Source organism: Microcoleus sp. T3_B1, from assembly GCF_036700445.1.
GTDB lineage: Bacteria > Cyanobacteriota > Cyanobacteriia > Cyanobacteriales > Microcoleaceae > Microcoleus.
On the sequence record NZ_JAUBOX010000048.1, the window covers coordinates 1 to 56,048 of the forward strand.

Annotated in this window: 43 protein-coding genes; 18 read left to right on the top strand and 25 right to left on the bottom strand. The window is 46.1% G+C overall.

The window, feature by feature from the left end; translation table 11 throughout:
- Window positions 1-194: hypothetical protein (locus QT990_RS22705; protein ID WP_333408858.1), on the top strand; the 194-nt coding region annotated here is incomplete at its 5' end.
- Here QT990_RS22705 and QT990_RS22710 read toward each other — a convergent pair.
- Window positions 175-1,806, bottom strand: coding sequence for a polysaccharide biosynthesis protein (locus QT990_RS22710; RefSeq protein WP_333465775.1), 1,632 nt, complete (start codon window positions 1,804-1,806; stop codon window positions 175-177). The genes QT990_RS22705 and QT990_RS22710 overlap by 20 nt on opposite strands.
- A 567-nt stretch (window positions 1,807-2,373) precedes the next feature.
- Window positions 2,374-3,657 carry a PilT/PilU family type 4a pilus ATPase gene (locus tag QT990_RS22715; protein WP_333408933.1) on the bottom strand — a complete coding sequence of 428 codons (1,284 nt, stop codon included), beginning with the start codon at window positions 3,655-3,657 and terminating at the stop codon, window positions 2,374-2,376.
- Between the two features lie 650 nt (window positions 3,658-4,307).
- On the opposite strand from QT990_RS22715, the gene QT990_RS22720 reads away from it, so the two are divergent.
- A complete protein-coding gene (locus QT990_RS22720; RefSeq protein WP_333142915.1) occupies window positions 4,308-5,477 on the top strand; it encodes a DUF58 domain-containing protein in 1,170 nt (389 codons plus the stop codon).
- A gap of 218 nt (window positions 5,478-5,695) precedes the next feature.
- Window positions 5,696-6,151 carry a TerB family tellurite resistance protein gene (locus QT990_RS22725; protein WP_333103443.1) on the top strand — a complete coding sequence of 152 codons (456 nt, stop codon included), beginning with the start codon at window positions 5,696-5,698 and terminating at the stop codon, window positions 6,149-6,151.
- A 31-nt stretch (window positions 6,152-6,182) separates the two neighbouring features.
- Here QT990_RS22725 and QT990_RS22730 read toward each other — a convergent pair whose 3' ends face one another.
- The 3 genes from QT990_RS22730 to QT990_RS22740 form a co-directional block, all read right to left on the bottom strand.
- Entirely contained in the window at window positions 6,183-6,884 is a 702-nt protein-coding gene (locus QT990_RS22730) for a matrixin family metalloprotease (protein ID WP_333142916.1), read from the bottom strand.
- Between the two features lie 54 nt (window positions 6,885-6,938).
- On the bottom strand, window positions 6,939-7,541 hold the full coding sequence (locus tag QT990_RS22735) for a TerD family protein (RefSeq protein WP_333103445.1): 603 nt from the start codon (window positions 7,539-7,541) through the stop codon (window positions 6,939-6,941).
- 150 nt (window positions 7,542-7,691) lie between these two features.
- Window positions 7,692-8,318 carry a TerD family protein gene (locus tag QT990_RS22740; RefSeq protein WP_333310652.1) on the bottom strand — a complete coding sequence of 209 codons (627 nt, stop codon included), beginning with the start codon at window positions 8,316-8,318 and terminating at the stop codon, window positions 7,692-7,694.
- A gap of 121 nt (window positions 8,319-8,439) precedes the next feature.
- Between QT990_RS22740 and QT990_RS22745 the strand changes: the two genes are divergently transcribed.
- Window positions 8,440-9,765 carry a transposase gene (locus tag QT990_RS22745; protein ID WP_333310650.1) on the top strand — a complete coding sequence of 442 codons (1,326 nt, stop codon included), beginning with the start codon at window positions 8,440-8,442 and terminating at the stop codon, window positions 9,763-9,765.
- A gap of 294 nt (window positions 9,766-10,059) precedes the next feature.
- On the opposite strand, the gene QT990_RS22750 is transcribed toward QT990_RS22745, so the two are convergent.
- The 4 genes from QT990_RS22750 to minC all read right to left on the bottom strand — a co-directional run bounded on the left by QT990_RS22750 (window position 10,060) and on the right by minC (window position 12,786).
- Entirely contained in the window at window positions 10,060-10,269 is a 210-nt protein-coding gene (locus QT990_RS22750; protein WP_333310648.1) for a hypothetical protein, read from the bottom strand.
- 117 nt (window positions 10,270-10,386) lie between these two features.
- Window positions 10,387-10,782: a cell division topological specificity factor MinE gene (minE, locus tag QT990_RS22755; protein WP_445252069.1), complete on the bottom strand. Its 396-nt coding sequence runs from the start codon at window positions 10,780-10,782 to the stop codon at window positions 10,387-10,389.
- Window positions 10,783-10,998: 216 nt separating this feature from the next.
- Window positions 10,999-11,805 carry a septum site-determining protein MinD gene (gene minD, locus QT990_RS22760; protein ID WP_333103449.1) on the bottom strand — a complete coding sequence of 269 codons (807 nt, stop codon included), beginning with the start codon at window positions 11,803-11,805 and terminating at the stop codon, window positions 10,999-11,001.
- A gap of 171 nt (window positions 11,806-11,976) precedes the next feature.
- Window positions 11,977-12,786 carry a septum site-determining protein MinC gene (gene minC / locus QT990_RS22765; RefSeq protein ID WP_333147679.1) on the bottom strand — a complete coding sequence of 270 codons (810 nt, stop codon included), beginning with the start codon at window positions 12,784-12,786 and terminating at the stop codon, window positions 11,977-11,979.
- Window positions 12,787-12,973: 187 nt separating this feature from the next.
- On the opposite strand from minC, the gene QT990_RS22770 reads away from it, so the two are divergent.
- Both QT990_RS22770 and QT990_RS22775 read left to right on the top strand, forming a co-directional pair.
- A complete protein-coding gene (locus QT990_RS22770; RefSeq protein ID WP_333147681.1) occupies window positions 12,974-13,336 on the top strand; it encodes an ADP-ribosylglycohydrolase family protein in 363 nt (120 codons plus the stop codon).
- A 535-nt stretch (window positions 13,337-13,871) separates the two neighbouring features.
- Entirely contained in the window at window positions 13,872-15,602 is a 1,731-nt protein-coding gene (locus QT990_RS22775) for an NAD(P)H-quinone oxidoreductase subunit 4 (protein ID WP_333147683.1), read from the top strand.
- A gap of 67 nt (window positions 15,603-15,669) precedes the next feature.
- Here the strand turns inward: QT990_RS22775 and QT990_RS22780 are convergent, their stop codons facing one another.
- From QT990_RS22780 to QT990_RS22795, 4 genes are all read right to left on the bottom strand, one after another.
- Window positions 15,670-17,292: an NB-ARC domain-containing protein gene (locus tag QT990_RS22780; RefSeq protein WP_333147685.1), complete on the bottom strand. Its 1,623-nt coding sequence runs from the start codon at window positions 17,290-17,292 to the stop codon at window positions 15,670-15,672.
- A gap of 435 nt (window positions 17,293-17,727) precedes the next feature.
- Window positions 17,728-19,701 carry an ABC transporter ATP-binding protein/permease gene (locus QT990_RS22785; RefSeq protein ID WP_333147687.1) on the bottom strand — a complete coding sequence of 658 codons (1,974 nt, stop codon included), beginning with the start codon at window positions 19,699-19,701 and terminating at the stop codon, window positions 17,728-17,730.
- A 351-nt stretch (window positions 19,702-20,052) separates the two neighbouring features.
- Window positions 20,053-20,892 (bottom strand): DUF1361 domain-containing protein, encoded by an 840-nt coding sequence (locus QT990_RS22790; RefSeq protein WP_333145368.1) that lies wholly within the window; start codon window positions 20,890-20,892, stop codon window positions 20,053-20,055.
- Between the two features lie 268 nt (window positions 20,893-21,160).
- The gene (locus QT990_RS22795) at window positions 21,161-25,423 is read right to left on the bottom strand and encodes a PAS domain S-box protein (RefSeq protein WP_333145367.1); all 4,263 of its coding nucleotides are present in this window, start codon (window positions 25,421-25,423) and stop codon (window positions 21,161-21,163) included.
- A 367-nt stretch (window positions 25,424-25,790) separates the two neighbouring features.
- Here QT990_RS22795 and QT990_RS22800 point away from each other — a divergent pair, with 367 nt between their 5' ends.
- Window positions 25,791-27,158, top strand: coding sequence for a TldD/PmbA family protein (locus QT990_RS22800; RefSeq protein ID WP_333106075.1), 1,368 nt, complete (start codon window positions 25,791-25,793; stop codon window positions 27,156-27,158).
- Between the two features lie 276 nt (window positions 27,159-27,434).
- Here QT990_RS22800 and QT990_RS22805 read toward each other — a convergent pair whose 3' ends face one another.
- The 6 genes from QT990_RS22805 to bioF all read right to left on the bottom strand — a co-directional run bounded on the left by QT990_RS22805 (window position 27,435) and on the right by bioF (window position 36,279).
- Entirely contained in the window at window positions 27,435-28,796 is a 1,362-nt protein-coding gene (locus QT990_RS22805) for an ATP-binding protein (RefSeq protein WP_333465776.1), read from the bottom strand.
- 182 nt (window positions 28,797-28,978) lie between these two features.
- Entirely contained in the window at window positions 28,979-30,316 is a 1,338-nt protein-coding gene (locus tag QT990_RS22810) for an ATP-binding protein (RefSeq protein WP_333145365.1), read from the bottom strand.
- A gap of 53 nt (window positions 30,317-30,369) precedes the next feature.
- The gene (locus QT990_RS22815) at window positions 30,370-30,744 is read right to left on the bottom strand and encodes a response regulator (RefSeq protein WP_333465777.1); all 375 of its coding nucleotides are present in this window, start codon (window positions 30,742-30,744) and stop codon (window positions 30,370-30,372) included.
- 14 nt (window positions 30,745-30,758) lie between these two features.
- Entirely contained in the window at window positions 30,759-33,689 is a 2,931-nt protein-coding gene (locus QT990_RS22820) for an ATP-binding protein (protein ID WP_333309543.1), read from the bottom strand.
- Between the two features lie 1,011 nt (window positions 33,690-34,700).
- Window positions 34,701-34,850: an arginine synthesis PII-interacting regulator PirA gene (gene pirA / locus QT990_RS22825; RefSeq protein WP_172185012.1), complete on the bottom strand. Its 150-nt coding sequence runs from the start codon at window positions 34,848-34,850 to the stop codon at window positions 34,701-34,703.
- A 256-nt stretch (window positions 34,851-35,106) separates the two neighbouring features.
- Window positions 35,107-36,279: an 8-amino-7-oxononanoate synthase gene (gene bioF, locus QT990_RS22830; protein ID WP_333145361.1), complete on the bottom strand. Its 1,173-nt coding sequence runs from the start codon at window positions 36,277-36,279 to the stop codon at window positions 35,107-35,109.
- A gap of 66 nt (window positions 36,280-36,345) precedes the next feature.
- On the opposite strand from bioF, the gene QT990_RS22835 reads away from it, so the two are divergent.
- Window positions 36,346-37,281 carry an exopolyphosphatase gene (locus QT990_RS22835; RefSeq protein ID WP_333145360.1) on the top strand — a complete coding sequence of 312 codons (936 nt, stop codon included), beginning with the start codon at window positions 36,346-36,348 and terminating at the stop codon, window positions 37,279-37,281.
- 123 nt (window positions 37,282-37,404) lie between these two features.
- On the opposite strand, the gene QT990_RS22840 is transcribed toward QT990_RS22835, so the two are convergent.
- Together QT990_RS22840 and QT990_RS22845 are read right to left on the bottom strand one after the other, a co-directional pair.
- On the bottom strand, window positions 37,405-37,638 hold the full coding sequence (locus tag QT990_RS22840; protein WP_333145359.1) for a hypothetical protein: 234 nt from the start codon (window positions 37,636-37,638) through the stop codon (window positions 37,405-37,407).
- 11 nt (window positions 37,639-37,649) lie between these two features.
- Window positions 37,650-38,771, bottom strand: coding sequence for a glycosyltransferase family 4 protein (locus tag QT990_RS22845; RefSeq protein ID WP_333145358.1), 1,122 nt, complete (start codon window positions 38,769-38,771; stop codon window positions 37,650-37,652).
- Between the two features lie 210 nt (window positions 38,772-38,981).
- Here QT990_RS22845 and QT990_RS22850 point away from each other — a divergent pair, with 210 nt between their 5' ends.
- Entirely contained in the window at window positions 38,982-39,101 is a 120-nt protein-coding gene (locus tag QT990_RS22850; protein WP_333300915.1) for a hypothetical protein, read from the top strand.
- Between the two features lie 704 nt (window positions 39,102-39,805).
- Here the strand turns inward: QT990_RS22850 and QT990_RS22855 are convergent.
- The 3 genes from QT990_RS22855 to QT990_RS22865 form a co-directional block, all read right to left on the bottom strand.
- Window positions 39,806-40,933: a type II secretion system F family protein gene (locus QT990_RS22855; RefSeq protein ID WP_333145356.1), complete on the bottom strand. Its 1,128-nt coding sequence runs from the start codon at window positions 40,931-40,933 to the stop codon at window positions 39,806-39,808.
- 161 nt (window positions 40,934-41,094) lie between these two features.
- Window positions 41,095-42,195 (bottom strand): type IV pilus twitching motility protein PilT, encoded by a 1,101-nt coding sequence (locus tag QT990_RS22860; protein WP_333145355.1) that lies wholly within the window; start codon window positions 42,193-42,195, stop codon window positions 41,095-41,097.
- Window positions 42,196-42,270: 75 nt separating this feature from the next.
- Window positions 42,271-44,280 carry a GspE/PulE family protein gene (locus QT990_RS22865; protein ID WP_333145353.1) on the bottom strand — a complete coding sequence of 670 codons (2,010 nt, stop codon included), beginning with the start codon at window positions 44,278-44,280 and terminating at the stop codon, window positions 42,271-42,273.
- A 1,825-nt stretch (window positions 44,281-46,105) separates the two neighbouring features.
- Here QT990_RS22865 and grpE point away from each other — a divergent pair.
- From grpE to QT990_RS22910, 9 genes are all read left to right on the top strand, one after another.
- Window positions 46,106-46,900, top strand: coding sequence for a nucleotide exchange factor GrpE (grpE, locus tag QT990_RS22870; protein ID WP_333145352.1), 795 nt, complete (start codon window positions 46,106-46,108; stop codon window positions 46,898-46,900).
- Between the two features lie 295 nt (window positions 46,901-47,195).
- Entirely contained in the window at window positions 47,196-49,361 is a 2,166-nt protein-coding gene (dnaK, locus tag QT990_RS22875; RefSeq protein WP_333145351.1) for a molecular chaperone DnaK, read from the top strand.
- Between the two features lie 132 nt (window positions 49,362-49,493).
- Window positions 49,494-50,621 carry a molecular chaperone DnaJ gene (gene dnaJ, locus QT990_RS22880; RefSeq protein WP_333042223.1) on the top strand — a complete coding sequence of 376 codons (1,128 nt, stop codon included), beginning with the start codon at window positions 49,494-49,496 and terminating at the stop codon, window positions 50,619-50,621.
- 291 nt (window positions 50,622-50,912) lie between these two features.
- Window positions 50,913-51,203, top strand: a complete 291-nt coding sequence (locus QT990_RS22885) for a sulfurtransferase TusA family protein (RefSeq protein ID WP_333465778.1) — start codon at window positions 50,913-50,915, stop codon at window positions 51,201-51,203.
- The gene (gene rsgA / locus QT990_RS22890; RefSeq protein ID WP_333465779.1) at window positions 51,200-52,450 is read left to right on the top strand and encodes a ribosome small subunit-dependent GTPase A; all 1,251 of its coding nucleotides are present in this window, start codon (window positions 51,200-51,202) and stop codon (window positions 52,448-52,450) included. The genes QT990_RS22885 and rsgA overlap by 4 nt, the downstream gene beginning before the upstream one ends.
- 241 nt (window positions 52,451-52,691) lie before the next feature.
- Window positions 52,692-53,477, top strand: coding sequence for a MotA/TolQ/ExbB proton channel family protein (locus tag QT990_RS22895; protein ID WP_333145347.1), 786 nt, complete (start codon window positions 52,692-52,694; stop codon window positions 53,475-53,477).
- Window positions 53,478-53,492: 15 nt separating this feature from the next.
- The gene (locus QT990_RS22900; protein ID WP_333465780.1) at window positions 53,493-54,218 is read left to right on the top strand and encodes a biopolymer transporter ExbD; all 726 of its coding nucleotides are present in this window, start codon (window positions 53,493-53,495) and stop codon (window positions 54,216-54,218) included.
- A 527-nt stretch (window positions 54,219-54,745) separates the two neighbouring features.
- Window positions 54,746-54,943, top strand: a complete 198-nt coding sequence (locus QT990_RS22905) for an NblA/ycf18 family protein (RefSeq protein WP_006635253.1) — start codon at window positions 54,746-54,748, stop codon at window positions 54,941-54,943.
- Window positions 54,944-55,010: 67 nt separating this feature from the next.
- Window positions 55,011-55,184, top strand: a complete 174-nt coding sequence (locus QT990_RS22910; RefSeq protein ID WP_333145345.1) for a hypothetical protein — start codon at window positions 55,011-55,013, stop codon at window positions 55,182-55,184.
- Window positions 55,185-55,389: 205 nt separating this feature from the next.
- On the opposite strand, the gene QT990_RS22915 is transcribed toward QT990_RS22910, so the two are convergent.
- Window positions 55,390-56,048: RNA-guided endonuclease TnpB family protein (locus QT990_RS22915; protein WP_333465781.1), on the bottom strand; the 659-nt coding region annotated here is incomplete at its 5' end.

Genomic DNA, 56,048 nt, shown 5'->3' on the forward strand with positions numbered 1-56,048 from the left:
TGTCAACTGTCAACTGTCAACTGTCAACTGTCAACTGTCAACTGTCAACTGTCAACTGTCAACTGTCAACTGTCAACAATCATTTCGCTCGTGCAACCGGAATTGATATCACTCATTCATCCGCTGTGGGTGGGCACTCAGGAAGCAATCTCCCAACTCAAAACTATGTTCAAGCTACGCTGCATCGCGGATAGCAACAGGTTCAGATTTTTTGCTGGTGAACTGTGCGGGGGGTGCAAATTCTCTGAGATATCTCGACACCGATCGCAAATATCCCACTTCTGCTTGAATCAAATTCAGCGTAGAAAGACTCTCAACTAAGTCATCAAACTCATCTGCCGTAACTCCAGCACTGTGCAAGACTTCTTGGTTAAGTCGCCCGCAGATTCCTTGCAGGAGGAGTTCGATAATCTCGCTATAGTCAGCGATTTCTGTTCCGTAACCTTGCAATTTCTTGGGATTGATTCCCCACTGCAAAATCTTCAACAAGTCTTCAGGGGCACTCCACGCAAAAGAGGAAGCAATCACTTCTTTTTCCGCTGCGACAAGAGCGTGCTTGATTTGCACTTCGGGGAAATCTGGATCGATGATTAAGCTTTCCAGCTTCGACACTTGTTTATCTAACACGCCCAAAGAAAAAGGAGCTAATTCTACACTCACCATGTCGCCAGTATCGTTCACACTTCTAAAAGGATCTTCCAACACATTAATTAGGAGGTGAATGTCGGTAGGCTTTTTCCAGTCAAACTGTCCAAGGAAAAACGGTTCTTCGTATCCCGGCAAAAGTCCTTGAAAATAAATCGGCAGATTTTTGCCTGATTCAAGAATTTTATAAAGAGCTACTTCCAAGGTTTCTGTCGGCCAACCGAGATTACTTACGGCAACAAATTTCAGTTTTCCGGGAACGGACACAACCAGAGAATTCAGCAATAAATGTACGGCTTCGATAAGATTTTGAGCAGTTACGTAGCGGTGGGGAGCGTGAACGTTGACAGTTTTACCTTGCTCTACTTTTTTGGACATTTGCTCGCAGAACAAGCTATTTTCCAACATATGAGTAAAGCGAACCATCCCGTAAGTCACATCTCCTTCTTGAGCTGCTTTGGCAAATTGCCATTCGGCAAACTTCTTGGAGGCGGCGTAAACTTCGGTTGTAAAATATCGAGATGTTTTGCCTGTAGAAGAGAAGATGCAGTGTTCTACGCCGTATTCTTCGCAGAGTTGAATGACGTGTTTACATCCTAACAGGCTGGTTGTAACTGTTTCTCGGATTTTGATTTCAGCTAGTCCGGGTTGGCGTTGGGCTGCTAGGTGAAAAACAATTTCTGGTTTTTCTACCTCAAATATGTGTTTGAGCGCCTCCAAGTTGCGAATGTCGGCGGCATAGAAAGTTACAGCACCTTCTCGGTTAAAAAGCGGGAGATTTTCTTCGGGGTTTTGACATCGGGCGTTGTCTGCGGAAATGATTTTAGTTGCGCCTAATTCGAGGAGTTTTTCGATTAAGAAACGACCGACACATCCTTCTCCACCGGTGATGAGGATGGTTTTTCCGTTGATTTGGCTGGTGACTGCGGATGCGTATAGGTGAATAGTGCGACCGCGCACGTCGCTAAAAGGTTCGCTTTCTAATTGTCCGTCGGCTTGATAGGCTGCGATTAGCTGTGCGGTGAGAGTTTGTAAGGCTGCGAGGATTTCAGGATCTTGCGGTTCCGGCGAACCGGGCGGAACTAGCTGCTGGATGCGCTCAATTATTTCCGCTTTGCTGGCACCTTCAAACACTTCTCTTTCGTTAAATGCACTCTTCACTTTTTTTTCTCCTTTAAATTCTAGAAATACCGCTGCTGATAAGCGCGTTGTTAAACAAATTCTCGAGGAACCGAATCTTTAAAAGTCTGCTTGGTTTTAGGATTTTTTCGACGGAAAGCTACTTAATTGGAAAGACACGCGAGCGGCTCTGCTTGTAGTTTTATTAAGCGCTTTTTTAACCTGCTTACTTTTGCGATCGGCAAATATCGGCAAAGTCGGAATGTTCTCTGTCCAAAATTGGTCACTACAACTATATACTTAAATTGCTGAGTGTTGGCAATACTCAGAACATATCTTTACTATTTCTTTGCAATCACCTGCGAGTTTTCACGCAATTTTAAAGTTTATGTAAAGTAAGGTCTACGTTTAAAAAACTTAACAATAAACTCGACACTGATTCTAGCATTTTACTCTTTAATTAAAATGTATTTATTGTTACTAAATAAAGTTAAATTTTAAGTAAAAATACGCACAAAAGCTTTAACCGAATATTTCCGTGTGCGGAAAATCTTGTTATTTGATGGGTGGGGTAGTCCTGCTGTGCCTACCCCTGTATGGGTGCTGCTACTAGGCGCGAACAATGCGTTCTTTTTTGCTGCCTTCAAAGCCACGAGCGTCCCCAACATCGTAGCCTCCTGTCCGCAAGCGACGGTCTAAATCGCTGGCTTCGGGAGAAGTTTTGGCTGCTTCTTCGATCGTCACTCTGCCTTCAAGCACGAGTTTGTAAAGACCCTGGTTGATAATCTGCATTCCTTCGTAAGTATCATGCTCCATTAATCGGAAAGCTTCATCATCAGCACCTTTCATCAAGTAATCGTGCATGGCAGGTGTATTCACCAAAATATCGTGAACTGCTACTCGACGGTTGTCAACTGTTGGCAGCAAAAGTTGGGCAATTACCGCTACTAAAGAATCGCAAATTTGAATCCGCATCGCCTGTTGTTCTTCGGGCGGGTAGAGGTTCAACAACCGGTTAATAGCGTTAATGGCGCTGCGAGTGTGGAGAGTTCCCAATACTAAGTGACCAGTTTGAGCGGCTTGCAACGCTGTATTGATGGTAACGCGATCGCGCATTTCCCCGATCAGAATTACATCGGGATCTTCCCGCAAAACAGCGCGCAAAGCCTGCTGAAACTCGTGGGTATGCAAGCCGACTTCCCGCTGGCTGACCAAGCATTTTTTAGAAGGGTGAATGAATTCGATCGGGTCTTCAATTGTAACTACGTGCTTTTGCTCCATCTGATTGAGGTGGTCGATCATCGCAGCTACGGTTGTCGATTTCCCCGAACCGGTAGGCCCCGTAACCAATATTAATCCCTGCGATCGCAAAATGATATTTTTGAAAACTTCTGGCAACCTCAAGGAATCGATAGTAGGTATTTCCAAACTAATCAACCGCAATACTAGGGCACCGCCGCTGAGGGAATCAAAACAGTTTAGCCGACACCGCACGAAGCCAGGGTAAAAAATTGCTGAGTCTAATTCCTTGGTAGTTGCAAATTGTTTTCGCTGTTCGGGGGTGAGAATTTCGGCTAGGTAATTTTCAAAAATTTCTGGGGTTACTTTGGGGTGGTTAGTTGCTACTTGCATCACGCCCCGAATCCGAAATCGAGGTACTTGGCCGACTCGGATGTGAATGTCGGAAGCGCTCGCTGCATGGGCATCTCTGACCATTTGTTCGATCGTACTGACGGGTGTCTCGACAGGCCGCTGCTGCTGGGCTGCGGGGGGCGCACTCGGCGCAGGTGGAGGCGGCGCGGGAGTTGCAGCCAAGGGCGGGGGCGGGGGCGGTGTTCGTCGGCGGCCTTGAGCCTCTGGTTGAAGGGGTGTAGGATTGTTTAATGGGTTCATTTTTTGGTCTCCAGTCAATCGATTTTAGATTTTAGATTTTAGATTTTAGATTTACTCGACAGATTAATCTGGGAGCTTGAACTAAGCTCTAAAATTGGGGTATCTCCACAAAGCGAGTGTTGGGGCTTGTATCCGTTGTTGGGCGCGGTCAATGTATTAATTGCGAAAAAAGGCCCGATTTCTAATTTTATCGCTCGCAGCTAATTCGGTGTTAAATGCTGAGAATATTTTACAATTAGGCTTGATGGGGCGATCGAGTAATTAACAATTTCAACTCCTGTCAGTAACGAGCGGGCTAAAGCCACTGAGCTTGTAAGAGAGATCAAGCAAGCTGTACTGACCCGCCTAAGTCTTAGCTGACTACGTTATTTAGGTCATAACACCGGTGAATGCGACGCTAGTTTTCCGCTCTGTTGTTTACAGTTAAACAGTTTTAAAGTCCCTGAAACAGTGCTGTAAGCCGAACAAGCCTTTATAACAGTGGCAAAGCGAACATTACCCCGAAAGGGAGATTGAGGCAGCCATACCTCACCGGGGAGGCAACCATACCTCTCCAACCCCGAAAGGGGATTCAAGGCGATTGAAATCGCCGGGTCGTTTTCCTCTCAGGACTAAAGTCTCGCTCGTTTCCCACTTACCGAACTTTTTTTATGAACATCGGTCACAAAATCGCCGACTGGCTCGAAAATCGTGCTGTTACCCCTGCCTACGCGGGTTGGCTACTGTCGGGGATGACGGTTTTCTTTTTTGGGTCAGCGACTAATACAATGTCTGGGTGGCTGTACGTGCTCAGCGGTGGGGGTTTGGCGCTGTTGGGAGTAGCGGCGGTTTTGCCGGGAAAATCGCTCCGTTCGCTGGAAGTCCGTCGCCGCCCGATCGAACCGGTGAGTGCGGGCGATCAAATCACCGTAGAACTAGAAATCGAAAATCGCGCCCGCCAACCTAAGACTCTGTTGCAAGTGATAGACATCTTGCCGTTTGTACTGGGAGAACCGGTTGTCCGCCCGATCGAAGTCATAGAGCCTAACAGTATATACAGGCATACATACTATCTGGAAGTCCGGCAGCGCGGCGTCTATCGGTGGCAAGAGGTAAACTTGAGGACGGCGGCGCCTTTAGGGTTGTTTTGGTGCCGACGCAGCCGCCCAGTCAAAGCGGTGGCGGTTGTGTATCCACAAGTTTTGCCGTTGAGCACTTGTCCTTTGATCGATCGCATCGGTCAAGAAGACAGCCCGCAATTTTACAATCGTAGTCGATCGCAAACTGCTACCGAAGGCCTCACCCGCAACCTGAGACCTTACCGCCACGGAGACCCCACCCGCCTGATTCACTGGCGCACCAGTGCCCGCTACGGAGAACTGCGGGTGAGAGAGTTAGAAGTTGCAGCCGGGGGTCAAGAAATTATTATTGCTCTCGACAGCGCTGCAGCGTGGCAGCCAGAAGAATTTGAACGAGCCGTGACAGTAGCTGCGTCTCTTTACTTCTATGCTAGCAAGCGCCTGTTAAACGTCAAACTTTGGACTGCCGGAACTGGACTCGTATCGGGGAACCGGGTAGTTTTGGAAACTTTAGCGGCGGTTAATGCTGGGGAAGATGCGATCGATAATCGGTCGAAACTGCCGATAATTTGGTTGACTCAAAACTCTGCAAGTTTAAGCACTCTTTCCCCTGGCAGCCGCTGGGTGCTCTGGCCGTTGGCAACTGCTGAAACCGGCGACAAAACGTTAGTCAAACACGATTTACCGGGTTTGAAAATTCGCTCTGACCGACCGTTAGAACTTCAGTTACAAGATACTCTGGAAAGAGCGATTAATTATTAAGTAAGATAGACCACGAAAAAACCTGTGAAAGAGCGATTAGTTATGAAGATAGACTTGATTAATCTAAAAACTAAAGAACCATGATACACTACAGGAGTGTAATTCATCAACTTAAGGGTCTTACAGGGCCTGGCAATTGCTGGGCAAGTTAAGAGCAGCTTAGATTACTGTGACTCCGGTCATAAACCTCATATCTCATTCACCAAACAGGAGAAAAAATGACTTTCTGGGAGAAATTAAAGCAGAACGTATCACAAATCAATGATTCTCTGCAAACCAATATTTCCAAGTTTAAAAACAATGATTTTGCTGATGCCTCAATGGCAATATGTGCATTGATTGCTGCTGCTGATGGCACTATCAATACCGAGGAAAGACAAAAAACGGCTGCTCTAATAATTTCCAATCAAACACTCCAAATTTTTCCGGCGTCGGAGTTGAAGCAAAAATTTGATTTTTATTGTGAGAAGCTATCACAAGACTTCGATTTTGGTAAAATTGAGGCTATCCAAGCGATAGGGAAACTTAATAAAAAACTAGACCAAGGTCGTGCCGTCATCCAAATTGGCATTATTATCGGTGGTGCGGATGGTAATTTTGACAAAGATGAAAAGAAGGTTGTCAAAGAAGCTTGCCATGCTGTGGGCATTAATCCTGGGGAATTCGATCTCTAAATTCAGCTATTTTATGGTTGGTTCTAGCCAATCAATTATTCAAGGCTTTATATCTGCGAATAGCATTGTTCATTGAGTTTATTTGCTCTGCGTGAAATGAGGGAGGCATTAAACTATGAACACTATGAACGAGTCCATTGTGCATGACATCGGTCGGAAGTGCAGAATGATCGAGTCCGAGTGTATGTCCTATTTCATGGGCAATGGTATTTGCAATTAAGTTAGATAGTTGATTGAGACTAAGGCTGGCATTGCAAGAAGCATAGAATACTTGGTCAATCCGAATAATCGCCCGATCTGTAACCATTCCCGATTTGAAGCTAGCCACGCCGAGATAGTCAACCGGCTGGCTATCAACGAATATATAAACATGAGTAAAATCTTCGCCCCACTCTTTGCGATCGGGGGGATCGGATGTCAAAAATACCTTGACGCTTCTAAATGCGCCGTAGAGTTTGGAGAAAGCGTCCATCAGTAAGGAAAATATCGCTTCTTTATTTTCGGGTGCGACATCCATTCCTGATACATCTACCCAAATACAACGGCGGAAATCGCTATCCTTATCAATTAGAACTCTTCCACAGGAAGGGCAAAACTCCCACTGAGGCTGGATACGGGAACGACAGCCGTGACAGCGGAGTTTGGGGGCTCTAGTCAGGTTTAGCCGTTGAGAGAGGGGGAGTTTTAGCTTGCGATTGTGTTTGGTTAGGTCTAGGCGATCGTACAGAGACATTGATTCAGTGTCTGATTCCAGCAAGTATAAAGCATCTAGGTATTGAGCGAGTTGTTAAGCATAGGTTTTCACAAGTTCCTGTAACCCATTAACCTTAACACCGTTACCGATGGCTGCCATTTTCCACTCATTATTATGCTTGTAGATTTCTGCCATCAGCATCCCCGTCATGCCTTTGTATTCAGAACCTGATAGGTTGTATTTTGCGAGTTCTTGATTATTAGACGTATTAACCAAACGCACAAACGCATTTTGAACTTGTCCGAAGTCTTGCTTACGTGCCGTGCAATCGTAAATGTTAACTGTGAAAACCAGTTTTACAATTTCCGAAGGCATCCGAGATAAATCGATGAGTATTTGCTCGTCATCCCCGTCTCCCGCCCCTGTGCGATTATCACCTAGATGTGTAATAGCTCCTGAACGGTGGGAGAGATTGCTAAAATAAATGATGTTGGCATTATTATTCACTTTGCCATTTTGATCTAAACAAATCACTGAGGCATCCAAGTCATAATCTGGAGCACTGCTAAAAGCCCCAAACAAACCTCCACCGGAGCGTTTCGCCACATCCCACCCTAATCCGCACATCAGTTTTGTTAGCCCTGGCGCTTCTTTGGAAAGCGAGATGCGCTGTCCTTTTTGTAGGTTAATTCCCATGTGTTTTACCTTTTTATATCAAATCCGGTTGTATCGGAATTGTATGGACGGGGCGGGTTTATGAGATTGTTGGTTTTAGCCAAATATTGTCGGTGAACCCGCCCCTACGGAAGTCGATCGGATATAATTCCAAATTAAACGGAAATGATATTAGCTATAGCGATCGAGTAATGCTTGTAAACCACCTTGATAACCTGATCCCACTGCATTGAGACGCCACTCGCCGTCTTTCCGGTAGAGTTCGGCCATGATCAGTGCTGTCTCTATGGAATAATCTTCTACCAAGTCATAGCGAACAGCTTCCTGTTGTGTTTGGGCATTAACGATCCGCACGAAGGCATTTTGCACCTGACCAAAATTTTGATGGCGTTGCTGTGCTTCCTGGATGGTTACAGTTACAAGAATTTTTTGGACATCATTAGGCACTTTTTTGAGGTTGATTTTGATAACTTCATCATCCCCCTCGCCCGCCCCCGTGAGATGATCTCCCAGGTGCTGCACTGATTTGTCGGGATCTGGACTTGTGAGATTGTTATAAAAAATGAAGTGGTTGTCAGAAATTAATTTTTCGTTAGCACCTAAGAGGAACAATGATGAGTCTAGGTCAAAGTCAGAACCCGTGTCTGTAGCTTTAACGTCCCATCCGAGTCCTATGAATACTTCTGAGAGACCGGGTGAAATTTTTTCAACTAAACCCAAAGGAGTCCCGCGCTCTACCTGTACCCAGGTGAGCGTCGGGAGGAATTGGCGTGAGCGAAGAGAGCCGCCCCGAACCAAACCGATGACTTTATGTGTCGGAAGGGTGAGGGGCGGTCGATGAGCGAACAGATGATTTTTACTACACCACTTGCTTTTGGTGTCTTCACGAGATAGAATTTTCCCAGAGTTCGTGAAAGTAATGCCTCAAATAATCACCGCCAAGTTAAAGCTAAACCTGAATGCCGAGCAAAAAGCTCTGGTGTCTCAGACTACCTTGGCTTATCGCGATGCCTTGAATCATACTTCGCGAGTTGCTTTTGATGCGAACAAAACCAGCAATGGCGCTAAGTTGCAAAAGGCTGTCTACAATGAATTGCGAGTTCGATTTGGACTCGGTGCTCAGATGGCTTGTAATGTACCAAGACAAGTTTCGGCAACTTACAAAACTCTCTGGACTAAAGTAAAACAATCTAACGATGGTATTGCTAAAGGGTACACCAAGAAACGGTACAAAGGACTAGACCAACCTCCTAAATATATCTCTCGAACCTGTACCTTAAATTATCAACGCGATTACTCGTTTAAATCCGAGCAAAGGGTGAGTATTATCACCCTAGCTGGTAGAATAGTAGTCTCGTATGAGGGCTACAACAAACATCTAGATTTGATTGCCAATGGTTCCAAGGTTGGAGCAGCTAAAATTGTCTATCAGCGTTCCTCTAAAGTTTACTATTTGATGGTAAGTATTGAGGTAGAAACCCCTGAACTCGACCCACTGAAAATAACCAGAATTTCTGGCGTTGACGTGGGAATGCGCTACTTAGCCGTAGAAACAGACTTACAAAACAAGTCTAAATTTTACTCTGGTTCAGAAGCTAGACATAAAGCCAACCGCTATCACAAAGCACGGATAACTCTTCAGCGTAAAGGCACTCGTTCGGCAAAGCGCAGGCTAATTGCTTTGTCGGGAAGAGAAAGACGGTTTATCGCTGATGTAAACCACCAGATCAGTAAGGATATTGCCAAACGTAACACCCTAATTGGACTAGAAAACCTCACCGGAATACGGGATAGAACCAAGTCCAATTCGGGCAAAAAGGCTAGCAGAAAACAGCGAAGAGCTAATCGAAATAAAGCTAAATGGTCGTTTGCCGAATTACACGGCTATATTGACTACAAAGCTAATTTGAACGGCTCTTTAGCTACTAAAGTCCCAGCTAATTATACCTCGCAAAGCTGTCCAAAATGTGGACACACCTCGGTAGCAAATAGACCTAAAAAAGGGCTATTGTTTCGCTGTGAATGTTGCGGGCACGAGCTTCATGCTGATTTGGTGGGTGCGCGAAATATTGCCATGAGAACGTTACTCGTCCGGCAAGACTGGGCGAGTACGGGGAGCTTGTCAGCATCCCCTAATGTGTCGCGCGGTGAAACTAAAGCTGAGATTCTGCAAAGATTCTCGGAATTGCGGTGGAGCTCAGATGCAAGCCCACGTCATAGCGGTACTCCGCTTGATGCTGGGTAGTTGACTCTTCCTCTTTATTAGAATTAGAAGTGGTTATGGAGGGAGGCGCGGACTGGAAAACTTTATTAAGTTTTTGCTGGAAATAGTTGGAGAATTTTAAATCTTAAATAATAAGAATATTAGCTAACTGTGCAGATGTCAATAGGGATTACAACTCTTAATTATTTTTTTTGTATGAGTACAAAGCAATCATGCCCTGCTTCCCACAGTTGTGTAATCTCAGCTTGGGTTATTGTGCTTGTGTATTTTGACAAACTCTCGCAACTTGGCTCTGTTTTGTGATGCAAGTGACCATTAGCAGGCCGTTTCCACAATGCCCTCCGATTGGAAGTCTCCTGTGATGCAATACCATCGACTTGTGGCGTCGATGGTGTTGCGACGGATTCCCAACGCTTGAGCAACTTCGATTTTCTTCATGCCATTTAACTCGATCGCTCGGATGACCTGATGAAGGAGGTATAACTGTACAGTTTGGGCCCAAAAGTCTGCGCGATCGCTCTGCAAAACTGGCCACTAATTTTAGTCTATTTTCTAACCGACGAAAGCGGTTGCTATAGTTTAATTTAAATGCCGATCGGCTCGAATCGAACTCTTTGCCTGACAATAAAAGCTCAATCCCTATCACTCCGTAGTGTCGGGGAGAATTTCGACTACATACTCCGGTACATATTCGGGTCGATTCTCTGGCCGATTCGGGGGCAAATTATCGGGCAAATTATCGGGCAAATTATCGGGCAAATTCCTCGGTGGATGTTCGAGTCTGACTCGCCGGATCGGGAGATTTGCAATTAGTGCTGTGGCCCGCTGGTCGCTCTCCAGCGAGAACTCAGACCCGGTGGTATCGATTTCCACGTAGCGAGATACCACCTCTAGAATTTCTCGGCGCATCGACTCAACCATTTCTGGGCTGAGTTCTGAGCGATCGTGGGCTAGAACCAGTTTGAGGCGCCGTTTTACCTCGTCGCGGCTGTTGTCAGGGGTGCGCGGGAAAAGTCGTTCGAGAAGTGTGTGTATCATGGGTCGGGCTGGTTTGTCAAGGGTTAGGCATAGAAAAGGTCATACCATTTTCGATTTTCGATTTTCGATTTTCGATGGGGGAATCAGTGATTCCCGTCAGGTTGGGAGCTGGTCTACAGTTTCATTCTTTTTGGGAACTGGTGTCACTGGGGGAAATTTTGGGCTAGTTTTTGTGATGCGGTCGCTGCTGTTAAAGATCGATCGCCAATGAGCACATCACATAATTTTAGTATTTAAGAACTTGCGGAGGCGAGTAAAGAAGTTTTCGGGACGGGGATTTAGATCGAGAAATTCAACTTTTTCGCCTTCTAAGCGGCGGGCAATATTGTCGAAGGCTGTTCCAGCTAAAGAGGCCGTTTCCGACAATACTAATGGTTCCCCTCGGTTGGTGGAAACGATGACGCGCTCGTCGTCGGGAACGACGCCTAACAGCGAAATGGCGAGGATTTCCCGCACGTCTTGCACCGACATCATATCATTTGCCAGCACCATTGCGGGTCTGATCCGGTTGACGATTAGGTTGATTTTCTTGACGTTGTTGGCTTCCAGCAGCCCGATGACTCGATCGGCATCGCGGACAGCAGCGATTTCGGGAGTGGTGACAATGATGCCTTCTTGAGCCGGGGCGATCGCATTTTGAAAGCCTTGTTCAATTCCAGCAGGAGAGTCGATCAAAATATAGTCGTATTTTGGTCCCAACATCCCCACAAGCTGCTTCATCTGCTCGGCGCTGATGGCATCTTTCATCCGAGTTTGGGCAGCCGGCAACAGCACCAAGCGCGGCTGTCGCTTATCTTTCACCAAAGCTTGCTCTAATCGGCACTCTCCAGCGAGAACTTCTAATGCCGTGTAAACAATCCGATTTTCTAAGCCCAGCAGCAAGTCTAAATTTCTGAGACCGAAATCGGCATCAATTACAGCAACGTTGCGCCCCCGCTTAGCTAAAGCCATGCCGAGATTGGCTGTGGAGGTGGTTTTTCCTACCCCGCCTTTCCCTGATGTAACAACAATAATGCGAGCCATAAGCGATTTTTAGATTAGTTATTGCTAATTGGTAATTGGTAATTGGTAATTGCTAATTGCTAATTGCTAATTGGTAATTGCTAATTGGTAACAACTAACAAATGCCAACTAACAACTGTCAACTGTCAACTGTCAACTGTCAACTGTCAACTATCAACTGTCAACTGTCAACTAACCATTACCCCCGACTAACTGCGATTTGTCAAAATCAGAGGCTCTACCGATCCGAATCCCTTGAGGCGTCACATAGGCGACTTCCGGGAAAAACTGAGCGGGTGAGGTTTCTGGGCCTCTGGCAACATACTTAGCAATCCTAATCACCATCGGTTCCATCTGCAAGGTCATAATCACGCTTTTGGTGTTGCCACCGGCACCGGCGTGCACGACTCCCCGCAAACGGCCCCAAACTAGGATATCGCCTCCGGCGATGACTGAGCCGCCGGGATTTACGTCTCCCAAAAGTACGACGGTGCCCGGATGACGAATTTCTACGCCCGATCGCACTGTCATCTGCAAATATAAAGGTTCCGCCAGCGATTGCGGTTTTTCGGCAGTGGCTTTATTCAGGGAAGAAACCGGAGGCTGCTGTTCTACACAATAGCCTGCTGTAGCAGCAGCAACGGCGGTTTGGCGGCGACTGGTGTGGACTCGTTTGAGTTGCAGTTCCACTTCCGAGAGGGCATCGGCGATTTCTTGCAGTTGGCGGATATCTAAAAGTCGATCGTTCGCCATCAATTGTACTTCGGCATTTGCCTGCCAAAAGCGTTCTCCTGCGTTCAGCCTGACTTTTAGCTGCTGCCAAAGTTCAGTCCAAGTCGAGGCCGTGGCTGTTGGTAATTCACTGGTGTTAGTTTCTGAGGGGAGTAGCAGTAGTAGCTGTCCATCTTCTGTTTTAAGGCGGACTTGCATATCAAGGCTGACTTCGGGTGTCGCTTGAGGGGCAGGTTCGGCAGCGGCTCCGGGGAAAACATCGGGTGTCATGGACAGGTCTGAGTTCGGGTAGGGACAGGTTAACATCAATATTAGCCTGAGTGGTCATTAGTCATTAGTCATTAGTCATTAGTCATTAGTCATTAGTCATTAGCAGGGCACTCCGCGCACACTTTAGACAAAAGTAGGACTTACGCATGGAGGTCTAGAAACCTGGTTTTTTTACAAAAATACTTCGTTGCAACCGGGCGATTCGGTAAAAAAACCGATTGCTGGATATTGGGCGGCAAATCCGCTGGTAGCAGAGATTGATGAGATTGCGGCGGGTTCTTTTAAATTGCGACAACCTCCTGAAATTCAGGGTAGTGGTTATGTTGTCAAGTCTTTGGAATCGGCACTTTGGGCGTTTTACAACAGTTCTTCTTTTGCTGAAGGCTGTTTGTTGGCTGTAAATTTGGGCGACGATGCGGATACAACTGGTGGGGTTTACGGACTGTTGGCGAGGGGTTTTTACGGAGAATCTGGTATACCGGAAAAATGGATCTCGCAATTAGTCGATCGCACTTTAATTGCATCTTTTGGCGATCGGCTTTTGACTTGATCTCGATCGCTGTGAATACTTATATCAGTTTTCAATCTTCTTGGTTTTTACAAGAACTAGCAATTTTAGTTAACATAGATAAATTTACCCCACCATCTACCAGAATAGGCGCAACCACAGGCAGATTGCGCCAACAAAACGCTATATTTTGTTGTTCATAAGTCCTGAATCGAAAATCAAAAATAAAAAATCGAAAATCAATTGACCTGTGTAGCAATTCGTGATATGTGTCTTCGCGTTGATCTAGGGTGTGTCATCAATTAAAAGAGTTGACAAAAGCGGGCGAATGTGCGTAGGGTTCGGATCGCTCACTCAAGCTTCAGGAAAACCCGATGACACGGCGCTACTGGCAGCATCAGTCATTTGGCTGGCTTAACCCTCCGATCGCTACTCACTACACGTTAATTCTGTTTTGTCAACCAACCTAATTAATGACACGCCCTATATATAAAAAATATTTATGAATAAATCTTAAGTTTTAATTAAATTTAGTATTATAATTTTGGTAACTTCCAACTAAGTATTTATTCTCACTATGATAGCGGATCAATTTCCTTGGCTGACCGCAATTGTCATCCTACCCCTGGTAGCTGCCCTCGCCATCCCTTTTCTGCCCGATACAGACGGCAAAACCGTGCGCTGGTATGCCCTAGGCGTAGGCATTGCAGATTTTGTATTAATGTGCTGGGTGTTTTGGACTCATTACGATCCCAGCATCTCTACTTTCCAAATCGTCGAACAATATCCCTGGATACCTTCTTTAGGCTTCAACTGGTCTGTTTCCGTTGACGGGCTGTCTGTGCCGTTGGTACTGTTGGCGGGATTGGTGACGACCCTATCAATCTTTGCAGCCTGGGAAGTCGATCGCAAGCCGCGACTCTTCTACTTCCTGATGCTGGTGATGTACTCCGCACAAATAGGAGTCTTCGTCGCCCAAGACATCATGCTGCTCTTCATCGTCTGGGAACTAGAACTAATTCCGGTGTACCTCCTAATCTCGATTTGGGGCGGACAAAACCGTCGCTACGCAGCTACCAAATTCTTGATTTACACCGCAGGCGCTTCCATCTTTATTTTGATAGCTGCCTTAGCAATGGCATTCTACGGCGGAGGCACCCCCACCTTCGACATGGTAGAACTAGGCTTGAAGGACTACCCACTGAGTTTAGAATTACTGCTTTATGCGGGATTGCTGATTGCCTTCGGTGTGAAACTGGCGATTTTCCCCTTCCACACTTGGCTACCTGATGCCCACGGTGAAGCATCTTCTCCCGTATCGATGATTCTGGCCGGCGTATTGCTGAAAATGGGCGGATACGGACTGATTCGCCTGAATTTGGAACTTCTTCCCCAAGCACACGTTTACTTTGCACCGATTATGGCGGTGCTCGGCGTGGTCAATATTATCTACGGCGCGCTGAATTCCTTCGGCCAATCGAACATGAAGCGCCGCCTAGCGAATTCGTCGATTTCTCACATGGGATTCGTGTTGTTGGGTATTGCTTCCTTCACGGATTTGGGAATCAACGGGGCGCTGTTGCAAATGATTTCCCACGGTTTAATCGCCTCAGTATTGTTTTTCCTGGCTGGCGTTACTTACGATCGCACCCATACAATGATCATGGACGAGATGGGCGAGATTGGGAAAGTCATGCCGAAAGTGTTTGCCTTGTTTACCGCAGGCGCGATGGCATCCTTGGCACTCCCCGGAATGAGCGGTTTTGCTAGCGAACTCTCAGTGTTTGTGGGCGTCGCAACTAGCGATATGTACAGCGGTTCTTTCCGCGCGGTGACAGTGTTCCTGGCGGCAGTGGGACTGATTTTGACGCCGATTTATTTGCTCTCGATGCTGCGACAGTTATTTTACAACTGTGGGACACTAGCGGCTTGCGACCTTGAGGATCTAAATTTGCAGAATCAGAGAAACAATCTGGATGAAGCGGTTTGTTTTGGTAATAGTTGCGTTTTGCCTGGTGATGCACCGTTTATTGATGCTAAACCTCGGGAAGTGGCGATCGCATTTTGCTTTTTGATACCGATTGTCGGCATTGGTTTTTATCCCAACATGGCCATGCAAGTCTACGATGCCAAGACTGTCGCAGTCAACGCAGAAGTCCGCCAATCTTACATCCAAATTGCTCAACAAAATCCTCGGATTTATGCGAATCAACTTTTGGTTCCCAAAATTGCCCAAGCTCAAAAATCGCCTGCTTTGGACAAAATTACAGGGTCTGAATCTGCATCGGTTTTTGGCATTGTCAAATAATTTTACCGAATTCTGTTTTTGTTGAAAATTGGGCGATCGCTTTTGTCAAAGGGCGATCGCTTTTTTGTTAGCCCTGAATTTCTGAAATAATCTGCGCCAGATTCTCCCTAGCATATCCCACCTCAAGAATCGATTTATCCTCCAGTTCGGAGGCAACTTTATTCAAGATATTTAGCGGTTCTTCCAAGCCTGTCGTCTTCACAAACAACACTTGCAACCGAGTTTTTACTAATTCTAAAATAGAACTAATTGGCTCGCCTTTATTCCCTTTCCGTGTAGCAATGTTGATGCTCAATTTGTGAGTTTTCAACAGCCGCATTCTTTCTATTCCTTGCGTCTTAACCGTCTCCAAAACCTCCGCTCGAATCTGATCGACTAATCGGTCGGTTACATATTGCACGATCAAAGGCTGAAGCATAAAAACAGTTTCCCCGCCCTCACTAATTTTGTCAATCAGCGAGCGACGACCCAGAGAATCGAGATTTTTCAGCAAATCGGAAAGCGATGAATTGACCAACATCTGCTCTCGCAAAGTCGCCAGGGAAACTGGGTTTTGAGCAATAGCAATCCAGTAGGCAATATCTTGTTCAGAACTCGACATGCGATCGAACTGCTGCGCGAGCAAATTGCTGATATGTTCTTCAATAAATAAAGCCGTAGCTTCCAAAAGGTTTAAAACATTCCCCTCAAAAAACTCGTTAATTGTTGTCGCTACAATCTTTAATGCTAACAGATTGCCTCCGTACCGGGATAACAAGATTTCCAACTCTCGATCTTGAGCCGACAAACCTTTTTCTTTGAAAATTTCCCGCGCTATTTCCTCGGAAATAGCAGGTTTTAAAGACCGCACTTTTTCTCCCGCCAGCAAAGCCAGTTCCGTAGGCTCTTCCGAACTAACTAGCAGTAAACAGCTATTGTGATTGACCTCAGACAGCCGCACGATTAAATCTCGATATCCTTCGCAGCCTTCGCGGTAGTGTCCCGCTAATTCTTCAGGTCTGAGAACCGCTTCAAAATCATCTAAAATTACCAGACAGCGGTGTTTCCGCAGATACTCGACCAAGCGCGAAATTTTGCTGTTGAGGTCGAGCGGCACATCGGGTTTTTGTTGGTTATAAAAAAGTTGAATTAAGCTCCCTAGGAAGTCGGATGGTGCGGGTGTCGATCGCAGCGATCGCCAAATCACAAAATCAAACTCATTCTGTATTTGTTTTGCTAACTGCACCGACAGAGTTGTTTTGCCACTACCAGCCAAACCCAGCAGCGCTACCAGGCGACAATTATCTGATACAATCCACTGCTTTAAAGTAGTTAATTCTTCAGTCCGTCCGTAAAAAACCGAAACATCCGGTGCTTGGCCCCAATCTTCCTGTCGGTGTCCAATCGCCATCTTCAATAGGGAGCCTTTACCTCGACTAAAATCGCTCGTTCCCTGATCGATGTGGTATGAAAACAGCAACTGATGCCTCAATTCCGAAAGCTTTCCAGGGCCGTTCCCCCCGATCTGAAACTTTTTGTAAACTTCGCCGAGTCTTTTGCGAACGGCGATATCGCTAATGCCAAGCTTGGTTGCGATCGTCCCTGTAGATTGACCGTCGAGAGCCATAAACACAGTTTCTAACTCGGCATCTGTGACACCGCGCTGTTTGGCGATCGTTTGCACAAAGTTTTGAGGAATCGGAGTAGTCAAGGTAGGAATCTCGTCTATACTAAAAATCTATCTTCTATTATATTGTGTGAGTTCTCGCAGGCGAGCAATTGAATCGAATCTACCAACGTTCAGCTTGCTTTTTGTTGTTTGGGCAGTTTTAGATATTTATACCCCATTATCTATTGTGATACCAGTTTAAACAAAGAATGCAACTGTAGGCCCCCGTTCCAAACCCATACAGAATCAGTCATTCCCAATTCTTCAATTCTTTAATTCTTTAATCTAAAAGGGTATGAGGAACCGGGAATCGATCGGCATTAATTGTTGCTATGTCCCTACTCGTAGAACCTATTGTAGGGTGGGTGGAGGCGCGGCCATCAATCTGTAGAACCAAAGGATAAATCTCCAACCGCGCCACCACCCACCGCGAACCAACAACCGGGTAAATTCACAATTCCTGAAAGCAGCACTTTATCAGCCAAAAACCTTCGCACTAGCGCGGTATTCTTGGGCCGAAAGCAGCCGCCAACTCCCCTCGCCCAGAAGTTCCAAAACCTGCTGGTGATATTTCACTAAGCTCAATCGGTGGCCGACACTCACAAACGTAGTTTTAGTGGCTTGCAACTGCTCGTATAAATGTTGCTCGTTCTTCAAATCCAAAGCACTTGTCGCCTCATCCAAAATAGCGTATCTCGGTTCCGTCAATAACAATCTAGCAAAAGCTAAACGTTGCTGTTCTCCCAGCGACAAAATCTCACCCCAATCTAAATCCGCATCAAAACCGCCCAATCTGTCCGGCAAATCTGCTAAGTTTACTGATGCCAAAACGCGGCGCAATTTTTCCTCATCAACCTCGCTGCTGCTGTTGGGATACAAAAGTTGCGATCGCAAACTACCCAAAATCATATAAGGACGCTGCGGCAAAAACAGCATTTCCCCCAATTCCGGCCGCGCCAAACGGCCGGTTCCCGATTCCCACAAACCCGCAATTGCCCGCAGCAAAGAACTCTTCCCAGCACCGCTTTGCCCGACAATTAACAGTCCTTCACCGGGCTGCACTGCTACCGACAAATCCCTAATTAAAGTCTTTTGATGCTGCGGAGTATCTAAAGTAACGTGCTCCAGTGTCAACTGAGAATCTACTACTACATCTATAGCAGTTCCTCCGGCACGAGATACCGCTTTTTCCGCTTCCAGAGTATCTGTAAATACAGTCAAACGATTGATACTAGCGGCAAAAGAACTCAGCGGCTCAATCTGAGTTACAATCACAGAAAAAGCGCGCAAAACCTGACTAAAAGCAAAACCAGCTTGAGTGATATCTCCAAACTCGATTGTACCACTTTGATCGGCAAAATAAGTTGGAGCCAGAAACAAAGCCGGAATAATCACCACAGCATATCCGTATCCAGTTGTGAAATAATCCAAATTCCGCTGCCAACCAATTAGCAAATTAAAATTGCGAAATACTTCCACAAATCGCTGCTTTATTTGAAATGATTCTTGCTCCTCGCCTCCATAAAAAGCAATAGATTCGGCGTTGTCGCGAATGTGAACCAGTCCGTAGCGAAAATTTGCTTCTTTTTTAAGTTGCTCGAAATTCAGAGGTACTAATCTTTGACCAAAAACTAGAGTAGCTGTCGTGCCCACAATAGCATAGATAATCAGAAAAATCGAAAGTTGTTTTGAGATAGACCACAGGATACCAGTAAAAGATATAATATTAACTATTGAACCCAGGATGAGCAGCATAAATGACAAACTTGTCCGGGTAAAAGATCGGACATCTTCGGAAATTCGCTGGTCTGGATTGTCGATTTCCTTGTGTAAATTTATTTCGTAATAAGCCCGATTCTGAAAATACTTATCGAGGAACTTATTCGTCATCCACTCCCGCCAGTAGATACCCAATTTATCTTCGGTATACCTATAAATTACCACAATGGGAGTGCCGACTATAAAAACCCCTGCATACACAAACAGATACTTCCAGTAATTGAGCTGGTCTTTCTTAGCTAGTGCTGTGTTAAAAAAGTTACCGACGTAACTAATTATTACATTCATACCGCTGACTGACAGGGACAAAAACAGCAGCAAAGTCAATAAAGCCCAGGGCTGCCAGTGTGCAGTCAATCTGTCTTTGAACCAGACAAAAGCACTGAAAGGAATAATTAACATTAAAGCCACGATCGCAATTGCGGGCGAATTAATAATTCCTTTCAACAAAGTAACTAAGCCGGCAGCAATACTATTGACAAATTGGGGAAATAAGACTTGAGTACCCAAACATACAGCGCTGACGAACACAAACATCGCAGCGAAGAGAAATATCAACAACAGCGCCACTAATCCCAAAAATACCCTGCCTCCCCCAGGCTCTAAAGGATAAAAGTAAGGTTGAGCGATCGCAATAAATCTCTGCCACAACTGACGGTCAAATCGATTCATCTTTGCTGTTTACAAAACTACTTTGACTGTTCTAACATATGGGAGCATCTCAGTTTTGTAAAAAGCATTTTTTTTATTGTAGTGCGAGCGTCCCCGCTCGCGTATTGTACAATACGCGAGCGGGGACGCTCGCACTGTAAATGCAAAACTGAGATGCTCCCCTAACATATCAATTCTTGTGACAAACAGCAGCAGTAATTTATTTCGGAGTTTCGCGAAAAAATTTGCCTCACCCACCGACGGAAACTGGTTGGCCGAGTTAACTGGTGGAGAGAACAAATTTGGGAGCTTAGTTCAAGGTCTTAGATTCATCGGTTGAATCAATTCTTTAATCTCAAATCTCAAATCGCTCTAGCTGGAAGAAGTTGCGCTATCGCCGGCCAAGTCCGACTGCAATTCGCTCCTGTAAAATCGCTGGCTAATCCCTAAAATTACTTGTTTCATTACCCAATACAAAACAGCAATTACTACAAAAGTTACAACCATTACTAAAACCGGACGCTTGCCTATCAAATCGTTCATTACGCTGTTAACCAGCGCATCGGGGTTAGTAAGAATGTCCCAAGTGTTGAAGCGGATAAATCGCCCTAAATAAATTCCGATCGCCGAAAGTGCGTGTATAGTTATCTCCGTTACCAGGATAAATCTACCCCAACCCTGTTGCTTCAAATAGTAACCCAAATTCATCACCGACAGCACGTAAGCTCCAAATCCCGCCAGCATAAACGCGAGATATTGGGGAATCAAAGCCAGAGTCACAGTCCACACCGAGTTCCCCTCTTTAATCTGCTCGATCAGGTGAATGATATCAGTTAAAACGTAGGGTGCATTGGGTAAAAATCCGATAAACCAGAAAAAACAGCCCCACCAGCGGAGAGAGCGAACTCCGCGCTGCCGCAGTACCCAGATGTCTACAGCCATCAGTGCCAGTGTAATCGCGATCGCCCCCAAAAGGTAAGTTTTGCCCACATCTTGCACAATATGCTTCAGATAGGACAAAACATGGCGCATGCTGGGCAAAAAAGTAGCGCCCAGGAGAATGCCCGTACCCCACAGCAGCCAGCGCGATCGAGGTTTGCGGAACAGCCAAAAACTCAGGCCCAGCGGTACTAAACTCAAAAACAAATTCCAAGACATCCAGCGCACATTGTGTCCCATTGCTTGCAGCGCTTCCAGGATTAATCCCATCATGTCAATTTTTCTACAATTAAAGGTTTGATGCAGCACCGCTTCATTCGCAGCTTCCGTCTATTTTAGTCTTTAACTTGTAGGGTGAGTAGCTTATCGCTGCGCCCCTGAAAATCAGGAATTGCTAACCCACCCTACCAATGCGGAGTCAATCTCAAATCTCAAATCTCAAATCTCAAATCGACTGACCCACCCTACCACTGCGGAGTCTATCTAATATCTAAAATCTCAAATCTCAAATCTCAAATCTCAAATCGACTGACGCACCCTACTATTTATACAGTTTGTCGATCGGAATCTCAATCTTAAAAGTTGTTCCGCATCCTATGGACGAAATACAGTCAATCTTACCCTTGTGCTTTTCCACCACAATCGAGTGCGCGATAGACATTCCCAAACCCGTACCTTTGCCCACAGCTTTTGTAGTAAAAAACGGGTTAAAAATTCGATCGACTATCTCATCGGGAATGCCCGTACCATTGTCCGAAATTTCTACCCTCACAGTCTTCTGGGGGGTTACACCAGTGGAAATAGTAATGTGGCCACTCTTTGTATCTGCTTCCCGAACGGATAACTTTTGATATCGTTCTTCAATAGCATCAATTGCATTAGCAATAATATTCATAAACACCTGATTCAGTTGGCTAGCATAGCACTCCACCAGTGGCAGTTTTCCAAACTCCTTAATTACTTCAATTTCCGGGCGACAGTCCCTACTCTTCAAGCGGTGCTGCAAAATTAACAAAGTGCTTTCAATTCCCTCGTGAATATCGACCGGCTTCATGGCGGATTCGTCCAGTCGCGAGAAATTTCTGAGGGACAACACAATTTGCCGGATGCGCTCGGTTCCTACCTGCATTGAACCCACAAGTTTTATTAAATCCTCAGCCATGAAATCTAAATCAATCTCTTGAATGCGCTCCACAATTATTGAATTAGGTTCGGGATACTCATCTGCGTAAAGACTCACCAGATCGAGCAACTGTTTTGTATACTGGTTGAGATAATCAATATTAGCGTAAATGAAGTTAACTGGATTATTAATCTCGTGAGCAATTCCAGCAACTAATTGCCCCAAAGAAGACATTTTTTCAGTTTGGATGAGCTGAGTTTGAGTAGAGCGCAATGACCGCAGCGCTGACTCTAAAGCTCGAGCTTTTTCTCTTTCTCGCGCCTCGCTTTGTCGCAGTGCTTCCTCTGCTTGCTTGCGAGTCGTAATATCCTGGCAAAATCCAATTATTACCTTAGCCTGACCGTCAGGATTCCTGCTAAAAATAGTATCCCGACTTTGCAGCCACAAAAATTGACCATTTGCGGCCCGCATTCGGTAGTCAATTTCCCAAATTTCGCCATCTTCAACTCCTAAAAAGCTCGCGTGATGTTTGACAATTTTCGGCAAATCTTCGGGGTGTATTAACTGAGGCATGACTGACGAATCCATCGCTGTAATGTCATCGCGGGTATAGCCCAAAAGCCCTAGCACTGAACTATTAGCGTAGATATTTCGCTGTTCTTCCAAGTCGTAGAGATACAAAATACCGGGAGTAGCATCGGCTACTTTTTGAATAAACTGCTGGCTTTCTTGCAAAGCTAATTCAGCTTGTTTGCGATCTGTAACATCAACGGCGATGCCGTCCCAAAGAATATCGCCGTTGTCCTTAGCTTCAGGACGCGAATTTATCTGAAACCAACGAATGTTGCCGGAAGGCAGCACCATCCGTCCTTCCCACTGCCCAGGTTGCAAACTCTGGGCAGAAATAGCAACAGATTCGTCATGATTTTGGCGGTCTTCGGGATGAATTAAATCTGTTACCAAAGCCGCATTTTTCAGAACATCTTCTGGTTCTACCTCTAAAAGTTCTCGGCAAGCACCACTTATGTAAGGAAAACTGAAATAGCCATCGGGACACAACAAAAATTGATAAATGATTCCCGGCACATTAGCAGACAGCTTTTGGAATCTGGCCTCGGTTTCTCGCAGTGCTTCCTCTGCTTGTTTGCGCTCGGTAATGTCAGTAATTGAACCAACCATGCGGACTGCTTTTCCAGATTCGTCCCACAAAGCTTGTCCCCGACTCAATATCCATTTGTAAGCGCTGTTGTAGCACCACAAGCGGTATTCGGTGATGTAATGCGGCGTTTTTCTCTCCAAGTGTTCTTGAAGAAGTTCCTGAGACATCTCTAAATCATCGGGATGTAAACTCGTATTCCATGTGTTATTATAATCGCTAATGTCACTATCTTCGTAACCAGTGATTTCCTTAAAGCGATCGGACACAAAAAGTTCCCCTGTTTGCAAGTTCCAGTCCCAAATGCCGTCATTGTTGCCTTTGAGTGCTAACTGCCAGCGTTCTTCAGTTTGCATCAATTGAGCAGTTCTCTGTTTGACTCTATTTTCTAGTTCTTGATTAAGCTGTTTGAGACTTTCTTCTGCCTGGTTGCGTTCGATCGCAATTCCTGCTAAACTTCTGATCGCCTCTATCAATTGCATCTCAAAAAAATGGGGCGGGCGCGCTTGGGAATAATATATTCCAAAAGTTCCCAAAACTTGACCCTGAGATGAGAAAATAGGAGTAGACAAGCAAGCTCTCAGTCCAAAACTCAAGGCTAAATCTCGATAATTTTCCCACAAAGGATCGCTGGCAATATCTGTAACGATCACCTGTTGGCGGCTAAAGGCAGCAGTTCCACAGGAACCGACATCCGGGCCGATAGCTATGCCATGAATAGCAGCATTGTAACTGTCGGGCAAACTAGGCGCAGCTCCATGTAGTAAATGTTCGCCATCTGGAGCTAGAAGCAATATCGAACCGATGACATCTCTAGATTGTTGCTCGATAATTTCAACTAAAGTATTTAAAGTATCGCCCAGAGAAGTACCCTTAGCAATCATTTCTAAAATTTGTTTTTGACCGGTTAACCAATTTTCAGCTCGCTTGCGCTCTGTAATGTCGCGGGCAACCCACAGAACCGTGTTTTCTTTCATGGGCGAAATGGTAGCGGCAAACCACTTTTGTACGCTGGCAAGTTCCAGGTTATATTCAAAAGTACAGGTTTGATTTGTAGCAAGGGCGGTGCGAATTTTATCGTGAAAAATATCGGCCATTTCTGGCTCGAATAATTCGCTGATTTTTTGCCCGGAAAATTCCGCCGTCGGCTTGTACAATAATTGGGGATTGGTCGGGGCAACTTTCAGGAACCGTCCCTCAATATCGAGCTCGAAAATTAAGTCGTTCATGGCAGCGAACAAAGCTCGAAGTTCCGCTTCAGAACCTTGCAGGGCGATTTCAGCTTGTTTGCGATCGCTAATATCCGTCCCGATACAAAGCAGCCCTGCCACATTTCCCTTCGCATCTAGTAAAGGTTTATTTGTCCACGCTATCCACACCCTTTCTCCATTGCGGCGGATGTTTTCATTTTCGTTTTGGAAGTATTTTTGCGGCTGTGCCAAACAGTCTCGAATCTTTGTCGCGAGGTCACTTTCAAATAAATCTGTTTTCGGTATAATTGTGCCGATCGCACTTTTGCCGATGATTTCTGCTTCTGAATACCCGAAAAAAGTTTCAGCAAACTCGTTAAAAAAAGTAATGTTGCCTTCACTGTCTAACTGCACAATCATGCTGTTAGCATTCTCAACTAATAGCCGGTACTTAACTTCGCTCGATCGCAGTTTCGCACGGCCGTACACCCAGCTAAAAACCGCCACCCCGGTGAAAACAGCCAGCAAGCCGCCTCCAAAGAGCAGCCACCCCCGAAGCGGCGCATTCGCACGCCATCCCCCCGCCGGAATTGCGGCCAACTGCCAGGAACCGTTGGGCAAAGTCACTTCCAGCAGCACGGGATTGTGCTGAAAAATTGACCCGTCACCGAAAAACACAGGGCCGGATGCTCCCGAACCGTCTTTGCCCCGCAGAGCGTATTGCAGCTTCGCTGAGGAGTCGTTGAGTCCTGCTTCCTCAATGAGGGTATTTTTGTCGATGATCAGGCCTGTCAAGCCCCAGTAAACTCCTGTTTCAGGGTCGGCACCGGAGGGTGTGAGAAAAATCGGCGATCGGCTGATGAACGTCTCGTCCCCCTCCAATAATTTCACGGGCCCGGCAAGCAAAGTTTTTCTGGTTCGGATGACCTCTTTGACCATTTGCCGGTGTTCGGGTAGCGTCGTCAAGTCCTCTCCGATCACCGCTTCATTTCCCTCCCGTGGATAAATGTAAGCGACCCTCGTGCCTTTAACTAAAGTTATGGCGCGAATGCCCGGTTGCTGTGCCACCAGAATTCTCGCCGTCGCTGTAAACTCGGCTTCGGTGATGTTTGGGTTGTTGGAAAGGTAAGCCCCCAAACCCCGCATCAAAAACAGGCGGGAATTCAAAGAGCCTTCCAGCTTAGAACGGACTGTGCTGAGGCGATCGAGGGTGCTAGCGCGGTTGTAGTGAAAAAACCGCCGCTGTTCTGAGCGATCTAAAATGCCAACTCCGACCAAAATTGCTATTGATGCCGAAATTGCTGCTAAATACGGTGAAATTTGGAATTTTTTCACCTTAAAGTATTCCATCTGCCGGCGGTTAAGGTATATTTTTTAGATATTTAGATAGATTTAGTTTAGTTTGATTTCTCTAACCAAATGCAAGATTTTCGCCATACCGGGCTTTTCGCAAGCGGGCGCGAGTTTTTTGTGTTTTAGGAAACCCGCCGAACGTCGGCGATCGGCAAGCTTCTAATCATCAGTTGTGTGGACAAAGTTTTAAATCTCAAATCGACTGACTCGCCATTTATCGGGTAGGGTGCGCGCTGCCGCACCAGAGCGGTGGGGGAACGCGCACCCGAAAGACGGGAGTTATTAGCTAAAATAAGGTTAGCAATAATTTTTTTCAGCGCTACGCCGAATCTATCATAGGGGCAATTTGATGCAAGAACAGTTGATGGAAGCGATCGCACCTTACCGCGATCGCGTAGATTATCTAGAAGTTCGCCTCGAACAAAGCGAGTCAACTGCGATTAGTTTTCGCGGCCCTCAGTTAGATGCTGTAAACCGCAGTTTTAGTCTCGCCGGCGGCATCCGCGCCTGTCACAAAGGTGGCTGGAGTTTTGTAACTTTTAACGGTTTAGATGAGTTAAAAGACCGCATTGAAGAAGCTGTAGTCCAGTCTCGTTTGGTTGGCAGCGAAAAAACTCTACTAGCAGATGTCACCCCGATTCAAGATTATGTAGCGGTGGAATTGGGCCGCGACCCGCGCTCTATTACTCTAGCCGAAAAGCGGAAATTGCTCGAATCTTACAATCAGTTGCTGTTAGATTACGACCCGCGAATTCAGACAACAATGGCAGGTTACAGCGATAGATTTGGGATTACTTATTTTGTGAATTCTCAAGGTACTTGCATCGCTCAAGAGCGCTTGGACGTGACCGGGCGTTTCGGAGCGATCGCCCGCGGCGAGGGCGGTGTCGTCCGCCAAGGGTTTGAGTCGATTCACTCGCGATCGGATTACGATGTCTTGACAAATATTGAAGATCGTGTTAAGAGTGCTGCCGTTCGAGCTGTAGGCCAATTAGAGGCAAAATCGGTGAAAGGCGGTCAGTATCCGGTGATTTTAGACCCTTATTTGTCGGGGGTTTTTATTCACGAAGCTTTCGGGCATTTGTCGGAAGCAGACGGCATTTACGAAAACCCGAAAATGCAGGAATTGTTGACTTTGGGCAAGCCTGTGGCGATCGAACAATTGAATGTAATTGACGACGCAACTGTGCCGGGATTGCCGGGAACTTTGAAATATGACGACGAAGGCGTGCCGGCTCAGTGCAAGCATTTAATTAAAAATGGAGTTTTAGCGGCTCGGATGCACAATCGCGAGACTGCGGGCAAAATGGGCGAAAGTCCGACGGGAAATGCCCGGGCTCTGAGTGCTACTTTTATGCCTTTGGTGCGGATGACTAATACTGCGATCGAGTCTGGCGAACATTCTTTTGACGAAATGGTTGCCGACATTGACGAAGGAGTTTATGCAGTGCGGATGTTGGGAGGACAAACCAACGGCGAAATGTTTACCTTTGCAGCGGCTCAAGGTTTTATGATTCGCGACGGCAAATTGGCTGAACCAGTGAGCGATGTCACTTTAAGCGGCAATGTATTTCAGACTTTAAAGGATATTGAGTCTATAGGAAACGACTCGGTTTATGCCTACGGCGGTTGTGGTAAAGGCGGCCAGAGTGGCTTGCCCGTAAGTGTCGGCGGCCCTCATCTGCGGATTAAAAATGTCGTCGTCGGAGGAAGGTAATCATTAGTCATTAGTCATTAGTCATTAGTCATTAGTTATTAGTTCAAGACTTACGAAACTGGTTAAGGTGAGGGTGCGATCGCGCCCTCACCTTAACCATTCCGGGGTACTAACAAGTTGACAACCGACTCAAAATTTACTATTGACTTTCACTCGCGCTGAGTGCGATGCCGGAGGCTACCGTTACCAAAGGTGTCAATTTCCGCACATCAATTAGCACAACGAATAAGCTAGACTTTTACTGATTTCGCGTTCTTTTAGCCAATTTTATTCCCCTTAACTCGCCTTCATCTCTACCCGCTCGCTCTGCCTAATGGGAATCTCAATCACAAATTCTGCACCCCGCTCTGGCTGTGATAAACACTTCAAATCTCCGCCGTGCTTCTCCACCACAATCTGATAGCTAATAGATAATCCCAAACCCGTGCCTTGACCAACAGGTTTAGTTGTGAAAAAAGGAGTAAATAGATTCGACCTTACCTCGCTTGTTATCCCCAGCCCATTGTCTTTAACACTGATTCTTACCCAATCCGGATTCAGCATAGAAGTACGAATCGTAATCGTACTTGGGTCGTTTTTAATTTGCTCTGGGCTGCGTTTTTTATCATACTGATTCAAGGCATCAATTGCATTGCTCAGCAAATTCATAAATACCTGATTCAACTGACCGACATAACATTCTACTTTTGGCAAATCTCCGTATTCTTGAATAATTTGAATAGGTGGACAATCAGGCTTAGGCTTGAGGCGACTCTGCAATATGACTATACTGCTGTCGATGCCATCGTGAATATTAACGGGTTTCATCTCAGCTTCGTCAAGGCGCGAGAAGTTCCGCAACGTCAGCACAATCTGACGGATACGTTCAGCCCCTACTTTCATCGAAGATAGCATTTTAGGCAGATCTTCTCTGATAAATTCTAGCTCTATGTTTTTAATTAAAGCTGCGATTTCAGGGTGATTATGGGCATCGTGCTGCTCGTAAAGGTTAATTAAACCCAATAAATGCTGAGTATACTCATTGACATAAGTTAAATTGCCATAGATAAAATTAACGGGATTATTAATTTCGTGGGCAACACCAGCAACTAACTGTCCTAAGCTAGACATTTTTTCAGTCTGAATAAGCTGAGCTTGGGTGCGCTGTAAATTTTGCATTGCGAGTTCTAGTTGGATAGCTTTTTCTCGCTCTCGCACTTCTGAGTGCCGCAATTTGTCCTCTCTTTCTTGGCGCAAGCGTTCGTTTTCTTTTAGTTCTTGCACGTGCTGCAAAGTTTTGTTAATAGTAATTTCTAAATCCTGAAAATCTATAGGCTTAGTCAAAAAATCAAATGCCCCACCATTCATTGCCTTTCTAATATTTCCCAAGTCGCCATAAGCAGATATAACTACTGTTTTGACCATAGTAACTAGCTCGTTAAGTTTCGCTAGCAAAGCCATGCCATCCATGACTGGCATATTAATATCTGTCAGTACAATATCTATATCCGGCTCCTCTTGCAACTTTGAAAGCGCTTCTACGCCATTATGTGCAAAAAAAACTTGGTATTCTCCTGCGCGTATCTTTTTTCTAAATTTCTGGCAAATTAAAGATTCTAAATCGGGTTCGTCATCCACAAATAATATTTTAGCTGGCATATTGCGAGCCCTTTCGGTTGTATACGACATTTTTTCTCATTTGATTAATTAACTTATCCGAATAATATTTATATACTTTAAGTTCTATTATAAATTATTTTAGGAGTAATGAAAAGGCTGATTTTTACCAGGGCAAACCGGACGGCTGTAATAGGCTCTCTCGTTTGGTAGAGGCCGATCGATTAGCTCAAATCAAGTTCAGCCTTAGTTTGTCTGATTGGAATTTCCATCGAGAACTCCGCTCCCTCCCCCATCTCTGAAACACACTTCAATGCGCCCCCATGCTTCTCCACTATAATTTGGTAGCTGATATAGAGACCCAAACCAGTACCCTGACCTACAGGCTTAGTAGTAAAAAAAGGTTCATAAATACGGTCTTTCACATCTGGGGTCATTCCCACCCCATTGTCCCGAATTTGAATGACGACACGGGATTTTTCCTCTAGCAGAATAGTGCGAATAGTAAGGGCGAGTTGGTGAGCTAAGATGTCATCTAGTGACCGTTGTTTATTGTACTCATTCAAAGCATCGATCGCATTAGAAACAATGTTAATAAACACCTGGTTGAGTTCTCCAGCATAGCATTCCACTAAAGGCAGATTGCTGTACTCCTCGATCACTTGAATCTCTGGACGCGCTGTCGTTGTTTGAAGTCTATTATTCAAAATCAGCAGGCTGTTTTCGATCCCTTCGTGAATATCAACAGACTTTATGTTAGCTTCATCAAGCCTCGAAAAGTTGCGTAAAGACAAAACAATCTTGTGAATACGGTCAACACCACATTTCATCGAAGCCAGAATTTGGGATAAATCTGCTATCATAAATTCTAAATCTATGGCTTCGATTTCAGTTTGAATCTCAGAACTGGGAGGGGTGTACTGCTGCTGATAGAGATGCAGCAGGTGCAGTAGGTTTTGGATATAATCACTGACGTGGCTAATATTGCCAGAGATAAAATTAGCGGGGTTGTTAATTTCATGAGCAATCCCCGCAACCAGTTGACCCAAAGAAGACATTTTTGCAGTCTGAATCAGTTGAGCTTGGGTATTTTTTAGCTCTTGCAGACTTTGTTGTAAATCCTGAGCTTGTTCTCTAGCGCTAGCTTCTGATTGTCGCAAGCGCTGGTTTTCTTTTAACTGTTGCACGTCGCGCAGCGTTTTGTGGATGGTAATTTCTAAATCCAGAAAATCTATCGGTTTAGTCAGAAAGTCAAAGGCACCTAAGTTCATTGCATTTCTTATATTTTTCATGTCGCCATAGGCTGATATAACTATTGTTTTCAGGGGTAGGTCTATTTGATTAAGTTTAGAGAGTAAAGTCAGACCATCCATTTCAGGCATATTAAGATCCGTCACTACCATATCTAGATCCGGGTGTTCTTTCAATTTTTCCAGGGCTTCTACGCCATTATGGGCAAAAAACAACTGCCATCCTGCCGTGCGGATATTTTTTTTAAATTTTTGGCAAATCAGACATTCTAAATCAAGCTCGTCATCCACAAATAGTATTTTAATTGGCATATTTATATCCTATAAATTTTGTGTAGGCAAGTTGTTTGATTTTTATTCCTAAGCTAATTGTGGCTCCTCCATATTGTGAAGATTTTTTCTTTTAATTCGTCAAAGTTAACGGGCTTAGTAATATAGTCATCAGCTCCATATTCCATAGCGGTTTGGTAATTTATCTCATCTCCATAAGCGGTAATCATAAAAACTTTTAGATCGGGAAATTTTTCTTTGATAAGCTTCAGCAGTTCTAGCCCATTCATACCAGGCATATTAATATCGGATAAAATCAAGACAATAGACGCTTTTTCCTGGCTTTCTAAGTAGTTTAAAGCTGCCTCTGCCGACAGGGCAAAATAAAAGTGAAGTTGCCCTGCTTTGATTTCTTTTCTAAATTTTTGTTTGAACAATGACTGAATATCTTCTTCGTCGTCTACAACCATTACTTTCATTTTTTTTAGTCCTTAACTTCGACTATTTTTTTTTGCAATGTAATTATAAATTCTGTGTAATTTCCTACTTCTGTTTCTACTTTTAGTTCTCCGCGATGCTGCTGGACGATAATATCGTGACTCATAGATAGACCTAGACCAGTCCCTTCCCCAGCAGGCTTTGTAGTAAAAAAGGGATTGAAAATTTTATCGAGTACATCGGGCGTCATACCCGGCCCGTTATCGCGAATGCGAATTTCAACCGCCGAACCCAGATTTCGAGTTCTGACATCAAGCTGGGGTGAAAATTCTTCTCCCATTTCTTGTTTCTTTTTATGGGCTGCATAGCAAGCATTGTTAATAATGTTAAGAAAAACCCTGGAAATGTCTTGTGGCACGACTTCTACTTTGCCAATATCATTATCGTAGCCGCTTTTTATGATAATGTTAAAAGAAGCCTCCTTGGCTCGCATCCCGTGATAGGCTAGATTGACATATTCTTCTAATAAAGTATTTATATCTGTGGCTTCCCAATGACCACTTTGTCCGCGAGAATGCAAAAGCATATTGCCGACGATTCTGTCGGCTCTTTGACCGTGTTGATTGATTTTTTGGAGATTGGCTTTTAGATCGGTTAATAGCTCAGCAATATACTCACTTGTTTCTGGTTCTAACCGTTCAGTTTGATTTTCAATTTCTTGTAAAAGTTCTTCGGTTAATTCAGCAGAAACTTCTGAAAAATTGTTTACAAAGTTTAAGGGGTTCCTGATTTCGTGGGCAATCCCTGCTGTTAAACTGCCCAGAGAAGCGAGTTTTTCTTGCACGATAATCTGATTTTGCATGGCTCTGAGATTTTCTTCGATCCGCTGGCGCTCTTCAATTTCATTCTGCAATTGCTCCACAGTATGGGTGAGTTCAGATGTACGCTCCTCGACTTTGATTTCTAGTTCCTCATTAGCTTTTTGCAGGGCTTCCTGGGCTTGCTTGCGATCGGTGATATCGCGGACGATCGCCACATATTGTTGCAGATCCTGATTGGAAAGGGAAGCGTCTTGAGAGAATCGATCGGAGATGGCAACTTCTAGAATGCGCGAACTACCATCGGAGAAGTTGAAAGTCTGTTCACTGCGACTGAGCCACTGCTCTGGCTGATCCCCTAATCGTGGCAATAATTTGTTCAGGTAAGACCCAATTAGCCCAGTAGAATCTATGCCGAAGACGCTTTCAGCAGCGGGATTTGTCTGACGAATGACACCATTTTCATCCAGCACTACAATACCATCTAGGGCAATGGTAAAGAGCTGTTCTGCTCCCTCTCGTGCCTCTTCCATTGAGACGACCTGGGGTAAGCTCGTCCAACAGGCAACTGCCACCCCAATAAAAGCAACTGTCACCAATAGCACTACGAATAAATTCAAGCCAACAGTAGAGTTAGCATATAATTTGAAGCCAAAAATCCAGCCGACAGCGACGGCGCTCACAATCAGCAAGATCAAAATTACAACCTGAAACGCCACAAAATCTGGCATTTTGCTCTTGCTTCTGTTGCGGTAAAGCCGAATCCACCACGAGGGATGGAAGGGGGCAAAAGCAATGCGACTTATCCCTGCATCCACTGCTAAAACGGCAAGGGGAAAAAACAACCCAATGATAAAGTCTTGCCAGCCCCAAGCTAAGCCTCCCACGACTAGAACCACCGCATCTACTACGAAAAAGCCCAGCGACCACCCAGGCCACCGAACTTCTGGCTGATCCCGCCGCAGCCACAGTGAGAGATGGAACATCATTAGGCAGACAACTAAGCCAACATTAGTAATCGCCACAAGCCGAGGTACATTTCCCCAAGCTAGACAGATTAAACTCAGAACCAGAACAAAGACAAGGCCAAATCCAAATACACCCCGTCGGGATACAACTGCGAATGTTGGCGAAATATGCCCATCTACCGCAAGTTGGTACAGCATCCGGGGGCAGTTGGAAACAATTGTCGCGCAACTCAGAAGACAGCTTGCGACGACCAGAAAGGTGACGAGGGTGGGAACCCAGGGCCCCCATAATGCCTGACAGGCAGCTAATACATTCAAGAATACGTCATCTTTCAGATCGGGAGCGGTAGCCAAGCGCATCAGTACCCAAGCACCTCCCAAAATAACAGGCAGCATCGCCAGTGCGGAAATTTTGAGAAACTGCAGCGTTTTAGTAGGGTTGCGGCTATCCGCTACGAAACTGGCAGCGGAGTCACAGCAGTAGAAAATGTAGGTAGCAAAGTAAAACCATTTAGCCCAGTCAATAAAGGTGAATTCCGGCCAAATGGTGGGGAAAAAGCCGGGACTGTTTGACGAAAAAGCTAACCACAATAGACCGTGAATCGAAAAAACGGATAGTACGCCGACTGTCGGTAACACGAAAAAGGCGAGCAGAATACTTAAGGCGCGAGTGCCACTGAAGGTCAAAATGAAGGGTAGGAGCGTGAAGGTAATATTTAGTAAAGTTTCAGGACACCTAAAACCTAAACTATTGAGGTTGACTTTGATGAGCTGTGTCAGTACGATCGCAGAAATTGGCAGTGTTGATACCCAGCTTAAAAAGTAGCCGATCGCCGCATAACTTCCCAGACCCGGATAATTTTTCAGCATTCGGGCGGTATAGTTGGGCGTTCCCCCAGCCATGTCTGGGAAATACTCACCGATGCGTTTTACCTGTAGATTGAGCATCATGCCCATGAGGATACCGGGCAACCAGACGAAGATGGCGCTAGGCCCAATCGCTGCTTGGATCGCTGTGGCGATCGTAAACCAATTGGCGTGACCTGTGAGGCCAAAGCCCGATGTTTCGACGGCACTCAGGCTTCGGGGTAGGCGCATGAGCGATCGCCTATTGAGATTGTCTCTTGGGTAAGGTTGAGTTGGTTCTGAGTGGTAGCCGTTTTCCGGCTGGTGTCGGATGTCTGTCGCCATCAGTTTTATCTATTATTTTGGGGATTTTACTGTCGCCACCCTGATGTTCAGCTTTATAGCTTTTAACTTTTTCCGTTAAGCATTTTTGCTAGTCTTAAATTTTGGGAAAGCTACCTTTCCCAGTCAACCATGAAAATCTATCTCAATCCGTCTTCAATATTACCAGGACTTACGCAACTGCCACATATCTGTGTACCAGCACCCTAAAATTAGACAATAAACATCAGCACATCGGGAATTTTTAGTTGCTCACTTCAATAAACATCAGAAAATCGGGAATTTTTAGTTGATCACTTCAATGATTTGATAGAATCCCGTGTTTAATTTGATATATTATTTGACCTGTTTTATCCGCTCAACTTTTGAGCGCCTACCCCACACAAGTTCATGGCAAGCAATATGATTTGTTTGAATTATAGCTTGAAGGGACTGGCAAGATTCTCTCCCGGTTAATTGCTTGAGTTCCCTAAGAAATTGCTCAATTTTCTAACGAATAGCACACACATGAGTGTACGTCATTCGTGCGATTATTGAGTTTGGTCTTTAGTCGCGACTGTCAACTTGCGATCGATCCGGACTGGTTCAAGTGATGGGTGAGGGTGCGCCCTCACCATGTGCGAGTGGGGTAAGTCCTGTAGTTATTAGTAGGGCGCGCCTCGGCACAGTTTACTACAGATAAAAATACAAGGAATGCAGTATAACTCCTGTTGTCTTTTCTTCCCTCTTCCTTCTGACTTAATAACTAAGGCAAAAAATGGTTGACTGCGCTATTTGTAGAGTCTCTGGGGGGCGAGGCGCACTCTACAGATAAAGTTTGGGCGTCCAGGATTGTTCCCTCTTCCTTCTTTCTTCTTCCTTCTCAATAAAAAACCCCGGTTTCTTGAAGAAACCGGGATTTTTCCTACCAACTAAGAGAGGAGTCAAAACTTCACAGGTAGCGGTTGCCGGAATTCTGCATTTCTCGCACAACCCTCTAAACCAAACTACGGGCAAATTATAGTTGCAACTTTTTTAAAGCTGTCTCATTTCCTCTTCAAGCACCCGAACCAAATCTTGATTGCCACTGGATCTCGCTACCTCTATGCGGTGCATCAGTTGCTTGTGAATGTTAGCGCGGTGGGTTTCTGCTACTTTTTTTACGTTTTGACGATTTGTGTTCATGGTGGACGTTCCTTATATAAAATTTGGTGTACCTGCTACTTCTCTAATATAGCGCTAAATTCCAAAAAGTATCTAAATTTACAAAAAATTTACAGTTGTTGACCGATCGACCAAACTCCTGTATAAGATTGGCCATAAGTCAATAGCGATATCTTGACAATCAGAAGTCAGTAGTCATTAGGCCGATGCCCGATGCCCGATGCCCGATGCCCAACATTTACATTTAGTCAAGCGGTGCGCGGTACGCACCCTACATTTACTCAAAACTCAAAACTTGCAGCAGCGCCTCTACCAACTGCTGAAGGTGTGCGAGCTCGTGAGTTGCCATCAGCGAAATCCGAATTCGACTCACACTTACAGTCGGAGGCCGAATGGCGGGAGCAAAAATACCCATCTCCTTGAGTTTGCTGCCGACTGTTAAAGCGGAGGCTGCATCTTTTAACGGAAGACTGAAAATTGGGGAGAGGCAATTGCTAATTGGTAATTGGTGATTGGTAATCGCGCAATATTTGAAAGTTTCGATATTTTGTCGCAACCGAACTCGGCGTTCTGGTTCTTGCTGTACAATCCTCACAGCTTCCAAAGCAGCCGCCGCGTCAGCAGGCGTCAATGCCGTAGTATAAATCCAACTCGCAGCTCGATTACGCAGAAAATCAATTAAAGCAGCAGAGCCCGCAACGTAACCACCTAAACTTCCCAAAGCTTTGCTGAGTGTCCCCACTTGAATCAGCGGTGTTCCCGTACACCCGAAATGTTCTGCACAACCGGCACCGCTAGCACCGAAAACTCCTGTAGCGTGAGCTTCATCTACTAATACCATGCAGTTAAAGGTTTCGGCCACAGCCAACAACTGCGGCAGCGGACACAAGTCCCCATCCATGCTAAAGACGCTATCGGTAATAATTAAACACTTGCGGTATCTCGCGCGATTTTGCTCTAGCTTGGCCGTTAAATCCTCAAGATTGCAGTGACTGTACTCTAGGGCTGTTGCACCGCTGAGTGTGGCTCCGTTTTTCAGGCTCGAATGGTTGTACTTGTCAGATAATATCAAATCGCGCTTGCCGACAACGGATGCGATCGCCCCTAGATTCGCCAAATATCCCGAACTGAATACTAAAGCATCTTCAGTTTGTTTTAAATTAGCAATAGCTTGTTCTAGCTGTCGGTGCAAATCGCGGTGTCCGCTGACCAACCTCGAACCCGTCGCACCCGTCCCAAATTCCTTAGTTGCAGCCATAGCAGCTTGGATTAACCTGTCATCGCCGGCAAGTCCCAGATAATCGTTGCTGGCAAAGTTAATCAGCCTGTGGCCTGCTAACTTTACCACAGGCCCAGGGGAACTTTCGATCGATTGTGGCGATCGATACCAATCGGCACGGCGAATAGTGTCGAGAGACTTCTCTATCCAAGCGTAAGGGTCTGCGTTCATATTGGAAAGCGATCGGGTAATAAGTTATATTGTCTTATAATCAGTCCCTGCCTATCACAGAAGCATATGCCACTCACTAAAAAATACAGATTAGTCACCCGCAGCGATTTTGACGGTCTTGTCTGTGCCGTTTTGCTCAAAGAACTCGATATGATCGACGAGATTAAATTCGTGCATCCTAAAGATATGCAGGATGGGAAAATCGAAATAACAAATAACGATATTAGCACCAATTTACCCTATGTGGAGGGAGTTCATCTAGCTTTCGATCACCATTTCAGCGAAACTCTTAGACACGAGAAAATCAAAATTAACCACATCATCGATCCCTATGCAGCTTCGGCGGCTAGGGTACTGTACAAATATTATGGAGGTCAAGCAAAGTTTCCTGATATTTCTGAGGCGATGATGCTGGCCGTTGACAAATCAGATTCCGCTCAATTTGCGAAAGAAGAGGTTCTGCAGCCGCAAGAATGGGTGCTGTTAAACTTCATAATGGACGCCCGAACGGGGTTGGGAAGGTTTAAAGAATTTACCGTTTCCAATTATCAGTTAATGATGCAGTTAATCGATTACTGCAAATATCATACCATCGAGGAAATCTTGCAGCTTCCTGATGTAAAAGAAAGAGTAGACCTCTACTTCGAGCAAGAAGAAAAATTTAAAGAGCAAATACAGCGATGCGCCAAAGTTTATAATAATTTAGTTGTTTTGGATTTGCGTAACGAAGAGGTGATATATGCAGGGAATCGTTTTGTAATATACGCTTTGTTCCCCGATTGCAATATATCGATTCACGTACTTTGGGGACTGAAACAACAAAATACTGTTTTCGCAGTTGGCAAGTCAATCTTTAACAAAACTTCAAAAACTAATATTGGGGAGTTAATGTTAAGATATGGCGGCGGTGGGCACCAGAATGCCGGAACTTGTCAGATTGAGAACGATAAAGCTAGTCAAGTTTTGAAAGAGTTAATTGCCCAGATAGAGCAAAATGGTTAAATTGGCTTTATCTTTTTTGCAGTCAGGACTTGAGTCTTTGATTATTTATTTTAATTTTCAGCACTAAAGTCCTTACTACAAACGGGGATTTTTAGGACTGAAGTCCTTACTGCAAACGGGAGTTTAGTCCTCAAGGTTTTGATCTGGCGGGTTCTGAACATTGAGATTTTCTGAACAGTTGCCTTTGACTGGTGGCAAATGGTCTACCAAACCCATATCAAAAGCGATATCGGGCAACTCATCAGCGTTATATTTTCCTGGCTCAAACAATCGCCCGGAAGTAAAACAAGGCTGTTTCAATCGTACCACTTCCCCCGGTGAAAACATTCCCCTAAACATTTTGCGTTCGAGTCCCATAATTTCCGATCCTAAAACAACTTTCGCATTAATCTTAACAATTTTTGAGCGGCAGCTTCCCAATTAAATAAATCCGCCGTCTCTCTAGCTTTTTGACCTACCCGAAAACGCATCGGGTCTTCAACAATTTTTCGTAACTGTTCGCGAACAGACTGAATATTTGGCTCGGCCCAATGAGGAGAATTTCTGATTTTTAGATACTGAGTATCGTAACACTTTCCGACCGGAATTAGATCGTAAGCAATGGGATAGCAGTTATCCGCATTGGCGTACTCAGTCGGGCCGCCGTACATAGTCATAGCAACGGGCAAACCTGCTGCAAAGGCATCCAAAATTTTAATCGCAAAACCCTCCCCGCGAAACGGAGCTAAAAAAGCATCTGCTGACAAGTATAAATCAGCTAGTTCTGCTTTATTATAAAATTTAGGGATTATCAGAATTTTTGCCTTTAACTTGCCGAGCTGCTTTTCGATATTGGCGAGATGTTCCACTATAACATCTGGATTTTTACCTCCATCTTTGATTATTAACTCTACGTTAGAATCATCTTTAAACTCTTCCCAAAAAGCTTGAATGACCAGATCCGTGCCAAATCTATAGAAATCAAAAGAATTGGTCATGTGCAGAATATGTTTTACATCTTTTGGTTTTTTTGGGGATCGGGGCAAATAGAGTTGCGAGATTAAAGGATTGAAACCTAGAGGCATGACGGATACGTTAGCCGCAGGACATCCAGCTTGTATTAAAACGTTTTTAGAATATTCGCTGACGGCTAGTTTGTGAGATGCAGTGTTAACAGCATCGTAAATCCAGTAATCATAATCCTCATGGTTTTTGGCGAATTCGTAATTGATCGCAAAAAGTTCTAAGTTGAGATGTCCGTTGAGTTCTTTTAAAAAATAAGGTTTCCAATAATGAGACCATTTGATATGAAATAAATCTGAGGGTGCGGTGTTCATCCACTTTTCTAGCAGGTGGTTTTCTTCTGCTGTGGAATGGCGACTGAGATGAGAGGCTATTGTTGATGGTTCGACCGAAATAGGAATTCCCATTTGGTGTAAAGTTTTCGCCAGGGATAGCGTAATATCAGCGAAGGAGTTAAAGTGTTGAAAACCAACGTTAAAGTGAACCATATTTATTGGTTATTAGTGCAGGGTAATCGCATCTGATTTGGTATAAATTGTACTTGACAAATGACAGAAAATGCACAGGCCAGATGTATGGCTGCGGTGGAGACGGGATCGGCGACCAACAAGCAGTTAAACTGGGAATGGACTCCCGGCAGGTATCCCTCACTCAGGCAGATGGAAAAAGGCTGTCGTCAAATCTAGCGCCAACGGAACATTGTGGAACGTGCTATCAAGCGACTCAAGCAATGGAGTCGGAGCGCTATTCGATATGAGAAGCTGCCTGCCAATTATACAGCCACGATCGCGATCGCCTGCATTCTGTTGTGGTTATAGTTGGAATACACGCCCTAGGCAAGAACACCTGATGGAGATAAATCAACTAGGTGGAACCGCTGATGAGTGCTTAGCTCGCTATCAGCATCGCACTCAATTTTCATTCCTTAGTTTACGAGCTGCGCTTGAAAGATGCTGTCAAATGTTTAAAAATTTCCCTCACCATTATACCTTAATTAAGATGCGATTACCCTGTAATATATCTGAGTATTTTTGTTATTCTTTATCTTCTGGGAGTCTTCAAATTGGCAAAATTTTCTAAAAAACTGGCCTTTAATATATTCACCGAAGGCCATGAATCTGTTTGTTTTGGTTTGTGATTTAAAGTTTGAGTAAAACCTTTTGCCATTGATAGCATCCATCAACTACAATAACTACATAGAAATTTATTCGGATTTAACTGTAGCATATTTTGGGTTCAAATTAAGATGCGTTTACCCTGGAGCGTAAAGCCAGGAGTAGGCAGCAGTTAAATCTGTGTGCCTATCCTACTTGACTTTTGTGACATTTTCGTAATTTTTCACCAATTGGAAGACCCTGGTAAGGAAGATTTGGAGGCAGAGCCTCCAAATTGTTTTCTCCTTTTAATCGAGGATGTGCCTCCTCCAAAAGTCTGCCCAGGCAGAGCCTGGGGACGATTGAAATAGTCATTGGTCAGGCGTTAATTGCTACTAACTAATCACTAATAACTAATTAGCTCTTTTTTACAGCTTCTGGAACACTGCGAACATCGGCAGATACATCGACAGCAAAATCGAACCTACGATACCACCGACGACAACAATCATCAGAGGTTCTAGCATACTGGTAAGTCCTTTTACTGCTTCTTCCACTTCCGTTTCGTAGAAAGCGCCAACTTTCATCAGCATCTTGTCAAGTTCCCCTGTCTCCTCCCCAATTGCCATCATTTGAATGGCCAAAGACGGAAAAACAGCTTGTTCTTGCAAAGCAATACTGATCATGCCACCGCTTTGAATTTCCTGTCTCGCATATTCGATCGCATTAGATATCGCCTGATTCCCCGCCACATCTCGCACAATTTCCAAAGAATTGAGAATCGGCACGCCCGATCGCGTCAGCGACCCAAATATCACGCAAAAGCGAGCCACCGCAGATTTTTCGATCAAATCTCCAAAAATCGGCAACTTCATCGCAATTCTATCAATTTGTAGGCGACCTATGGGAGTTTTGTAGTACATATCGAAGGCAATTTTGAGCGCTATAATCACCCCAATAACTGTCACCTGTTGAATTGGAGGCCAAGCCGTACAAAATGCACTAATTGCCAACATAAACAACGTAAATGCTGGCAAATCTGCACCAATATCCTTAAAAATTTTGGCGAAAGTTGGCAGCAAGAATATAGTCATTGCGAAAAAAATCACGATCGCGATAGAAAACACCGTCTTCGGATAAGACATCGCCGAATTAATTTCAGCCTCCGTCTTGTGATTTTTTTCCATCATCACCGCCAGACGATCTAGGGTTTCATCCAGCACCCCCCCGACTTCTCCCGCCGCCACCATACTAATAAACAGTTGGTCAAAAACATCAGGAAACTTAGCCATCGCCTCTGCCAAGTTTATCCCCTCCTGCACGTCAGCATTCATGCTCCTGAGCGCTCGCTTCAGCTTAGCATTAGAACACTGCTCGTGCAGCACAGAAAGGCATCGAACGATCGCCACCCCTGCATTAAACATAGCCGCAAACTGACGAGCAAAAATAGCCATATCCTTAACAGTAAGGCTGGTAAGGTTATATTCAATTTGCTCCTGAATCTTACTGAAATCAAAGCCACCTTTCGGTTTTTCGCGGATAACGTTGGTAGCCACAGCTCACCTCTGAAAATTTATTAAAACTTAGTTGTCAGTTGTCAGGTGTCAGTTGTCAGTTGTTAGTTGTTAGTTGTTACCCATAATTAATAACAACGGCTAACGGCCAACTGACTAATGACCAATGACTAATAACTAATGACTAATGACTGCCGACTGAATTAATGAGCCCCTACCTTTTTGCCATCACCAACAGGTGCCGGGCCGATCAAGCGTTCGAGTTCGTCAGCCTTAGAAGCCTTGGCCATTGCCGATTCCCAAGTGACTTTACCGCTCTTGTAAAGTTCAGCGAGGGCCATTTCCATCGTCCTCATCCCCAATTTTGCCCCCATTTGGATTTGAGAGTAAATCATCGGAGTTTTGCCCTCCCGGATCAAGTTAGCCATAGCTGGAGTATTTACCATGATTTCCATAGCGCAGCAGCGGCCGCCCCCAACTTTTATGACCAAATTTTGGCTGCAAATTCCCACCAAAGAGTTAGACACCTGGGCGCGAACTTGGGGTTGTTGAATGGGCGGGAACACGTCCAAAATCCGATCGATCGTTGCAGCAGCCGAATTAGTGTGCAGCGTTCCCATCACCATGTGACCCGTTTCTGCCGCCGAAATTGCCAGACCGATCGTTTCCAAGTCCCGCATTTCCCCCACGAGAATTACATCCGGATCTTCGCGCAAAGCAGCTTTCAGCGCATTAGCAAAGCTCTTTGTATCTTCGCCCTTTTGGCGCTGGTGAAACAAACTCTTGATATTAGGAAACACATATTCGATCGGATCTTCAACTGTTAGAATGTGTTCCGCCCGCGTCCGGTTGACGAGATCCAACAACGCCGCCATCGTAGTAGTTTTCCCGGAACCCGTTTGTCCCGTCACCAACAGCATACCCCTGGGTCTTTCCGTCAGATCCCGCAAAATCTGCGGCACGCCTAAAGCATCGGCGTTAGGAATCTTAGAAGCCAGAGCCCGCATACAAGCAGCCCAAGCACCCCGCTCCCGGTAGACATTGACGCGGAACCGAGCCAATCCCCGAACGCCGTAAGCGCAGTCGAGTTCCCACTCCATTTCCAACTGCTTGCGCTGCATATTGTTGAGCATTTGGAAAATTAGGATCTGCACTTCCTCAGCAGACAGAATGTCGCCGTATTGCGTCTGAGGAGTTAGTTTCCCGCTGACTCGGAAGAATATAGGCGCGCCCGCTTGGATATGTATGTCCGAACCCCCTTGCTCTACCAGGGACTCCAGTACGTCTTCAATCATCAGACCCATAGATACCTCTCCTCGATCGAATTGATAGTTATTGACCAATCTAGCTCAGTTAACAGTCAACAGTTAACTGTTGAATCAATCCAAAAAGCGTGGCGTCAAGCAGTACGGACAATCCAGCATCTCCGGCTTCAATTGCGCCTGACAAGTTTTGCAGGTAAGTCCCTGCTTGCTTTTTGCTTTCATTTCAGCCTCCAGGCCAGAGTCTGTAAACGTCACACGCTCGACTTCTTCAAAAGTAGTCGCGCCTTCCCGCACCAACTGCAAGCTGTAAGCCAGTAGCGTTTTCATCCCTTCTTCCACTGCTGCTTCCTTAATTTGCTCTGTGGGAGCTCCTTGAGTGATCAGAGTTTGAAGCCGCTCAGTATTTTTCAGGAACTCGTAAACCCCTACCCGTCCTTTGTAGCCTATGCCGCCGCACTTCCGACAAAGTTGCTCGCGTTCTGCCAGTTCCTTCCTTTCCTCCACCGGTATGGTGTTGGCTTTGTAAACAGTTAGATCAATTTCTTGAGAAGGCGACAGACCGTACTTGCCGAGTTCTGCGGCAGTAGGCTGGTAAGGAATGCAGCATTTGTCGCAAACGCGCCGCATCAGACGCTGAGCCAACACGCCCAACAGAGCGGCCGAAACCATGAACGGTTCTACGCCCATTTCTGCCAAACGCGCGATCGACCCGGCCGCGTCGTTCGTGTGCAGCGTCGTCAGCACCAAGTGTCCGGTCAAAGCAGCTTCCAGAGCCGTTTTTGCCGTTTCCTTGTCCCGCGTTTCCCCCACCAGCATCACGTCAGGGTCTTGCCGCAAAAAGGCCCGCAGAATGTTGGAAAAAGTCAAGTCTTTTTCCCGAATTACTTGACATTGGGTAATTCCTGGCAAAGCATATTCGATCGGGTCTTCCGCCGTACTGATATTAACCCCCGGATCGTTCCGTTCCGACAGAATCGAGTAGAGAGTAGTTGATTTGCCCGAACCCGTCGGCCCCGTCACCAAAATCAGTCCGAACGGACGGCTAGCACTTTCTCGCACTAAAGCCAGAGTTTCTTCGTCGGAGATTAACAAACCCAAACCCAACTGAGTGCTGGAACTGTCCAAAATCCGCAGCACGATTTTTTCGCCGTACCGGGAAGGCAAGCAGTTCACCCGGAAATCCACCGTGCGTCCCTCAAACACCCGGCGGATGCGGCCGTCTTGAGCTTGTCGGCGTTCGGCAATATCCAGGTTGGCAATAATCTTGAAACGAGCGGTAATCGATGCGACTACCTGCTTGGGAAACCGGAAATACTCTTGCAGTACCCCGTCTTTCCGCATCCGAATCCGCATGAACTCTTCTTGAGGTTCTACGTGGATGTCAGACACCTTTTCCGACAAAGCTTTAGCCAAAATGATATTGACGGCCTTAATTACCGGAGCCGCCTCAGCATCGTCCAAAGTGTTAGCGAGGTCTTCTTGGTCGGCAGTCTCCTCTTCTAGGGAGAGTTCGCCAAAATCTCCCTCCCCTAAATCCATCTTTCTCTGCTTTTCGGCTGCTGCTATTTTGGCTGCTACCTTAACTTGCTCGTCTTGATAGGCCGAAGTTATGTCCTGATAGTCGTCTGGCGTAATCACCCGTCGCTGCAAAGCCAAGCCGTGAGGCTGTAAAATCCGCCGCAAATCTTCTATGGCGTTGAGGTTGTCGGGATCTACCATTGCCACTAAAACCGCCGCCGGCTCAGTTTCAGTCTTCGCTACGGGTAAAAACCGACCTTGGTGACAAATGTCGATCGAAATCTTCAACGCCTCGAGCATAACTCCGAGTTGCTCGTTAGACATTTCGCTCATCTCCGGGTCAAATGCTTCAACGCCGTAGACTATCTTCCGTTCAAACATCTGCTGCTTCTTGTAAAGTCGCAGCAATTCTGGAGGCAACGGCTGCCCGGTAAGTGCTTCTAATACCTCAGTCAACCGCTTACCCGACTTCTGGCTTTCAATTTGAGCTTGCTTCACTTGCTCGCCGTTGACGTAACCCGACAGAATCATCTTGGTGAGAGCCGGAGGAAATTGGCTCACAGAAACTATGGATGTGGAGGAGCGAAGCGGGGATGTGCTAGTCATAAAAAACACTCAATAGGTGGGAAACTCAGTCACACAGAGTGCTGAGAGGAAAACCAAGGCGGGGTTTTAACCCCCGTATTCTTTGCTTATGGATCAGCTATAGGGGTTCTCAAGCGTTGTGAGGTATGGGGGCTTTGTCCTATGCCTATGCCCACGGAGGCCACGGAGGCCACGGAGGCCACGGAGGCCACGGAGCCCTATGAGCACCTCATGTTACTGAGAAAGGCTATATGATTTTCTTGCTCAATCCCTATCTCTACAGTGTAAGCTCGCACTCCCCTCTAAGCTTCGTCCACAAATTGACGAGATGTTGGAGGGATTTGCGGGTGCTTGCAATCAAATCTTGTTCGTTGAGTGCTAAGTTGCTTACTTACCTGATTAACTTGCGGGATACTCTCGTTATAGCGTCAGGGCACATCACTTGGAGGTTCCCCGTACCGGGAGAGAAAAGCGGGGCGGGGTGTGTCCCCCTCCCAGGCTAATTCTATTTTCCCAAATTGTTTGCTCGAATTACAGCGCCCGTGGTGGCGCGGTTAGCTGTACTAAATTAAAGATGAGCTCTGTTCTGTGATGATAGCTTTTACGAAAGCCTCGATCGCCCTTTTGAAATATATTTTGATTAATTATCTGCGATCGGTCACTGCCCGATCGTCGGCTGCATGAGCCCCCTGGGCCAATTTTGAGCAACTCTAGTTTTGGGTCAGTAAATATTACTTTGATTCTATCATGGTGTCCGAACCTTTGTGAGGTAAGCTTGACGGTTCAAAAATCTTGGCAAGAGGCAAATTAGATATCAATCGTATTTACAGATGAACACCTCCGCCAGACCAGCTAAAGTCTATCATTTGACTGGCCAAAATTCGATACTTCAAGCGACTTCGGCGGTATCCACTCAGAAAAACCACACCCCCAATTCGCATCAAGATTAACAACCTAGTATCTGAGTTACACAAGCACACAGCTAACTACTTAGTCACTCCATACAAATTGCTCTTTCTCCTGACTTGGGAAACTCAGCAAATGGTAACAAATGCCAGCGTCAGCTTGTGACTAACACAGTCTGACCGACGATAACTTTAAGTTTCTCTCGTTTTAAGTAAACATTGAAACATCAAGCCTCCTAAGTGGGAATATTGTAGTAGACTTAACAGGCAAATATACTTATAAAAATTGTTGTAAAGGCGATCGCGTTAATTAAAAATCAGGAACCAACAAACGTTGGGTTTGCCCCATTAATGCCATAATATTATACCTAAATATTTAAACGGGGCTTTGAATATTTTATGGAAAGCTTTGAGCAATGTCTCCAGGTCGGGCGAGACTTCCTCTTTTCACATTGTGCCATACACTCTAAATTAGAGTCCTCTAGATTTACCGGGTTAACTGTATCTGCTAGAATTGATAGGGTTCTGTCGCGCAGCTTTTGTCAGGAACCTCAGCTATCAGGCATGAGGCTTGAAAGAGAAATCTCGAAAGCCGTTCTGACCAGATTAAGGCTTAATTGCCTACGTTTTGAGAGTCACGACACCCTGGAATGCGTAGCTAGTTCCTTGCTCTGTCGCTGAAGGTTAAACAGTTCTAAGGTCACGCTTTACAGTGCTTTGGGCCTAACAAGCTCTCAAAACATTGTCGAAGCTAACATTACCCCGCAAGGGAGGCTCGAAAAGAGCAAAACACTATGCGTACAGGGCTGGGAAGTTTGAGGCGGTAATTGTCCCGTTGAAAGTGCAACACAAAAGCACACCGAGCCAACCAGTCCCAAGGCGGTAGTAAATCAAAAATGTAAAGCCGTCCTTTTAGGACGGGGTTTCTACCCATTTTTCTGATGATTGACGAGGAAAAACAGCAAGATCAAGATCCTAACTCAACTGGGGAAACCACCCCAGAGGGTTCGCCAATGGCAAGCGAAAATCCGGCGGCATCAGGAAACTCGAACGAATCGGCGGATTGGGAGCTCGAACTTGCTCGAGCTTATCAAAGTGCTCAGGGCGATCGCACCCCAGCAAACGCATCGGGGCCTACCGTCACCGGCAGTTCAACCAACAGTCCGACTGCAGACGCGGCGGAGCCTTGGAAGAAGGAACTGGCCCAGGCCAACGATGAAAAAGAGGCTTTAAAAACTCAGTTGCAAGCCACATCCGCTCAACTAGAAGAACTGAAAAATCAAAATCTCCGCCTAGCAGCAGATTTTGAGAACTTCCGCAGGCGTACCCAAAAGGAAAAAGAAGAGCTAGATTTACAGGCAAGGTGTCTCACGATTAAACCCCTGTTGCCGGTAATTGACAATTTCGAGCGCGCTCGATCGCACATCAAGCCGCAAACCGATGGCGAAATGAACATTCACAAAAGCTACCAAAGCGTTTACAAGCAAATGGTAGACGGCCTCAAGCAAATCGGGGTTTCTCCGATGCGCCCCGAAGGCGAACAGTTTGACCCCAACCTCCACGAAGCTCTGCTGAGCGAGCCAAGTGACGAACACGAGGAAGGAACAATTATCCAAGAACTAGAACGCGGCTACATTCTGGGCGATCGCGTATTGCGGCACGCCAAAGTGAAAGTTGCAGCGGCTGGGCTATCTGTGGTAGCCTCAGATGAAAATCCCGATAGTTCGGAAGGTTAATCGGGATACAAGCTACTGCATTCCTCAAAGTCACTTACCCCCGAATAGAATTCGGGGGTTCCAAGGTGGCAGACTCACCAACTTCTTACATTAAAGATGACTAAAAGCAGGTCAGCGCTTTATCCAAAAATTCTGAAAAATGTTTTTACCCGTCTTTGATATTGCCTGATTGACATCAAGTTTATTTCCTACAAATCAGGTCGGGTGATGCTTGTTTGAACAAGCTGAGTCGTTTTTCTTCCCCCAACCTGTAGTTGGAGGTTTCCAAACATCCCACAAAGTTTTATGAGGCGCTATGGGAAAAATTATTGGAATTGACTTAGGCACAACTAACAGTTGCGTAGCTGTGTTAGAGGGCGGTAAACCCGTCGTGATCGCCAATTCCGAGGGCGGCCGCACAACTCCGAGTATAGTAGGATTCGGCAAGGCGGGCGATCGCTTAGTAGGTCAACTAGCCAAGCGGCAAGCTGTAACTAATGCTGTAAATACTGTCTACAGTATAAAACGATTTATCGGACGGCGGTGGGACGACACGGAAGAAGAACGAGCGCGGACTCCCTATACCTGCATAAAAGGCAAAGACGATACCGTTAACGTCCAAATTCGGAACAAGGTTCACACTCCCCAAGAAATCTCGGCAATGGTACTCCAAAAGCTCAAGCAAGATGCTGAAGCTTATTTGGGACAAACTGTTACCCAAGCCGTGATTACAGTGCCAGCGTACTTCACAGACGCCCAACGGCAAGCTACTAAAGACGCCGGTACGATCGCCGGCCTAGAAGTCCTGCGGATCGTCAACGAACCGACAGCGGCAGCCCTTTCCTACGGGCTGGACAAGCAAAATATAGAACAGAAAATCTTGGTCTTTGACCTAGGCGGCGGTACTTTCGACGTTTCGATCCTGCAACTGGGAGACGGAATTTTTGAAGTCAACGCTACCTCCGGTAACAACCATCTCGGAGGAGATGACTTTGACGACTGCATAGTGCAGTGGCTGGTAGAAGCTTTCCGCACTCAAGAAGGCAGTGACCTCTCACAAGACAAAATGGCCTTGCAGCGCCTCCGAGAAGCTGCGGAAAAAGCGAAAATCGAACTCTCCAACCGGGAATCCACCTCAATCAATTTGCCCTTCATCTCTTCTGACGAGAAAGGGCCGAAGCATTTGGAAATGGAACTCTCCAAAGCTCAGTTTGAAAAACTGGTGGCTCATTTGGTGCAAGCGACGATCGATCCGGTGACTCAAGCCCTCAAAGACGCAAGTTTGACCCCCAAAGACATAGACAGGATTATTTTAGTGGGAGGCTCAACCCGGATTCCGGCAGTTCAAAAGGCAATTAGCAAGTATTTTGGGGGCGTTTCTCCCGATAAATCCGTCAATCCCGACGAAGCTGTAGCGGTAGGCGCGGCAATTCAAGCCGGGGTGCTGGGTGGTGAAGTCAAAGACTTGCTGCTGCTTGATGTGACGCCGCTTTCCCTGGGGCTCGAAACCTTGGGCGGGGTGTTTACCAAAGTAATAGAGCGCAATACAACTATTCCCACCAGCCGATCGCAAATGTACAGCACGGCGGCAGACGGGCAAACCTCGGTAGAAATTCACGTACTCCAAGGCGAGCGGGCATTGGTTAAAGACAATAAAAGTCTCGGCAAATTCCTGCTCAAAGGCATTCCCCCAGCCCCCCGTGGCGTACCTCAAATCGAAGTTACCTTTGAAATCGATGCCAACGGGATTCTCAAAGTGGCTGCTGAAGACAAGGGAACCGGAAAAGAACAAAGCATCCAAATTTCCAATACAGGGGGATTGAGCGAAACCGAAGTCGAGCGGATGCGACAAGAAGCCGAACTTTACGCCGACGAGGACATCAAGCGCGCTCTACTCGTCGAACTCAAAAATCAAGCTGACTCCCTCGTCTATAATTGTGGTGTAACTTTAAAAACCAATGCCCAACTGCTGAGCGACGAGCTCAAGGCCGAAGCGGAAACAGCCGCAGCAGCCTTGCGGGCAGCGATGACTAACCCCGACATTACAATCGAGGAACTCACCCCCGCAATCGAATCTTTCAAGCAACTGCTATACTCGCTGGGGACAGCAGTCTACGACCAAGCCCGCAGCGGGGTAGCCCCACCGGGAGCGGTTGTTGAAAGCGAGATGATGTCAGAAGTAGAATCATCAGAACCAGAAGAGGTTAAAGCGGACGACGACAGCATTTTGCTGAAAGAAGAGCTGCAGGTGGCGCCCCAAGCTCCGCCGGAACCAAAGCCGGAACCAAAGCCGGCACCAAAGCCGGCACCAAAGCCGGAACCAAAGCTGGAATCCAAGCCGGAATCCAAGCCGGAGCGACAGTCAAAACGACAGTCAAATCCACAGTCAAATCCACAGCCAAGTCCACAGTCCAATCCACAGTCAAAACAAAAACAGAAGGTTCCCGAACCAGAAGTTGATGATATGAATCCTTTCCTTTAAAACAGAAAAGCTAAAAATTAAAAGTTAAAAATTAACAATGAGAATTTTTGATTTTTAATCTGTAATTTCAGGAAAGGTAGCCCGTTTCTTTTTCGTACACTTTTTGTTATTTACCTCCAGGCAAGCAGCTCTATGGCCGGTGATTACTATGAAATATTAGGCGTTTCTCGCAGCGCAGACAAAGAAGAAATTAAGCGTGCTTACCGCCGCCTAGCTCGCAAGTACCATCCAGATGTCAACAAAGAATCCGGTGCCGAGGAGCGGTTTAAAGAAATTAACCGCGCCTACGAGGTACTCTCAGAACCAGAAACCCGCGCTCGTTTCGACCGTTTCGGCGAAGCAGGCGTCAGCGGTGCAGGCGCACCTGGTTTCCAAGACTTTGGTGACAGCTTTGCCGATATTTTTGAAAGCTTCTTTCAGGGCTTTCAGGGAGGCGTCGGCCAACAACAGCAAGGTCGCAGGCGCAGCGGGCCGGTGCGCGGAGACGATTTGCGCCTCGATTTGCGGCTGGACTTTCGCGAAGCAGTGTTTGGTGGGGAAAAAGAACTCCGCATCAAGCATCTAGAAACCTGCGAGACTTGCACGGGGACTGGCGCGAAACCGGGAACCAGACCCCAAACTTGCTCGACTTGTACCGGCAGCGGTCAAGTCCGACGCGCTACCCGCACTCCTTTCGGCAGCTTTACTCAAGTTTCAGTTTGCCCCACTTGCAACGGCACCGGGCAAGTGATTGAGGATAAGTGCGAAACTTGCGGCGGCCGGGGCCAGAAAGAAGTGATGAAAAAGCTGAAAATCACAATTCCGGCTGGGGTTGACAACGGTACTCGCTTGCGCGTTTCCAATGAAGGGGATGCCGGCAAACTGGGCGGGCCGCCAGGGGATCTTTACGTGTTCTTGGCGGTGAATGAAGACCCGCTATTTAAGCGCGACGGCACTAACGTTAGCTCGGAAGTTAAAATTAGTTATTTGCAAGCAATTTTGGGGTGCCGGTTGGAAGTTGAAACCGTAGACGGGCCGACGGAATTGTTGATTCCTAGCGGAACTCAGGCAAATACTGTTCTGACTCTTGAGAAAAAAGGGGTGCCTCGGTTAGGAAATCCAGTCAGTCGCGGCGATCATTTGATTACGGTGTCTATTGACATTCCGACTAAGGTGACGGCTGAGGAACGGGAATTGCTGATGCAGCTTGCTAAGCTGAAGGGCGATCGTACTGGTAAAGGCGGCTTGGAAGGATTTCTGGGCAATTTGTTTCAGAAATAAGCAATTTTTGACACCAATTGGTGTCAAATTTTCCTGTTTCAGGATTCCCCAGGCATTTGTTTTAGTATCTGTCAAAAAATTGTGTGCAATTGCTCACAAAAATCTCAGGTGGGACGCTTCCTGGGCATTGCGTTTCAGCAGCCCTCAAAAAAGTGAGCGCAATTGCGCTCACTTTTTTCAGAAAGAATAATAGTCGGTGTCCAATTGGACACAAAATTTTAGATTCTCCAGTTTCCACGCAACTTGTTTAAAAAACTACGGCTTTCAGGATTTGAGATTGCAAAAAGCATTATGAATTCAACATCGAAAATTGAAAATCCCAAATCCCCAGATGCCAAAATCGATCTGCGGGGTACTCCGTGTCCTCTGAATTTTGTCCGCACTAAACTGCGCTTGGAGCAAATGGCACCGGGATCTGTTTTGGAAGTGTGGCTGGATGCTGGGGAGCCGATCGAACAAGTACCTGATAGTCTCAAAATGGAAGGCTACCAGATTCTCGAAACGCAATTTGTCGCTGATCAGCCGGAGTCGGGCTATTTTTCAATGAAAGTGCAGCGCCCAGAAGACAAGGAAGCAGGATGAGCCTGAATTCACCCTCGATCGTGGGTACTGTAATTGCTGTTCAGGCTAACTTCTACCAAGTGAGGTTAGATCCCGAAGTCTCCATTGACGGGAAAAATGCTCCCCTCGCGGATTCTCCGACTCTCCTGTGCACTCGCCGCACTCGACTCAAAAAAATTGGCCAACAGGTGATGGTGGGCGATCGCGTGGTGGTAGACGAACCGGACTGGACTGACCGCCGGGGTGCAATTTCTGAAGTATTCCCGCGCCAAACAGAACTCAACCGCCCGCCTGTAGCTAATGCCGATCGCATTCTCCTCGTTTTTGCCCTCGCTGAACCAGACTTAGATCCCGCGTCATTAACTCGGTTTTTAGTCAAGGCAGAATCTACAGGTTTAGAGGTGAGTTTGTGCCTGAACAAATGCGATTTGGTCACGCCCCAGGAGTTGGAACAGTGGCGCGATCGGCTTTCAGGCTGGGGCTACGAACCCATGTTTATTAGCGTCCGCAGCGGTGCAGGAGTTCAGGAAGCTCCCGCTAAGGATCAAAATGAAATTTTTGCCTCTGAACCGCATTTCAATGACTTAGCGGAGAAAATAGAGCCATCTCTGCTGAGTTCTGAGGATAACCCCCAAGTTCCAAATTCGGTCAAGCCGTTACATCCGTTAAACCCCGTACATAGCCCGTTGCCGAACTTGCTTCTAGACCACCTGCAAGGGAAAATAACGGTAATTTGTGGCCCTTCTGGGGTTGGCAAGTCCAGCTTAATCAACCAACTGATCCCGGCCCTGAATCTGCGAGTGAACGCTGTTTCCGGCAAACTCGGCCGCGGGCGCCACACGACTCGCCACGTCGAACTATTTGAACTTCCCGGCGGCGGACTTTTGGCCGATACTCCGGGCTTTAATCAGCCGGCTCTCGAATGCGATCCCTCAGAGTTAGCGGAATATTTCCCAGAAGCGCGCCAGAGGCTAGCTTTGGGTAGCTGCCAGTTTAGCGACTGTTCGCACCGAGACGAGCCTAACTGTGTGGTGCGGGGAGCTTGGGAGCGCTATGAGTATTACTTGCAGTTTCTCGAAGAGGCGATCGTCCGCCAACAAGCTCTGCAAAACTCTAGCAGTGCCGAATCGAGTTTGAAGCAGCAAACCAAGTCGGATGGTACGCAGCATTACGAACCGAAGCTGCAAACAAAAAAATATCGCCGCTCTTCCCGCCGCCTTCAACACCAATCGCTGCAAAATATGTGTCAAGATTTAGACGAGTTGTGAGGAAGTCGCCGCCCATCGCGCGCCGGCACTAGAAAACAGTACCAAGACTTACCCGGAAACCGGGTTTGCTCGACGAAAATACTTCGTTGTACCCCGATGCCCATTTCCCAAAATCGGCTTTCTTTAGTCGCGAGTGCGTAAGTCCTGAGTACATTAATAGCTAAAATTAAATGGCCTTAGATTTGTTAAAAAAAGTAGAACAGAAGCAAAAGTTAGCGGGTACTGCAGGAGCAAAAATATTGTGAATATTCAAGAACTGTTTCAAAAAGGCGGCCCCGCCATGTGGCCCCTGTTGCTGTTATCGATTTTATCTTTGAGTACAATTATCGAGCGCTTGTGGTTTTGGGCAAGCCTCCTGAGCAAAGAAAAGCAGATAGTTAACCGGATTCTTGAAGCGGCTCGCAGCGATTGGGGGGCTGCTAACGAGATTGCCAGACAAGCTAACCGACAGCCGATCGGGCGATTTCTTTCTGCACCCCTGCGGCTCTACAATCCCGAACCAGACTTATTTCGACTTGCACTCGAAGCTGCAGCCGATGAAGAGTTGGCTTCGATGCGCCGCGGTGACAAAATCTTAGAAGCTACGATCGCTCTAGCCCCGTTGCTGGGCTTGCTGGGAACAGTTTTGGGCTTGATTAACTCGCTCAGTTCCATCCGTCTGGGCGACATCGGCACGGCGGCAACAACTGGCGTAACTTTGGGGATTAGCGAGGCGCTGATCACGACTGCTACTGGGATGATAGTAGCAATTTTTAGCTTGGCCTTTTATAGGATATTTCAAGCTTTTTTGTTCAACCAGGCCAAAATATTTCGCAAAGCTGGAAATGAACTGGAATTGCTTTACAGGCAATACTGGCCTGCAGCTAATGCTAAGGGTCGAGCACCCGGTGCAGAATACAGCAATTCTTCTTTTGGTGCAGATGGTTTGAACAGGCGTTCTCTCAATTCTCAAGAATCGGGAGAACGGAATCGGGAGCCGAAATTGAAAGGTTCCGATCCGGCTGAAGATTCACCTTCTAATAATTAGAATCAAGGAGAACTGATGAAGATTAATCTAGATACTCCTGCGGAAGAGGCTCGGATTGAACTGGTGCCTTTAATTGACGTGATCTTTTGCATTCTGACGTTTTTTCTCCTGGCGGCTTTGCAACTGACTCGGCAGCAAGCCATTAATGTGGATTTGCCTAAAGCGAAGACAGGACAAGTACAGATGCGAGAGATGCTGATTGTCAGCATTGACGATTTCGGTCAAACTTATATCGACCAATTGCCTGTTAATTACCAACAACTCGATCGAGTTTTAAAGAGTTTCCAAAGCCAAAATCCTACGGGGTTGATGGTGCTGTACGCTCCTCAAAATGCGAGATATGCCAAAGTTGTGGAGGTTTTAGACAAATTGAGAGAGGTAGGGGGCGATAGAGTTGCCCTGGCAACTCTTCCTAGTTCGGCTCCCTCCCCATTGCCCAATACCTCGCTTCCCAATTCTGGCATTCCTGCGGCACCTGCGATCGGCAATTCCGGTCAACCTCTTCCGTCTCCTGTGCCTCCGGGGCAGCAACAGTTCAATCCCAATCAGTTTCAATCCCCTCTCCCCACTCCACAGCAGCAGTTCAATCCGAATCAGTTTCAATCCCCTCTCCCGGCTCCACAGCAGCCTAGTAACTTTGGGGAAAATCAGGGCATACCTCCTGTTTCGCCTGCGCCCGCTGCTCCCAATTTCAGACCCGGAATCGCCACTCCACCGCAGGATGGCGGGCCGTCGAATTAGTTAGGAAGAAGGTTCGGCAACGGATTGTGTAACGGAGGTAACGGATGTAACGGATGTCAGTCCGATGGAAGTCGAAAGAAGGGAGAAGGAAGAAGGGAGAACAGAGAAATAGAAATTTTCCCAATCTCCCCATCTGCCCCTCTCCCCATCTTCCACTCTCCTCATCTCCCCCTCTCCCCCTCTCCCCCTCTCCCCCTCGCGGAGAGAATCTCCGCCGGATTTGGTATAAAGGGCTTCAATTCTTTTGGTTCGTACTGAGCCTTTTTTCTCTTGACAAGTAGATACACTTGTATATGCCTGCGGAAGGAACTTTTGCAGACATCTCGGCATCTCTATCCCTAAGTAAGTTATTTCTTAGGACATATGGTAATTTTGTCAAATCATTGTTACCTTTTGTAATATAGACTAAAGCCAGATGGGAAATCGGGCATCCCGAAACCAATGGTCGATCGCTGAAACAACTTACAAATCTGGTTAATCCAGGTGTTCACTTTTAAGTCACCTTTACTTACAGAGGAGTCAAAGTCATGAGCCAACCAGCAGAATTGTCTTTGGAACAGCAATTTAGCCTGTGTTCCTTCAAAACACAGGTAAGTGACATGAGCCGTGAACAAGCTCAGGAGTTTTTGGTCAAGCTTTACGAGCAAATGATGCTACGAGAAACCATGTACCGCCATTTTCTGAAACACCACTGGGGTTTAGAACCTAACCCAGGCGTTGAATAACCAAGAGTCGCAGTCGGCGACCTCCGTCTCTTACTCTGTTCCCTCAAGCGGAAAGGAGTTGGGGGTGATGGGGCGTCACTCGAAGGCAGAAGGTAGAAGGCATCTGTACAGACGTGAGGAAAATTTTACAATTCCTTTGTGGATTTCACTGAATGTGGAAGTCGAGGTCAGCAGTTTGTCGATCGACACCACCGGAGATCGCAAAGATAATTTATCGCGCCTCGCCTCGAAAATTGGATAACTCTTAATAATAAGTGTTAATTTTTTAACCCATTAAAATTTTTAACTATTAAATATATTTGTCTTTAGTTGCAGCGGATGAGGTCTGACAGCAATGGCGCTAGTCGGACATCTGAGCGCGACCTGCTACACAAATACTAGACAAGTCTCGACATTTGCTTCTTACTTCATCGGGAGCATGGGAGCGGTTATCCCTCAGTAAGCTTTCACGGTTTAGCCAACCGCGATAACATAATTGCTGCGTTTAAATCTCTGTCCATCGAATGACCACAACTTCCACAGTTATAAGTCCTTTCTTTGAGTGGCATATCTTGGATGTGTCCACAGTTTGAACAGGTCTTGCTCGACGGGAACCATCGGTCGGCAACGATTATTTCACAGCCAAACTTTTTAGCCTTGTACTCTAACTGGCGTTTGAATTCATGGAATCCACAATCAGCTATTACTTGAGCTAGTTTATGATTGGCTAACATCCCGGAAACATTCAAATTTTCTACTACTATTTTTGCGTGGTTTTTGCATAAGTAAGTAGTGATTTTATGCCGAGTGTTTTTTCTAAGATTTGCTACCTTAGCGTGATGCTTTGCTAATTGAATTTTGGCTTTGTATCTATTCTCGGAACCCTTGACTTTTCTGGCAATAACCCTTGACAACCTCTTGAGTTTTGCGAGATGTGCTTTGTAGTGCTTTGGGTGAGGAAATACTACGCCCGTTGAAAGTGTAGCTAACTCTTTGACTCCCAAATCAACTCCTACAACATCATGACTTTTGATTGTTGGTTCATGATGTTGTTCGTAGGCAAATGCGATAAACCAACTATCGGCAGTGCGCGAAATGGTAATTGACTTGCAAGTTGTATGAGGCA

Bases quoted from the DNA above. Each gene is read 5' to 3' on its own strand.
- QT990_RS22735 (WP_333103445.1), bottom strand. From the start codon at position 7,541: ATGGGAATTAACCTACAAAAAGGACAGCGCATCTCGCTTTCCAAAGAA.
- QT990_RS22905 (WP_006635253.1), top strand. From the start codon at position 54,746: ATGAGCCAACCAGCAGAATTGTCTTTGGAACAGCAATTTAGCCTGTGT.
- QT990_RS22860 (WP_333145355.1), bottom strand. From the start codon at position 42,195: ATGGGTCTGATGATTGAAGACGTACTGGAGTCCCTGGTAGAGCAAGGG.
- QT990_RS22725 (WP_333103443.1), top strand. From the start codon at position 5,696: ATGACTTTCTGGGAGAAATTAAAGCAGAACGTATCACAAATCAATGAT.
- QT990_RS22815 (WP_333465777.1), bottom strand. From the start codon at position 30,744: ATGGTTGTAGACGACGAAGAAGATATTCAGTCATTGTTCAAACAAAAA.
- QT990_RS22715 (WP_333408933.1), bottom strand. From the start codon at position 3,657: ATGAACCCATTAAACAATCCTACACCCCTTCAACCAGAGGCTCAAGGC.
- pirA (WP_172185012.1), bottom strand. From the start codon at position 34,850: ATGAACACAAATCGTCAAAACGTAAAAAAAGTAGCAGAAACCCACCGC.
- QT990_RS22800 (WP_333106075.1), top strand. From the start codon at position 25,791: ATGCAAGAACAGTTGATGGAAGCGATCGCACCTTACCGCGATCGCGTA.
- dnaK (WP_333145351.1), top strand. From the start codon at position 47,196: ATGGGAAAAATTATTGGAATTGACTTAGGCACAACTAACAGTTGCGTA.
- QT990_RS22845 (WP_333145358.1), bottom strand. From the start codon at position 38,771: ATGGTTCACTTTAACGTTGGTTTTCAACACTTTAACTCCTTCGCTGAT.
- grpE (WP_333145352.1), top strand. From the start codon at position 46,106: ATGATTGACGAGGAAAAACAGCAAGATCAAGATCCTAACTCAACTGGG.
- minC (WP_333147679.1), bottom strand. From the start codon at position 12,786: ATGACACCCGATGTTTTCCCCGGAGCCGCTGCCGAACCTGCCCCTCAA.
- QT990_RS22805 (WP_333465776.1), bottom strand. From the start codon at position 28,796: ATGCCAGCTAAAATATTATTTGTGGATGACGAACCCGATTTAGAATCT.
- minD (WP_333103449.1), bottom strand. From the start codon at position 11,805: ATGGCTCGCATTATTGTTGTTACATCAGGGAAAGGCGGGGTAGGAAAA.
- QT990_RS22885 (WP_333465778.1), top strand. From the start codon at position 50,913: ATGAATTCAACATCGAAAATTGAAAATCCCAAATCCCCAGATGCCAAA.
- QT990_RS22910 (WP_333145345.1), top strand. From the start codon at position 55,011: ATGGGGCGTCACTCGAAGGCAGAAGGTAGAAGGCATCTGTACAGACGT.
- QT990_RS22810 (WP_333145365.1), bottom strand. From the start codon at position 30,316: ATGCCAATTAAAATACTATTTGTGGATGACGAGCTTGATTTAGAATGT.
- QT990_RS22785 (WP_333147687.1), bottom strand. From the start codon at position 19,701: ATGAATCGATTTGACCGTCAGTTGTGGCAGAGATTTATTGCGATCGCT.
- minE (WP_445252069.1), bottom strand. From the start codon at position 10,782: ATGATACACACACTTCTCGAACGACTTTTCCCGCGCACCCCTGACAAC.
- rsgA (WP_333465779.1), top strand. From the start codon at position 51,200: ATGAGCCTGAATTCACCCTCGATCGTGGGTACTGTAATTGCTGTTCAG.
- QT990_RS22820 (WP_333309543.1), bottom strand. From the start codon at position 33,689: ATGGCGACAGACATCCGACACCAGCCGGAAAACGGCTACCACTCAGAA.
- QT990_RS22865 (WP_333145353.1), bottom strand. From the start codon at position 44,280: ATGACTAGCACATCCCCGCTTCGCTCCTCCACATCCATAGTTTCTGTG.
- dnaJ (WP_333042223.1), top strand. From the start codon at position 49,494: ATGGCCGGTGATTACTATGAAATATTAGGCGTTTCTCGCAGCGCAGAC.
- QT990_RS22840 (WP_333145359.1), bottom strand. From the start codon at position 37,638: ATGGGACTCGAACGCAAAATGTTTAGGGGAATGTTTTCACCGGGGGAA.
- QT990_RS22775 (WP_333147683.1), top strand. From the start codon at position 13,872: ATGATAGCGGATCAATTTCCTTGGCTGACCGCAATTGTCATCCTACCC.
- QT990_RS22900 (WP_333465780.1), top strand. From the start codon at position 53,493: ATGAAGATTAATCTAGATACTCCTGCGGAAGAGGCTCGGATTGAACTG.
- QT990_RS22720 (WP_333142915.1), top strand. From the start codon at position 4,308: ATGAACATCGGTCACAAAATCGCCGACTGGCTCGAAAATCGTGCTGTT.
- bioF (WP_333145361.1), bottom strand. From the start codon at position 36,279: ATGAACGCAGACCCTTACGCTTGGATAGAGAAGTCTCTCGACACTATT.
- QT990_RS22730 (WP_333142916.1), bottom strand. From the start codon at position 6,884: ATGTCTCTGTACGATCGCCTAGACCTAACCAAACACAATCGCAAGCTA.
- QT990_RS22790 (WP_333145368.1), bottom strand. From the start codon at position 20,892: ATGATGGGATTAATCCTGGAAGCGCTGCAAGCAATGGGACACAATGTG.
- QT990_RS22835 (WP_333145360.1), top strand. From the start codon at position 36,346: ATGCCACTCACTAAAAAATACAGATTAGTCACCCGCAGCGATTTTGAC.
- QT990_RS22745 (WP_333310650.1), top strand. From the start codon at position 8,440: ATGCCTCAAATAATCACCGCCAAGTTAAAGCTAAACCTGAATGCCGAG.